This window comes from Priestia sp. 53B2 (assembly GCF_056099005.1).
Map to the genome: position 1 here is coordinate 744,037 of NZ_JBLZXA010000008.1, position 57,671 is coordinate 801,707.

65 protein-coding genes (1 of these 65 running past the window's edge) are annotated in these 57,671 nt (G+C 38.3%); 11 read left to right on the forward strand and 54 right to left on the reverse strand.

What is annotated here, in order from left to right:
* The first annotated feature begins 59 nt into the window (after window positions 1-59).
* On the forward strand, window positions 60-392 hold the full coding sequence (locus ACN6NE_RS07215) for a hypothetical protein (RefSeq protein ID WP_013059203.1): 333 nt from the start codon (window positions 60-62) through the stop codon (window positions 390-392).
* A gap of 151 nt (window positions 393-543) precedes the next feature.
* Complete coding sequence (gene ispG / locus ACN6NE_RS07220; protein ID WP_201763664.1) at window positions 544-1,647, forward strand: flavodoxin-dependent (E)-4-hydroxy-3-methylbut-2-enyl-diphosphate synthase; 1,104 nt, start codon at window positions 544-546, stop codon at window positions 1,645-1,647.
* A gap of 37 nt (window positions 1,648-1,684) precedes the next feature.
* Here the strand turns inward: ispG and ACN6NE_RS07225 are convergent, their stop codons facing one another.
* Window positions 1,685-2,050 carry a G protein-coupled receptor family protein gene (locus tag ACN6NE_RS07225; RefSeq protein ID WP_013059205.1) on the reverse strand — a complete coding sequence of 122 codons (366 nt, stop codon included), beginning with the start codon at window positions 2,048-2,050 and terminating at the stop codon, window positions 1,685-1,687.
* Window positions 2,051-2,309: 259 nt separating this feature from the next.
* Between ACN6NE_RS07225 and ACN6NE_RS07230 the strand changes: the two genes are divergently transcribed.
* A complete protein-coding gene (locus tag ACN6NE_RS07230; RefSeq protein WP_013085038.1) occupies window positions 2,310-2,885 on the forward strand; it encodes a 5' nucleotidase, NT5C type in 576 nt (191 codons plus the stop codon).
* Between the two features lie 30 nt (window positions 2,886-2,915).
* Here ACN6NE_RS07230 and ACN6NE_RS07235 read toward each other — a convergent pair whose 3' ends face one another.
* Genes ACN6NE_RS07235 through ACN6NE_RS07245 form a run of 3 tightly spaced genes read right to left on the reverse strand, consistent with a single transcriptional unit; the run spans window position 2,916 to window position 4,944 of the window.
* Window positions 2,916-3,329: a Fur family transcriptional regulator gene (locus ACN6NE_RS07235; RefSeq protein ID WP_013059207.1), complete on the reverse strand. Its 414-nt coding sequence runs from the start codon at window positions 3,327-3,329 to the stop codon at window positions 2,916-2,918.
* Window positions 3,326-4,168 carry a metal ABC transporter permease gene (locus tag ACN6NE_RS07240; RefSeq protein ID WP_013059208.1) on the reverse strand — a complete coding sequence of 281 codons (843 nt, stop codon included), beginning with the start codon at window positions 4,166-4,168 and terminating at the stop codon, window positions 3,326-3,328. The genes ACN6NE_RS07235 and ACN6NE_RS07240 overlap by 4 nt, the downstream gene beginning before the upstream one ends.
* Entirely contained in the window at window positions 4,165-4,944 is a 780-nt protein-coding gene (locus tag ACN6NE_RS07245; protein WP_013059209.1) for a metal ABC transporter ATP-binding protein, read from the reverse strand. The genes ACN6NE_RS07240 and ACN6NE_RS07245 overlap by 4 nt, the downstream gene beginning before the upstream one ends.
* Window positions 4,945-5,217: 273 nt before the next feature.
* Between ACN6NE_RS07245 and ACN6NE_RS07250 the strand changes: the two genes are divergently transcribed.
* On the forward strand, window positions 5,218-5,469 hold the full coding sequence (locus ACN6NE_RS07250; RefSeq protein WP_129704801.1) for a DUF2624 domain-containing protein: 252 nt from the start codon (window positions 5,218-5,220) through the stop codon (window positions 5,467-5,469).
* 49 nt (window positions 5,470-5,518) lie between these two features.
* Here ACN6NE_RS07250 and ACN6NE_RS07255 read toward each other — a convergent pair whose 3' ends face one another.
* Both ACN6NE_RS07255 and ACN6NE_RS07260 read right to left on the reverse strand, forming a co-directional pair.
* Entirely contained in the window at window positions 5,519-6,406 is an 888-nt protein-coding gene (locus ACN6NE_RS07255; protein ID WP_474324987.1) for a deoxyribonuclease IV, read from the reverse strand.
* Between the two features lie 28 nt (window positions 6,407-6,434).
* Window positions 6,435-7,754: a DEAD/DEAH box helicase gene (locus tag ACN6NE_RS07260; RefSeq protein WP_013059212.1), complete on the reverse strand. Its 1,320-nt coding sequence runs from the start codon at window positions 7,752-7,754 to the stop codon at window positions 6,435-6,437.
* Window positions 7,755-7,930: 176 nt separating this feature from the next.
* Here ACN6NE_RS07260 and ACN6NE_RS07265 point away from each other — a divergent pair, with 176 nt between their 5' ends.
* Window positions 7,931-8,644, forward strand: a complete 714-nt coding sequence (locus ACN6NE_RS07265; protein WP_240702489.1) for a YqfQ family protein — start codon at window positions 7,931-7,933, stop codon at window positions 8,642-8,644.
* Window positions 8,645-8,772: 128 nt separating this feature from the next.
* Window positions 8,773-9,723, forward strand: coding sequence for a 4-hydroxy-3-methylbut-2-enyl diphosphate reductase (locus ACN6NE_RS07270; RefSeq protein ID WP_014458200.1), 951 nt, complete (start codon window positions 8,773-8,775; stop codon window positions 9,721-9,723).
* Window positions 9,724-9,770: 47 nt separating this feature from the next.
* Here ACN6NE_RS07270 and ACN6NE_RS07275 read toward each other — a convergent pair whose 3' ends face one another.
* The 35 genes from ACN6NE_RS07275 to gpr all read right to left on the reverse strand — a co-directional run bounded on the left by ACN6NE_RS07275 (window position 9,771) and on the right by gpr (window position 44,179).
* Window positions 9,771-10,892: a Nif3-like dinuclear metal center hexameric protein gene (locus ACN6NE_RS07275; RefSeq protein WP_474324989.1), complete on the reverse strand. Its 1,122-nt coding sequence runs from the start codon at window positions 10,890-10,892 to the stop codon at window positions 9,771-9,773.
* Window positions 10,889-11,593 (reverse strand): tRNA (adenine(22)-N(1))-methyltransferase, encoded by a 705-nt coding sequence (locus tag ACN6NE_RS07280; protein ID WP_129704809.1) that lies wholly within the window; start codon window positions 11,591-11,593, stop codon window positions 10,889-10,891. The genes ACN6NE_RS07275 and ACN6NE_RS07280 overlap by 4 nt, the downstream gene beginning before the upstream one ends.
* 169 nt (window positions 11,594-11,762) lie before the next feature.
* On the reverse strand, window positions 11,763-12,122 hold the full coding sequence (gene cccA, locus ACN6NE_RS07285; RefSeq protein WP_013085044.1) for a cytochrome c550: 360 nt from the start codon (window positions 12,120-12,122) through the stop codon (window positions 11,763-11,765).
* A gap of 131 nt (window positions 12,123-12,253) precedes the next feature.
* On the reverse strand, window positions 12,254-13,393 hold the full coding sequence (locus ACN6NE_RS07290) for an acyl-CoA dehydrogenase family protein (protein WP_129704811.1): 1,140 nt from the start codon (window positions 13,391-13,393) through the stop codon (window positions 12,254-12,256).
* Between the two features lie 382 nt (window positions 13,394-13,775).
* Window positions 13,776-14,909: an RNA polymerase sigma factor RpoD gene (rpoD, locus tag ACN6NE_RS07295; RefSeq protein ID WP_013059219.1), complete on the reverse strand. Its 1,134-nt coding sequence runs from the start codon at window positions 14,907-14,909 to the stop codon at window positions 13,776-13,778.
* A 65-nt stretch (window positions 14,910-14,974) separates the two neighbouring features.
* The gene (gene dnaG / locus ACN6NE_RS07300) at window positions 14,975-16,783 is read right to left on the reverse strand and encodes a DNA primase (RefSeq protein WP_474324992.1); all 1,809 of its coding nucleotides are present in this window, start codon (window positions 16,781-16,783) and stop codon (window positions 14,975-14,977) included.
* Between the two features lie 41 nt (window positions 16,784-16,824).
* Entirely contained in the window at window positions 16,825-17,295 is a 471-nt protein-coding gene (locus tag ACN6NE_RS07305) for a YaiI/YqxD family protein (RefSeq protein ID WP_026106699.1), read from the reverse strand.
* A 311-nt stretch (window positions 17,296-17,606) separates the two neighbouring features.
* Window positions 17,607-18,410, reverse strand: coding sequence for a pyruvate, water dikinase regulatory protein (locus ACN6NE_RS07310; protein ID WP_013059222.1), 804 nt, complete (start codon window positions 18,408-18,410; stop codon window positions 17,607-17,609).
* A gap of 33 nt (window positions 18,411-18,443) precedes the next feature.
* Entirely contained in the window at window positions 18,444-19,082 is a 639-nt protein-coding gene (ccpN, locus tag ACN6NE_RS07315) for a transcriptional regulator CcpN (RefSeq protein ID WP_025750542.1), read from the reverse strand.
* A 258-nt stretch (window positions 19,083-19,340) separates the two neighbouring features.
* Window positions 19,341-20,105 carry a DNA repair protein RecO gene (gene recO, locus ACN6NE_RS07320; RefSeq protein WP_129704815.1) on the reverse strand — a complete coding sequence of 255 codons (765 nt, stop codon included), beginning with the start codon at window positions 20,103-20,105 and terminating at the stop codon, window positions 19,341-19,343.
* A gap of 27 nt (window positions 20,106-20,132) precedes the next feature.
* Complete coding sequence (locus ACN6NE_RS07325; protein WP_014458193.1) at window positions 20,133-20,276, reverse strand: YqzL family protein; 144 nt, start codon at window positions 20,274-20,276, stop codon at window positions 20,133-20,135.
* Between the two features lie 155 nt (window positions 20,277-20,431).
* A complete protein-coding gene (era, locus tag ACN6NE_RS07330; protein WP_013059225.1) occupies window positions 20,432-21,337 on the reverse strand; it encodes a GTPase Era in 906 nt (301 codons plus the stop codon).
* Window positions 21,330-21,728: a cytidine deaminase gene (locus ACN6NE_RS07335; RefSeq protein ID WP_013059226.1), complete on the reverse strand. Its 399-nt coding sequence runs from the start codon at window positions 21,726-21,728 to the stop codon at window positions 21,330-21,332. Before ACN6NE_RS07335 ends, era begins: the two co-directional genes overlap by 8 nt.
* 91 nt (window positions 21,729-21,819) lie before the next feature.
* Window positions 21,820-22,191: a diacylglycerol kinase family protein gene (locus ACN6NE_RS07340; protein WP_129704817.1), complete on the reverse strand. Its 372-nt coding sequence runs from the start codon at window positions 22,189-22,191 to the stop codon at window positions 21,820-21,822.
* The gene (gene ybeY / locus ACN6NE_RS07345) at window positions 22,175-22,645 is read right to left on the reverse strand and encodes an rRNA maturation RNase YbeY (RefSeq protein ID WP_014458190.1); all 471 of its coding nucleotides are present in this window, start codon (window positions 22,643-22,645) and stop codon (window positions 22,175-22,177) included. Before ybeY ends, ACN6NE_RS07340 begins: the two co-directional genes overlap by 17 nt.
* Complete coding sequence (locus ACN6NE_RS07350; RefSeq protein WP_474325217.1) at window positions 22,642-24,750, reverse strand: HD family phosphohydrolase; 2,109 nt, start codon at window positions 24,748-24,750, stop codon at window positions 22,642-22,644. The genes ybeY and ACN6NE_RS07350 overlap by 4 nt, the downstream gene beginning before the upstream one ends.
* 63 nt (window positions 24,751-24,813) lie before the next feature.
* Window positions 24,814-25,788, reverse strand: a complete 975-nt coding sequence (locus ACN6NE_RS07355; protein ID WP_474324995.1) for a PhoH family protein — start codon at window positions 25,786-25,788, stop codon at window positions 24,814-24,816.
* A 3-nt stretch (window positions 25,789-25,791) separates the two neighbouring features.
* Complete coding sequence (yqfD, locus tag ACN6NE_RS07360; protein ID WP_129704821.1) at window positions 25,792-26,979, reverse strand: sporulation protein YqfD; 1,188 nt, start codon at window positions 26,977-26,979, stop codon at window positions 25,792-25,794.
* Window positions 26,980-26,995: 16 nt separating this feature from the next.
* Window positions 26,996-27,280: a sporulation protein YqfC gene (gene yqfC / locus ACN6NE_RS07365; protein WP_013059232.1), complete on the reverse strand. Its 285-nt coding sequence runs from the start codon at window positions 27,278-27,280 to the stop codon at window positions 26,996-26,998.
* Window positions 27,281-27,339: 59 nt separating this feature from the next.
* Window positions 27,340-27,801, reverse strand: a complete 462-nt coding sequence (locus tag ACN6NE_RS07370; RefSeq protein ID WP_474324998.1) for a hypothetical protein — start codon at window positions 27,799-27,801, stop codon at window positions 27,340-27,342.
* 31 nt (window positions 27,802-27,832) lie between these two features.
* Window positions 27,833-28,816 carry a flotillin-like protein FloA gene (gene floA, locus ACN6NE_RS07375; RefSeq protein ID WP_013059234.1) on the reverse strand — a complete coding sequence of 328 codons (984 nt, stop codon included), beginning with the start codon at window positions 28,814-28,816 and terminating at the stop codon, window positions 27,833-27,835.
* On the reverse strand, window positions 28,816-30,147 hold the full coding sequence (locus ACN6NE_RS07380) for an NfeD family protein (RefSeq protein ID WP_474325000.1): 1,332 nt from the start codon (window positions 30,145-30,147) through the stop codon (window positions 28,816-28,818). Before ACN6NE_RS07380 ends, floA begins: the two co-directional genes overlap by 1 nt.
* A gap of 178 nt (window positions 30,148-30,325) precedes the next feature.
* Window positions 30,326-30,769, reverse strand: a complete 444-nt coding sequence (locus ACN6NE_RS07385; protein ID WP_013059236.1) for a GatB/YqeY domain-containing protein — start codon at window positions 30,767-30,769, stop codon at window positions 30,326-30,328.
* A gap of 15 nt (window positions 30,770-30,784) precedes the next feature.
* Window positions 30,785-30,958 (reverse strand): 30S ribosomal protein S21, encoded by a 174-nt coding sequence (rpsU, locus tag ACN6NE_RS07390; RefSeq protein ID WP_013059237.1) that lies wholly within the window; start codon window positions 30,956-30,958, stop codon window positions 30,785-30,787.
* A gap of 226 nt (window positions 30,959-31,184) precedes the next feature.
* Window positions 31,185-32,543 carry a tRNA (N(6)-L-threonylcarbamoyladenosine(37)-C(2))-methylthiotransferase MtaB gene (gene mtaB, locus ACN6NE_RS07395; RefSeq protein WP_025750549.1) on the reverse strand — a complete coding sequence of 453 codons (1,359 nt, stop codon included), beginning with the start codon at window positions 32,541-32,543 and terminating at the stop codon, window positions 31,185-31,187.
* 5 nt (window positions 32,544-32,548) lie between these two features.
* Window positions 32,549-33,301: a 16S rRNA (uracil(1498)-N(3))-methyltransferase gene (locus ACN6NE_RS07400; RefSeq protein ID WP_129704827.1), complete on the reverse strand. Its 753-nt coding sequence runs from the start codon at window positions 33,299-33,301 to the stop codon at window positions 32,549-32,551.
* A gap of 19 nt (window positions 33,302-33,320) precedes the next feature.
* Window positions 33,321-34,262: a 50S ribosomal protein L11 methyltransferase gene (gene prmA / locus ACN6NE_RS07405; RefSeq protein WP_013085059.1), complete on the reverse strand. Its 942-nt coding sequence runs from the start codon at window positions 34,260-34,262 to the stop codon at window positions 33,321-33,323.
* A gap of 117 nt (window positions 34,263-34,379) precedes the next feature.
* Window positions 34,380-35,510, reverse strand: coding sequence for a molecular chaperone DnaJ (gene dnaJ / locus ACN6NE_RS07410; protein ID WP_474325003.1), 1,131 nt, complete (start codon window positions 35,508-35,510; stop codon window positions 34,380-34,382).
* A 235-nt stretch (window positions 35,511-35,745) separates the two neighbouring features.
* Complete coding sequence (gene dnaK, locus ACN6NE_RS07415; RefSeq protein ID WP_129704831.1) at window positions 35,746-37,563, reverse strand: molecular chaperone DnaK; 1,818 nt, start codon at window positions 37,561-37,563, stop codon at window positions 35,746-35,748.
* 30 nt (window positions 37,564-37,593) lie between these two features.
* The gene (gene grpE, locus ACN6NE_RS07420) at window positions 37,594-38,154 is read right to left on the reverse strand and encodes a nucleotide exchange factor GrpE (protein ID WP_028411655.1); all 561 of its coding nucleotides are present in this window, start codon (window positions 38,152-38,154) and stop codon (window positions 37,594-37,596) included.
* Window positions 38,155-38,259: 105 nt separating this feature from the next.
* Entirely contained in the window at window positions 38,260-39,288 is a 1,029-nt protein-coding gene (gene hrcA / locus ACN6NE_RS07425) for a heat-inducible transcriptional repressor HrcA (RefSeq protein ID WP_013059244.1), read from the reverse strand.
* A 91-nt stretch (window positions 39,289-39,379) separates the two neighbouring features.
* Complete coding sequence (gene hemW, locus ACN6NE_RS07430) at window positions 39,380-40,519, reverse strand: radical SAM family heme chaperone HemW (RefSeq protein ID WP_129704833.1); 1,140 nt, start codon at window positions 40,517-40,519, stop codon at window positions 39,380-39,382.
* 175 nt (window positions 40,520-40,694) lie between these two features.
* Window positions 40,695-42,518: a translation elongation factor 4 gene (gene lepA / locus ACN6NE_RS07435; RefSeq protein ID WP_013059246.1), complete on the reverse strand. Its 1,824-nt coding sequence runs from the start codon at window positions 42,516-42,518 to the stop codon at window positions 40,695-40,697.
* A gap of 128 nt (window positions 42,519-42,646) precedes the next feature.
* Window positions 42,647-42,982, reverse strand: coding sequence for a DUF3679 domain-containing protein (locus tag ACN6NE_RS07440; RefSeq protein WP_014458177.1), 336 nt, complete (start codon window positions 42,980-42,982; stop codon window positions 42,647-42,649).
* Between the two features lie 84 nt (window positions 42,983-43,066).
* Entirely contained in the window at window positions 43,067-44,179 is a 1,113-nt protein-coding gene (gene gpr / locus ACN6NE_RS07445; RefSeq protein ID WP_129704835.1) for a GPR endopeptidase, read from the reverse strand.
* Window positions 44,180-44,435: 256 nt separating this feature from the next.
* Here gpr and rpsT point away from each other — a divergent pair, with 256 nt between their 5' ends.
* Window positions 44,436-44,702, forward strand: coding sequence for a 30S ribosomal protein S20 (gene rpsT / locus ACN6NE_RS07450; RefSeq protein ID WP_013059249.1), 267 nt, complete (start codon window positions 44,436-44,438; stop codon window positions 44,700-44,702).
* Window positions 44,703-44,736: 34 nt separating this feature from the next.
* On the opposite strand, the gene holA is transcribed toward rpsT, so the two are convergent.
* Window positions 44,737-45,753, reverse strand: a complete 1,017-nt coding sequence (holA, locus tag ACN6NE_RS07455) for a DNA polymerase III subunit delta (RefSeq protein ID WP_028410615.1) — start codon at window positions 45,751-45,753, stop codon at window positions 44,737-44,739.
* 326 nt (window positions 45,754-46,079) lie between these two features.
* Between holA and ACN6NE_RS07460 the strand changes: the two genes are divergently transcribed.
* A complete protein-coding gene (locus ACN6NE_RS07460; RefSeq protein WP_013059251.1) occupies window positions 46,080-46,214 on the forward strand; it encodes a YqzM family protein in 135 nt (44 codons plus the stop codon).
* 57 nt (window positions 46,215-46,271) lie between these two features.
* On the opposite strand, the gene ACN6NE_RS07465 is transcribed toward ACN6NE_RS07460, so the two are convergent.
* The 3 genes from ACN6NE_RS07465 to ACN6NE_RS07475 form a co-directional block, all read right to left on the reverse strand.
* Window positions 46,272-48,563: a DNA internalization-related competence protein ComEC/Rec2 gene (locus tag ACN6NE_RS07465; protein WP_474325008.1), complete on the reverse strand. Its 2,292-nt coding sequence runs from the start codon at window positions 48,561-48,563 to the stop codon at window positions 46,272-46,274.
* Window positions 48,564-48,631: 68 nt separating this feature from the next.
* Complete coding sequence (locus tag ACN6NE_RS07470; RefSeq protein WP_025750557.1) at window positions 48,632-49,198, reverse strand: ComE operon protein 2; 567 nt, start codon at window positions 49,196-49,198, stop codon at window positions 48,632-48,634.
* A 96-nt stretch (window positions 49,199-49,294) separates the two neighbouring features.
* The gene (locus ACN6NE_RS07475) at window positions 49,295-49,930 is read right to left on the reverse strand and encodes a helix-hairpin-helix domain-containing protein (RefSeq protein WP_474325010.1); all 636 of its coding nucleotides are present in this window, start codon (window positions 49,928-49,930) and stop codon (window positions 49,295-49,297) included.
* 96 nt (window positions 49,931-50,026) lie between these two features.
* Here ACN6NE_RS07475 and comER point away from each other — a divergent pair, with 96 nt between their 5' ends.
* Window positions 50,027-50,857 carry a late competence protein ComER gene (gene comER / locus ACN6NE_RS07480; protein ID WP_025750559.1) on the forward strand — a complete coding sequence of 277 codons (831 nt, stop codon included), beginning with the start codon at window positions 50,027-50,029 and terminating at the stop codon, window positions 50,855-50,857.
* Between the two features lie 40 nt (window positions 50,858-50,897).
* Here comER and ACN6NE_RS07485 read toward each other — a convergent pair whose 3' ends face one another.
* The 8 genes from ACN6NE_RS07485 to ACN6NE_RS07520 are packed head-to-tail and all read right to left on the reverse strand — an operon-like array spanning window position 50,898 to window position 55,990.
* Entirely contained in the window at window positions 50,898-51,656 is a 759-nt protein-coding gene (locus tag ACN6NE_RS07485; RefSeq protein ID WP_474325011.1) for a class I SAM-dependent DNA methyltransferase, read from the reverse strand.
* Window positions 51,653-52,006 (reverse strand): ribosome silencing factor, encoded by a 354-nt coding sequence (gene rsfS / locus ACN6NE_RS07490; RefSeq protein ID WP_474325012.1) that lies wholly within the window; start codon window positions 52,004-52,006, stop codon window positions 51,653-51,655. The genes ACN6NE_RS07485 and rsfS overlap by 4 nt, the downstream gene beginning before the upstream one ends.
* Entirely contained in the window at window positions 51,999-52,571 is a 573-nt protein-coding gene (yqeK, locus tag ACN6NE_RS07495) for a bis(5'-nucleosyl)-tetraphosphatase (symmetrical) YqeK (protein WP_129704845.1), read from the reverse strand. Before yqeK ends, rsfS begins: the two co-directional genes overlap by 8 nt.
* Window positions 52,558-53,130: a nicotinate-nucleotide adenylyltransferase gene (locus tag ACN6NE_RS07500; protein ID WP_013059259.1), complete on the reverse strand. Its 573-nt coding sequence runs from the start codon at window positions 53,128-53,130 to the stop codon at window positions 52,558-52,560. Before ACN6NE_RS07500 ends, yqeK begins: the two co-directional genes overlap by 14 nt.
* Window positions 53,131-53,190: 60 nt before the next feature.
* Entirely contained in the window at window positions 53,191-53,490 is a 300-nt protein-coding gene (yhbY, locus tag ACN6NE_RS07505; RefSeq protein ID WP_013059260.1) for a ribosome assembly RNA-binding protein YhbY, read from the reverse strand.
* Window positions 53,491-53,508: 18 nt separating this feature from the next.
* Window positions 53,509-54,348 (reverse strand): shikimate dehydrogenase, encoded by an 840-nt coding sequence (aroE, locus tag ACN6NE_RS07510; RefSeq protein ID WP_129704847.1) that lies wholly within the window; start codon window positions 54,346-54,348, stop codon window positions 53,509-53,511.
* Window positions 54,349-54,367: 19 nt separating this feature from the next.
* Window positions 54,368-55,474, reverse strand: coding sequence for a ribosome biogenesis GTPase YqeH (yqeH, locus tag ACN6NE_RS07515; RefSeq protein WP_013059262.1), 1,107 nt, complete (start codon window positions 55,472-55,474; stop codon window positions 54,368-54,370).
* A 3-nt stretch (window positions 55,475-55,477) separates the two neighbouring features.
* Window positions 55,478-55,990 (reverse strand): YqeG family HAD IIIA-type phosphatase, encoded by a 513-nt coding sequence (locus ACN6NE_RS07520; protein WP_013059263.1) that lies wholly within the window; start codon window positions 55,988-55,990, stop codon window positions 55,478-55,480.
* A gap of 549 nt (window positions 55,991-56,539) precedes the next feature.
* Here ACN6NE_RS07520 and ACN6NE_RS07525 point away from each other — a divergent pair.
* Entirely contained in the window at window positions 56,540-56,680 is a 141-nt protein-coding gene (locus ACN6NE_RS07525; RefSeq protein ID WP_028410607.1) for a sporulation histidine kinase inhibitor Sda, read from the forward strand.
* Window positions 56,681-56,753: 73 nt separating this feature from the next.
* Here ACN6NE_RS07525 and ACN6NE_RS07530 read toward each other — a convergent pair whose 3' ends face one another.
* Entirely contained in the window at window positions 56,754-57,536 is a 783-nt protein-coding gene (locus ACN6NE_RS07530; protein ID WP_474325015.1) for a phosphatidylserine decarboxylase, read from the reverse strand.
* 114 nt (window positions 57,537-57,650) lie between these two features.
* On the opposite strand from ACN6NE_RS07530, the gene pssA reads away from it, so the two are divergent.
* Window positions 57,651-57,671, forward strand: the 5' portion of a protein-coding gene (pssA, locus tag ACN6NE_RS07535; RefSeq protein WP_013059266.1) for a CDP-diacylglycerol--serine O-phosphatidyltransferase. It continues 519 nt past the right edge of the window; the window shows 21 of its 540 coding nt (coding positions 1-21); the start codon lies at window positions 57,651-57,653; its stop codon lies off the right edge, out of view.

Here is a 57,671-nt window from a genome sequence, read left to right on the forward strand (position 1 = left end):
TATTTAAGTAAGACAAGCATAGGCTTTACACATAAGCAAAAGAATGAAGGAGGAGCATAATGAAAAAGCTATGTGCATTAGCCGCTTTCGCTTTTATCGGATATATTTGTCACTACGACATTAAATACGGGACCATTCCCACTGCTACTGAAGCAGTTCAAGTCAGCAAAGCGCAGCCTGCAGAAACAAAAGCCGCCAGCTCTTCTTCCACCTATACAAAAATAAAAATTAAGCCAGGCGATACAGTTTTGTCCGTCATTGAGGAGCTTACAAAAAAATCGATACCGGTTTCTATGAACCAAATGATTACAGACTTCAAAAAGTTAAATAACGGTACAGCGCCTGAGGATATTCAAATTGGAAAAACGTATAAGTTCCCTATTTACAAGTAATGACAGCATTCTTCTTGTCAAGATGGGATAGTCATTGTTAAAATAGCTAAGGTAGTACTTTCTACTAGTTATTTTGTTCATAAAGAGTTATTCTATTAAGGAATTCAAATTCTTGATTTCATTTTGAAGGAGAGATTATCACGTGAGTGAAATTATACATCGTACAAAAACACGCCCGGTTAAAGTTGGAGATTTAACAATCGGAGGCAGCAACGAGTTAGTTATTCAAAGTATGACAACCACTAAGACACATGATGTTGAAGCAACGGTTGCAGAAATTAAACGTTTAGAAGAAGCAGGATGCCAAGTTGTTCGTGTTGCTTGTCCAGACGAGCGCGCAGCAGATGCAATCCCTGAAATTAAAAAACGCATTAACATTCCATTAGTTGTGGATATTCATTTTGACTACCGCTTAGCATTAAAAGCAATTGAAGGCGGAGCGGATAAAATCCGTATCAACCCTGGTAATATCGGTCGCCGTGAAAAAGTGGAAGCTGTTGTAAATGCTGCAAAAGCTAAAAATATTCCAATTCGTATTGGAGTTAACGCCGGTTCACTTGAAAAACGTATTTTAGATAAATACGGCTATCCGACAGCAGATGGCATGGTAGAAAGTGCACTTCATCACATTAAAATTTTAGAAGACCTTGATTTCCATGACATCATCGTTTCAATGAAAGCATCGGATGTTAACTTGGCAATTGAAGCTTATGAAAAAGCTGCTCAAGCATTTGACTACCCTCTTCACTTAGGAATTACAGAATCGGGTACATTATTTGCAGGAACTGTAAAAAGTGCAGCAGGTCTTGGCGCTATTTTATCTAAAGGAATCGGAAATACATTGCGTATTTCTTTAAGTGCGGATCCTGTAGAAGAAGTAAAAGTTGCGCGCGAATTGCTAAAATCATTCGGTTTAGCTTCCAATGCTGCAACTCTTATTTCTTGCCCAACTTGCGGACGTATTGAAATTGATTTAATTAGCATTGCTAATGAAGTTGAAGAGTATATTTCAACTGTAAAAGCACCGATTAAAGTAGCGGTACTTGGCTGCGCTGTAAACGGTCCTGGTGAAGCTCGTGAAGCTGATATCGGGATTGCAGGAGCACGCGGTGAAGGTCTGCTATTCCGCAAAGGCGAAATCGTACGCAAAGTTCCTGAAGAAACAATGGTTGAGGAACTAAAAAAAGAAATTGATAAAATTGCTGCTGAATATCACGCAAAGCAAGAAGCTGAAAAAGCTGCAGCTAAATCATAACCAAAAAAAAGCGAGGCGCATATGCGCCTCGCTTTTTTTATGAAAAGAACGGTAATATAAACGTACCGACAATAATCGATACAACTCCGATCCCTATTGCCCATGCTCCTAGCGTAAGTGCTCCTTTTCTGCGTGCGATAAACCCTAGAATAATCCCAGCGGCACCAAGAATAATTGGTAAAAAGAATAGTGAAAGAATCGAAAGCACGAGTGCGAAACGACCGTATCCCGTTCCTTCTCCTCGTCCAGCGACTTCATGATTGCGATTGCGATCAATATCTATAACTTCACGCTCTGCATGAGGCTCTCCTACTCGGTAAGGAACGCCCACTTCAGCTGCAGTTTCTTCCATGAAATCAGCTTCATATACGTCTTTTCTACGCCTTTGTTCTTCATTCTCCATGCTTAATCCCTCGCTTTCGTAAATAAGGAGCATTTATAGTATCTGAATGCGAGGAAAAATTATAAGTGTCAATCTTATACAGCTGCTCACTCTCTTACAAGAAATAGGTACAGACGCAATCACCAGGCCATGCAGTGATCATTACGTTTTGCCAAAGGCGTATAAAAAGTATTACTGTTTCTCTTTGGGCTTTATGTTACACTAGACAAGAATAATCAAGCACCTAAGTAGAATAAACGTATTAAAGGAGTGCACGTAGTTGACGAAAAAGTTTGGAATTGACATTGATGGAACTGTTACTTCTCCTGAAACTTTTGTTCCTCATTTAAATAAAGCCTTTAACTTAAATTTAACACTTGAAGACATTACAGAATATGATTTCAGCCCTTTTGTAAATGTATCACCTGCAGAACTCGGGAAATGGTTTAAAGCAAATGAACGCTCTATTTACGAAACCTCTCCACTTGCAGACGATGCAAAAGCGGTTTTGCAAAAATGGCATCAAAAGCACGAATTATTCTTTATTAGTGCAAGGCACGATAAGCTATTGGACGTCACGGAAGAATGGTTTCAAAAAAATGAACTATCGTTTCATCACATTGAGTTAGTAGGCTCTCATTTTAAAGTTGAGACAGCAAAACGATATGATGTTGATATCTTTTTTGAAGACAAACATGATAATGCTTGTGAAATCAGTGAAGAATGCAATATTCCCGTTATCTTATTTGATACTCCTTATAATCGCTTACCTGTTCCAAAAGGAGTGGTTCGCGTATACAATTGGCTAGAAGCAGATCAGTGGGTAGCCAGCTGGTTAAAAGAACAGCAAAAATAAAAAAGAGAGGTGCATAACGCCCTCTCTTTTTTATTGATTACATTCTATACATTGACCGTAAATTTCAAATTTATGGCCTGTAATATTGTACCCTCGCAAATCCTCGTCTACATACTCCATCGGACAAGCTTCAATTTCTTTTGTTTTTCCACAATCTAAACAAATGAAGTGGTGATGATGATGGGCGGTTGCACATTTAAATCGAAAGTGCTTTTCGCTCGAAAGCTCCGTCATTTCAAGTACGCCTAACTCCACAAACAATGATAAATTACGGTAGATTGTATCAAAACTCAGACCAGGATAATCAGGCTTCATGTACTCTAATACATCTTTTGCCGTTAAGTACTTATTTGATTTTGAAAACAAGGCAAGCATTTCTTCACGTTTTCCTGTATGTTTATATCCTTGATCTTTTAATAAATGAATGGCTTCAGTTAAATTCATTTTTGTTTCCCCTTCCGTCCTTTATTAATCATAATAGATATGATTAAAATAACAACAGCAATGACAACAATTGTACCGCCTGGTGCTAAATCCAAGTAGTACGCTGAAAATAATCCGCCTAAAACAGATATTTCACCAAAAATCACCGAAAGCAGAATCGTTTGTTTAAAGCCTCTAGCTAAGCGAATGCTTGCTGCTACAGGAAGAGTCATAAGAGATGACACTAATAAAATACCGACGATACGCATCGATACAGCAATGACAAGAGCAACCATCACAATAAATAAAAAATGCATCCACTTCGATTTAATCCCAGAAGCAGAAGCGTGCTCCTCGTCAAAAGATAAAATAAACAATTCTTTATATAAGAAAAAGACAATAGCTATGACAAATACGGCTATGACAACAACTGTCCAAAGGTCCGAACGACTCACCGCACTTACGCTTCCAAACAAATAATTCATTAAATCATTATTAAAACCGTCCGCTAGCGAGATACAAATTGCACTAATACCAATTCCGCCTGATAAAATAATCGGAATAGCCAGCTCTTGGTAATGCTTGTAGACGCTTCGAAGTTTTTCAATAAAAAGAGCGCCTGTAACGGAAGATACCATCCCTAAATAGACGGGGTTCACTCCTTGCATAAACCCTATTTTCTGACTAAGAAGCAAGCTCGCAGAAATCCCCGCTAGCGTCACGTGACTTAACGCGTCTGCAATTAAAGAAAGACGTCTTACTACGATGAACGTGCCCAATAAAGGAGCTAAGACGCCAATAATCATACCGGTTAAAAATGCATTTCGTAAAAACTCAAATTGAAATAAACTGCTTATCATACGTGCTGCCCTCCATGATGATGATCATGGGTTAACACATGAACATTATGACCATAAAACATAGATACGTCATGTTCACAAAGCTGTTCGAATTCTTTGGCATTCCCATGAAAGTGTAGAAATTTATTTAAACAAGCAACGTGGGTTACTTTTTCTGAGACAGTGCCAATATCGTGAGTAACAAGCACAAGCGTAATTCCTTTTTCTTTATTTAACTTTTCAAGAAGCTCATAAAAAGTGTACACATTTTGTGCATCCACTCCGACTGTTGGCTCATCTAAAATTAACAGCTCGGGTTCACTTACAAGCGCGCGCGCAATAAAAATTCGCTGCTGCTGACCACCGGATAGTTCTCCTATGTTTCGATTTAAAAATTCGCTCATCCCCACTGCTTCTACCGCTTCTTTTACTTTTTGTTTATGAGAAGCATTCATGAAGCGAAACAAACCTAATTTTGAAGTAAGACCCGTGGAAACCACTTCAAAAACGGTAGCAGGAAAGCCGCTGTTGAAACTATTCGCTTTTTGCGATACATATCCAATTTTACTTCGTTCTTTAAACCTTCTCTGATCTTTTCCAAATAAACGAATTGCACCTTGAGATGGTTTTTGCAAACCAAGCAAACATTTGATTAGCGTTGATTTCCCAGAACCATTTGGACCAACGAGACCCAAAAAAGCTCCTTTTGGAATTGAAAAACTTATATCTTCTAATACATTCACTCCATCATATTGAAATGATAAATGATCAATTTCAATGATATCAGGTGTATTCATATGCGCCTCACCATTCTTTTTTTATATTTCTCCATACAAAAGAGGGCACGGTTTCTATCGTATACTCCGTTACCCATTTACTTTCTCAGAATCATTACGATTTAGTCATTAATGTAGTATACAGGATTGTCTTTTATTTGTAAACTAAGCCGTTTCACTCCTTCGCTTTCTTGTCTCCGTAAGTTCACCCGACTCAAAATGTTGTTTTATTACACAATATAGTCACATCTTTCTTTTTTATTCATAAACTGTATATGACGAGGAGGTAATCATATGAAAATTGTACAGCAGATTGTCAATAAGAAAGTAAACAACATTACCCCGAAAGAGCTTTTAAAGTATAGCAAACAATATAACATCCCCATTACAGATCAGCAGGCACAAACCCTTGTATCCGTCATTAGACAGCATCCCGTAAATATTTATAACCTTGAAGAGCGCCGAAATTTAATCAAACAAATTGCTCAAGTAACAGATCGTGAAACTGCCAGACGAGTGAACGAATTATTTCAGCAGTTGATGTAAAAGAAGAGGTCATGTCTATAGACATGACCTCTTTCAACCACATATGAAATTACATAAGCTTTTGTTTTAGCTCTGAATCAAAGCTTTGTGCACGAATCATATCAATTTCCAACTGATATGGCGCTTTTTTATTTTTCTTATCTTCTCCTACATAAGGAGTTTCTAGAATTTTAGGAACTTCTTTAAATGCTGGGTGATGAACAATATAATTCAGTGCACCAAATCCGATTTCACCAAATCCAATGTTTTCATGGCGGTCTTTTCGAGCACCGCGTACATTTTTACTATCATTGATGTGAAGCACTTTAATCCGCTGTATTCCTACGGTTTTGTCAAATTCATTTAATACACCGTCAAAGTCTTGAACGATATCATAACCAGCATCATGTACGTGACATGTGTCAAAACAAACAGAGAGCTTTTCATTGTGCGTCACGCCATCAATAATTTGTGCAATTTCTTCAAAACTTCTTCCACACTCTGTTCCTTTTCCAGCCATTGTCTCAAGCGCAATTTGAACTTCTTGATCAGCTGTCAACACTTCGTTTAGACCTTTGATAATTTGCTGAATACCGGCATCTGCTCCAGCGCCCACGTGAGCCCCTGGATGAAGAACAATTTGCTTTGCACCAAGAGCATGAGTGCGCTGAATTTCAGACGTTAAGAAATCTACTCCAAGCTCAAATGTTTCGGGCTTTGTTGTATTTCCTAAATTAATGATATAGGGAGCATGTACAACAATATCTTTCATTCCATGCTCTTTCATATGCAAAAGACCAGCTTCAATATTAAGCTCTTCAATCTTTTTGCGACGAGTATTTTGTGGAGCGCCTGTATAGATCATAAACGTATTTGCTCCGTAAGAAGCTGCCTCTTCACTTGCTCCTAAAAGCATCTTTTTGCCGCTCATTGATACGTGAGAACCAATTTTCAACATTACTTTTTACACCTCTAACCTATTGCGATTAACGATTGTTGCGTCTTTCACTACGCTTTTTCTTTTGCACATACTTTGTAATTTCACGAGCACGTTTTTTCTTGTAGCCAGGCTTTACTTTCTTCGGCTTTTGAATAAAGCGATGTGCCTCTTCTCCCACTTCATCCGCTTTCTTCACACGCTTTTTGCGGCGGTTACGGTCATCGATGGAAACCCATTCTTGCTTTTGAAGATCTTTGTTTACAAACTCGATTCCCATTTTCTCCAGCTTATTTACTGCATCTTCATCTTCCACATCGAAGATTGTAGCAGCAATTCCAGAATGACCGGCACGAGCTGTACGTCCTACGCGGTGAATGTAGAAATCTAGATCTGAAGGAAGCTCAAAGTTAATGACGTGTGAAATTCCTTCAATATCAATACCGCGAGCTGCTAAATCTGTCGCTACTACGTATTGAAATTCTAAATTATTAATTTGCTTCATCATTTTCTTACGGTCACGAGGAGATAAGTCTCCGTGAATTCTTCCTACCTTTAAGCCTTTAGACAGCAGATCATCTGCTACTTCGTCCGCCATTTTCTTTGTATTTGTAAAGACGATAGCTAAATAAGGATTATACGAAATAAGCATATCATGCAGTAGCTTAAACTTGTTACGGTGACGCAGTGGAACTAATACATGCTCTAATTTAGCTGCTGCTGCTTGCTTCGGCGAAACATGCGTAAATTTTGGATTTTCCATGTATTTTTTTAAGAATGGCTTTAATTTTTCAGGAATAGTTGCTGAAAAAACAAGCATCTGTAATTTTTCAGGCATATTGCTTGCCAAACGGTCCACATCTTCTAAAAATCCCATATCAAGCATTAAATCAGCTTCGTCTACTACTAACGCCTTTGTTGTATACACAACTAACGCTTTTTCATTTACTAAATCAAACAAACGAGCCGGTGTTCCTACAACAACTTGAGGCTGCTTCTTTAATTTGTCGATTGTACGCTGCTTATCTGTACCGCCGATAAAACATTTTGCTGAAATTTCTTCTCCTTCAGCACTGTGTTTTGTTAGCTTTAATACTTCTTGATAAATTTGAGAAGCAAGCTCACGAGTTGGAGCAGTAATCACAACTTGTACTTCTTCTTTTTTAGGGTCTACCTTTTCAAGTAAAGGCAATAAATAAGCGTGTGTTTTGCCCGTCCCTGTTTGCGACTGACCAATTACACTTTCCCCTTTTAAAACGGAAGGAATTAAGCGCTCCTGAATCTCTGTAGGCTGATAAAAACCTAATTGTTTAATTGCTTCTATTAAAAATGGTTGAAACTCAAAACGTTCAAAGTTTGTTTTTTCCATAATAGTCTCCTTTTTTACATTCACGTTCATCTTTTAAGGCACAATATATGATTATAATCGATTTTTCCTTCTGTGACTACTTCTCATTCATATTACTAAAACTTATTACCTGTTTCAAAAACATTTTATCGCGAGTTGCATACGATAGTAAAAGAAAATCTACTTTACTAAAGGAGGTGCGTCCTTTGCTACAGCGAAGACCACCATTTCCACCCGGTATGCAAAGAAGAATGATGCCAGGAATGCCACCACAAAACGGCTTTGGGCAACAACTTGGTAACTTTGGCCAATTTAATCCATTACAGCAGTTTCGTAACTTTGCCCAGCAAACAAATGCTCAACAATCATTTTACCCGAATCAGCAAGGCCTGAACCGTGGAGGAGGTAACTTCTTAACTCGCCTATTCCGAAGAGGCGGAAATAGAAACATACCATTTCAACAAGCAGCTTCAGCTGCTCCTCGAGGTTCTTTGTTTTCTGGACTTTCAGGAGCCCAAGGTGCTGCAGGAGCGACTAACTCTTCTTCCCTGCTTGGAGGTTTGCAAGGATTAACGAACCCTGCTAACTTGAGCTCCATGATAGGGAATGTTCAGCGAGTACTAAAAGCAGCGGAAACGATGGGACCTATGATTCAACAATACGGACCTCTTGTCAAAAATGCTCCTTCTCTATGGAAAATCTATCAGGCCTTGCGCTCAAGTGATGACACAGATGAAGTACTCGAAGCAGAAGGAACAGAGGTTTCTGAAACTGATGAAAGTAAAGACAGTAAGGTTTTATCAGCAGGCGTAGAAAGCACGGATTCATCCGATGATGAGCTGGATTTCTTTGAAGAAGAAATTGAACATTCATCCAGAGATCGGGTGTCTAAACCAAAACTTTATATTTGATAAATCTGCTGATTCCTTAAGGAAATACAGTGAATAAAAAAAGAATATCTTTGTATTCTTCCTTCCTCTTTTATATAATAGAAGCGAGTTGAATTGCTCGTCAGGATTATGATGAGGAGGAAATTGAAATGAAAGTTATTAAAATTGCACCGCGCGGCTATTGTTATGGTGTAGTAGACGCAATGGTCATTGCACGAAACGCCGCTTTAGATAAATCATTGCCTCGACCAATCTATATCTTAGGAATGATTGTTCATAATAAACACGTTACAGATGCGTTTGAAGAGGACGGCATTATCACACTGGACGGTGCTAATCGCCTGGAAATCTTAGACCAAATAAATGAAGGAACCGTTATTTTTACTGCGCACGGAGTATCTCCAGAAGTAAAAGAACGAGCAAAAGAAAAAGGCTTAACAACAATCGATGCTACATGTCCGGATGTTACAAAAACCCATGACCTTATTCGCCAAAAAGAAAAAGAAGGCTATGACGTTATTTATATCGGAAAACGAAATCATCCTGAGCCAGAAGGTGCACTTGGTATCGCACCAGATATCGTTCATTTAATTGAAAAAGCAGAAGACGTAGCCGATTTAAATATTCAACGTGAGAAAATCATTGTAACAAATCAGACAACAATGAGTCAGTGGGACGTTGCAGAAGTAATGGAAAAGGTAAAAGAAAAATATCCGCACGCTGAAGTTCACAAGGAAATTTGTTTAGCTACACAAGTTCGCCAAGAAGCTGTAGCCGAGCAAGCAGGTGAAGCAGATGTTACAATTGTAGTAGGAGATCCTAAAAGTAACAATTCAAACCGTTTAGCTCAAGTATCAATGGAGATTGCCGGCACTGAGGCATATCGTATCGGTGACATCTCAGAGCTTCAGATCGAATGGTTGATGAACGCGAAAACCGTAGCTGTTACGGCAGGCGCATCTACCCCTACTCCAATCACAAAAGAGGTCATCAATTTTCTAGATCAGTTCGATCCAGAAGATGAAACAACATGGACACGTGAAAAAAGCGTGCCTCTTTCAAAAATTTTACCAAAAGTTCGAACAAAAAAATCGTCTTAATAGACGCAAAAGAAGGTGTTGACATTCGTCAACACCTTCTTTCTTTATTACATAAACGTAAATGGGTTTGTGTCTACTTTTGAATCAAATACTTCACACTCAAAGTTTTTCGCATCAAAAAGACTGTTTAATACACGCGTTACACCTTGTCTCATGACTTTTTCAACATGATGACCAGGATCTACAACGTTTAATCCCATTGCTATTGCATCATGCGCAACGTGGAAATACAAATCACCTGTTACATAGGCATCTGCTCCGCTAAATTTTGCGTTTGTAATATATTTGTTTCCATCTCCGCCAAGAACAGCTACTTTTTTCACTGTGGAATCCATAGACCCTACTACTCTAACACCATCCACATCCAATGCTTGTTTAACATGAGCGGCAAACTGTTTTAACGTCATCCCTTCTTTTAACTTACCAATTCGTCCAAGTCCAAGCGTCTCGCCCGTTTGTTCCACTGGATAAATGTCATAGGCTACTTCTTCGTAAGGATGAGCACTGAGCATGGCACGAATAATTTTATTTTGTTGACCCGCTTCAAAAATAGTTTCAACTTTTGTTTCATTTACACGTTCTAACTCTCCTTTTGAGCCAATGTATGGATTGGCTTCTGAAGAAGGTTTAAATGTGCCTTCCCCTTCAGTTGAAAACGTACAGTCGCTGTAAAGACCCACATGTCCAGCTCCCGCATCACAAATAGCTGTGCGCACTGCTTCAGCATGATTTGAAGGAACAAATACAGCAAGCTTTTTCAGCTGAATAGACGTTGTTGGAACCAGCACTTTTGTCTCTTGTAGTCCCAATGCTTCGGCTAATAAGTCATTTACTCCGCCTTTAGCTATATCTAAATTTGTATGAGCAGCATATACAGCAATATCATGTTTGATGCATTTCTCTAAAATACGCCCTTCAGGACGATCTGTAACCACTTGTTTTAGAGGTCTAAAAATAGGAGGATGATGAGCAATAATCAAATCCACTTGTTTTTCAATCGCTTCGTCTACGACCGTTTCAAGAACATCTAACGTTACCATTACTTTTTTTACAGGCTTGTTTAACGTTCCAATCTGTAAACCAATTTTATCTCCTTCAACCGCTAAATACTTGGGAGAAAATGATTCAAATGCTTCAATTACTTGAAATCCGTTAGGGATTTTACTCATTTTAAAGCCTCCTCAATTAATGAGATGTCTTGGGTAAGTTTTTGAAGTTTTGCTTTGCTTTCCTCGGACTGAGCCTGCTCCATTTGGCTGACAATTTGTTTAAGATGATTTAGTTCATGCGTCCACTTTGTCATAAAAGCAGAAGAGCGCTTTTCTTTTAAAATAGGGCCCATTAACACACCCGCTTCTACTTCACCGTTATAAGGAGCTAAGGCGTTTCCAGGTTCAGCGACGATGACTTCATACATACGACCGTCTTCTTCGATGATTTTTTCATCAATGATTTCCCAGTTGTGTTGAATCAGCCAGCTGCGAATATGATGTGAACCAATATTCGGCTGGAGTACAAGCCTTTTTACTCCTTCTAATTTCGCCTTTCCTTCTTCTAAAATCATCGTAATAAGCGTTCCGCCCATTCCGCAGATTGTAATACAGTCTACTTCATTCGGTGATATTACTTCTAGGCCGTTTCCTTTTCGAACGTCAATAACGTCCGTTAAGCTAGTTTTTTTCACCTGCTGAATAGCAGATTGAAGAGGCCCTTCTGTAATTTCTCCTGCTACGGCGCCACTAATATATCCATTTAAATAAGCAAAACACGGCAAGTATGCATGATCTGAGCCAATGTCTGCTATCTTTGCTCCCAAAGGAATCGACTTTACTACTTCTTCAAGTCTTATTGATAAGTTTAATTCATTCATTTTGTCACCTATTCTCTATGTGATTACTGTTCATTATTTTAACATAGATAGCTACATGATTCCTATTTCTCTTCATCTTTTCCTTCTAGCTGAATGCGTATAAAAAAGTCATAAAAAAAAAGCCTGCTTTATAAATGAGCGGCTTTCCAGAAAATCATGTTTCTGAATTCTATTTAATTTCTGATACCCATTTAGCCATTTCCTTCGCTTTTTCCGGAGGAACCAGCCCGGCCGGCATGTTTCCTTTACCGTTTACAACAATATCTGCAATTTCGTCTTGAGAAACTTTTTTCCCGATTCCTTTTAACGAAGGACCTACTCCACCTTGATACTGATCACCGTGACAACCAATACAAGTTTTTTGATAAATTTCTTCTGGTTTAGCTGAAGCCTGCTGTTCCGCGCCACCGCCTTCTTTTTCAGCCGCGATTTCTTTTGCATTGTTCAATCCGTTGAACGAAAGCGTTAACATTAAAGCAATCCCAATTACCGCAATTAATAAAAATGGTATTAGCGGATTTCGCTTCACTCACTATACCCCCTTTATGTATTCCCATCCCTAGAAATAACAAAATAGTATAAGCACTTTTATTTTACTTGAAAATGCTCATAAGTGAAAGGGTTTTATTTACATAATTAACTAATTTCTTATTGCGTATCTTAACAGCCAATTTGCCTTGCAATAACCGAGCGCTGAATTTCTGAAGTTCCTTCTCCAATTTCTAAAAGCTTGGCATCTCGTAAATATCGCTCCACGTGATACTCCTTCATGTAGCCATATCCTCCATGAATCTGAACAGCTTGACTGGCTACTTCCATACAAATTTCAGAAGCATACAGTTTACACATAGCAGCTTCTTTCGTAAATGGCTTTCCTTGGTCTTTTAACCACGCTGCTTTATACACCATATTTCTTGCTAACTCAATTTTCATCGCCATATCAGCTAATTTAAACTGAATCGCTTGAAACGATGAAATAGCTTTACCAAATTGCTTTCTTTCCTGCGCATATGACAGTGCTTTTTCATAAGCTGCTTGAGCGATTCCAACGGCCATTGCTCCAATTCCAATTCTTCCCCCGTCAAGTGTCATTAGAAATTGTTTAAAGCCTTCTCCTCTTACACCGAGTAAATTCTCTTCAGGCACTTCAACGTCCTCTAAAACGAGTTCAGTTGTATTTGAAGCATGTAGACCCATTTTCTCGTAATTGTCTATTACAGTAAAACCTCGAGCTTCTGTAGGCACGATAATAGCTGAAATTTCTTTTTTACCTTCTGTACGATTTGTAACAGCCGTTAAAGCTAAAAACTTTGCATAGCTGGCATTCGTAATATAGCATTTACTTCCATTAATCATAAATGTTCCATCCTTCAACACTGCTTCGGTCTCCGTTCCCCCCGCGTCACTTCCTGCGTTCGGTTCGGTTAAACCAAACGCTCCAAAAGATTCCCCAGTGCATAAAGCAGGTAGGTACTGTTCTTTTTGCACCTTTGTTCCGAATAAATAAATAGGTGCCCCCCCGAGCGAAACATGAGCTGAGTATGTAATTCCTGTAGAGCCACAAGCTTTACTTAATTCCTCTACGACAATAGCAAAACTAACCGTATCTGCTCCTCCGCCTCCATACTCTTCAGGAAAAGGAAGACCCATTACACCAAGCTCACTTAACTTTTTAAAAACATCAAGCGGAAATTGCTTACTTCGATCGCGCTCTAGTGCATTCGGTGCTACTTCCGCCTCTGAAAACTCTCTGAGCGTCCGTTGAATCATCTTTTGTTCATTGGTTAATTCAAAATTCATTTTTATTCCCCCTAAAAAAATGTATACGCTTACATTATTTAATTATAATTCATTTTTGTAAATTTTCTCAACTTTTAAAACGTTTTAATTTTTTCGTGTTATAATAGAAGAGTACTAATCAAAGCATGAATAAAATGATAGCGATTCCATTTTTCGGATGTTTAAAAGGAATTTGAACAGCTTACGCTCTGTAACAAAAGAATATAAAGGAGCATTTGCAAAACGAAGGACAATTCAGTAAAATATATGAAAGAAGAAAAGTTGGTAAAAAAATCAATATACTTCTTTAAAATGCGTTTTTATGAAATTTATTCCATAAAAAATAGATAGCCCCTTTCCTCTAGGAAAGAAGCTATCTCATAAGCGTTATTTACGCTTTTATCTATTCTAAGAAATCTTTTAAACGTTTGCTTCGGCTAGGGTGACGAAGCTTACGAAGCGCTTTAGCTTCAATTTGACGAATACGCTCACGCGTTACGCCAAATACTTTTCCTACTTCTTCAAGCGTACGCGTACGTCCATCGTCCAGACCAAAGCGGAGTCTAAGAACATTTTCTTCGCGATCTGTTAACGTATCAAGGACGTCTTCTAACTGCTCTTTTAATAATTCATATGCAGCATGTTCAGAAGGTGATGTTGCATCCTGGTCTTCAATGAAGTCACCTAAATGAGAATCATCTTCCTCACCAATTGGTGTTTCAAGAGAAACCGGCTCTTGAGCAATTTTTAAGATTTCACGAACTTTTTCTGGTGTTAAGTCCATATCTTCTGCAATTTCTTCAGGAGATGGTTCGCGACCTAAATCTTGTAGAAGCTGACGTTGAACACGAATTAGCTTGTTAATCGTTTCAACCATATGAACGGGAATACGAATCGTTCTTGCTTGGTCAGCAATTGCACGAGTAATAGCTTGACGAATCCACCATGTCGCATACGTACTAAATTTATAACCTTTGCGATAATCAAATTTTTCTACCGCTTTAATAAGACCCATGTTTCCTTCTTGAATTAAATCAAGAAACAGCATACCGCGCCCGACATAGCGTTTAGCGATACTTACAACAAGACGTAAGTTTGCTTCAGCAAGACGACGTTTCGCTTCTTCATCGCCTTCTTCAATACGTTTTGCTAAATTGATTTCTTCCTCTGCTGACAATAAGTCAACGCGTCCGATTTCTTTTAAGTACATACGAACTGGATCATTAATTTTCACACCAGGAGGTACACTTAAATCATTTAAATCAAACTCTTCTTCTTTTGACAGTTCTTGAATATCGGGATCGGCATCGTCATCATTTGCTTCAGATTCACTCATTACTTCAACACCTTGTTCTCCAAGGTATTCATAATATTCATCCATTTGATCGGATTCAATTTCGAAGTTCGCCATACGCTCTGCAATTTCTTCGTATGTGAGCACACCACGTTTTTTTCCGATTTCGGTCAATTGATCTTTTACTTGTTCAATTGTTAAATCTGAATCAAGTTGTTTTGATTGAGCTGATTTTTCAGCCATCAGATCCCCTCCTTCCAAAATTTTAAGGAAAACCTTCTAAAAGTGGGACTAATACGCAATATCGTTTATTTTAACGTTTTTTTTAACTGTAAAATTTCCATTGCTATTGTCGCAGCTTTTAAATAATCTTTTTGACGCTCTGCTTCTTGCTTTTCTGCTTCTTTTTTTTCTATCGCTACCCTTTGTGGGTAAATCAATATCGTTTGGATATAATCATTCAAAGCTTGCTCCGACAATTCATCATTGATTGACATCATCGCCAATTCTGAAGCTAGACTAGACAACGAAGACTCGGGCAACCGTTCGATAAATCCGCTCGGATTAGGCTCGTGTCCTTCCTCGTAATAAGCATACAAATATAGAACAAGCGCACGATGTTCCTCAACATTGAACTGACCTTGAAGTCGGTCTTGAATTCTAAATGCTACATCCTTATCTTTCAACATATGAGCGATCAAAAAACGTTCTGCATTTTGATAAGCCGGTAATAAGCTTCTCTTTACGACTGGTTGTCTATTTATATTATTTCGATTTGGAGAATCATTATCCTTTTTCTTTTTTTCAGTTCGATATACTTGATACTGCTGTTCTTTAAGCGCATCTAATGAAATGGAAAACTCTTGTGCCAATTGGCGTAAATAATGATCTCGCTCTACAGCTTTCGTAAGGAGGCTTATTTCTTTCAAAACGTCTTCAATGTATTGCATACGTTCAGATTCATTTTGTAGATTTCGTTTTCGGCGGAGATACCTCATTTGAAATGCCATAAAGGTCAAGCTGCTATTAATAACATCATTTTGAAACTTCTCTGCCCCGTATTCTTTAATATAATCATCCGGGTCATAACCATCCGGCATCACAGCAATCTTAACGGTACAACCCACATTTGTTAAGATAGCAGTTGCTTTGTGCGCTGCTTCAATTCCAGCAGAATCTGCATCATAGCAAATGATAACGGACTCTACATTTCGGCGAATAATCTTGGCTTGTTCTTCTGTTAAGGCAGTTCCCATCGTTGCAATTGCGTGCGGGCACCCCGCTTTAACAGCCGAAATAACATCTGCAAATCCTTCAAATAAAATAACCTGCTGATTTTTGCGTATATGTTTTTTAGCGCGGTGAAAGTTGTAGAGTGTGCGACTTTTGTTAAAAATAGAAGTTTCGGGACTGTTTAAATATTTAGGCTGCCCTTTTATCTCTTTTAGTAGGCGCCCTGAAAATGCAATTGTTTTGCCTTGCAAGTCAGCAATAGGAAACATAATTCGATCACGAAAACGATCAAAGTACGTTTCATCTTGGTTGCGTTTAATGATTAAACCTGCATGTTCCATCTCTTGCGGATTAAACCCACGTTTTGTTAAGAACTTACTTACAAATTCCCACGAATCTAAAGCAAAACCTATCTCAAATTCATCGATAATTTCTCGTGAAAACCCTCGATTTATTAAATAATCATAAGCATCTTGGCCTTCTTTTGTATTTACCAATAAATGATGGTAAAATTTCTTTAAAAGCTCGTGTGCTTCAATCATTTTATTGCTAGGCTTTTGATTATCTTCTTCATGAGGATGTATCTCATGTTCGAAAGGAATATCTCCTTTTTCAGCAAGCTGCTGAGCTGCTTCCGTGAAGGACAGTCCTTCTAATTCCATTATGAATGAAAATGAATTCCCTCCTGCACCGCATCCAAAGCAATGATAAATTTGTTTATCAGGCGATACTGAAAAAGACGGTGTGCTTTCCCCATGAAACGGACAGAGTCCAAAATAATTGCGCCCTTGTTTTTTTAGTTGTACATAATCGCTTATGACGTCGACAATATCTACTGAATGCCGAATACGGTCGATTACTTCATCAGGAATTCGATTTGCCATAGTAACAGCTCCGTATTTCATATAATATTCTTCACTAAGTGCTAAATTCCTGCAAGTTTCGACAACATTTTTTCAAAAGCTTGAATGAAATGCTGGCGATCTTCTTCACTAAATGCCTTTGGGCCTTTAGTATGACGGCCTGACCGTCGCTCTTTTGCAGAAACATAACGAAAGAAAAGCACCGTATTCATTTCGTCGTCATTATAGTACTTTCCACGAGGAGACAGTGCGTAAACCCCTCGACTTACTAACATGCTTGCTAAGCCAGTATCTTGAGTTACGACAATATCCTGCTTGACTGCGTGATTTAAAATATATAAATCTGCGGCTTCCTTTTCTGCATCCACATAGACCCATTTTCCTGGTGTAGGATTTGTTTGCATGTGAGCATAGGAAGCAACAAACACAAGATCGATGTCATATGTATGTGTAAGTTCAACGATTTCTGCTTTAACAGGGCATGCATCAGCATCGACAAAAACTTTACTTTTTCTTTTGCTATAACTTTGTATTCTACATCCCTCCAGAGATTCCTTCTAACAATTTGTTATTTCCTGTAGATGGCATTTGTCGAATACTTTTTTCGATTTTGACTTGACTTTTATATAAATAGTTTATTCGTTCTTAACAAAGTCTAAACCTAAAACTATTCTTTTTTATCACAATTTTTTATTATAATATAAACAACCTATATTTTCTATACCAAAGTCACTTGTTTTTAAAAGTTCTGTCATATTCATCTTTGGTATATTTTCTTAGGCTTACAGCATACAAACATAAGAAAGCAATCTCCTTTATGTCACGCACAGAGGAGATCCATCGTTTATTTCTTTTTGATGGTATTGAGAATGATACCAGCTGTTTCTTCTACGGCTCTGTTGGATACGTCCACCACTTCACAGCCAATCTTATCTACAATCCCTTGGAAAAATTCAAGTTCTTCTTTAATACGGCCAATATTAGCATAAATTGCTTTATCATTTAGCCCAAGAGACTTTAAACGCTCTTTACGAATATCGTTTAATTTTTCAGGACTAATAGTAAGCCCTATACACTTCTCAGGTGATACGTGAAACAGCTCTTCTGGTGGATCTACCTCAGGTACAATCGGAACATTGGCTACTTTCAAACGCTTGTGTGCTAAAAATTGAGAAAGAGGTGTTTTAGATGTTCTTGATACACCGATTAATACGATATCCGCTCTAAGAATGCCTCTCGGATCACGCCCATCATCATATTTCACTGCAAATTCAATTGCTTCTACTTTCTTAAAATAATCTTCGTCTAATTTTCTAGCCATTCCAGGCTCATAGCGAGGAGAAAGTTGATAAGAAGATTGAATTTTATCAATTAAAGGTCCAATAATATCAAATACCTCTACCCCGTTCTTGGACGCTTCTTGAATTAAAAATTCTCTCATTTCGGGCTTTACTAGCGTAAAGCCAATAATAGCGTTGTTCATCTTCGCTACTGAAACCACTTCTGAAAGTGTTGCGATGTCCTCTACGTAAGGTACTCTTTTAATTACAAAGTCCGTCATATTGAACTGACTTGATGCAGCCTTTACAACTAGTTCAGCTGTCTCACCTACAGAATCCGAAATGACATAAAGACATGGGTTGTTCATATTTTGTGCATCCCCTTTTTAATCCTTTTTCACTTATAATACTTCATCATTTGCTAATGCTACTAGTAATTTTGTAATATTTGTTTTGGTAATGCGTCCCACCACTTCAAAATTGCCGTCTCCCTCTTTAATAACGGGCATAGCATCAATCTGTTTTTCAATTAAGATCTTAGCAATATCAATTAACAAATCTTCGCGATAGCAATATGTAATGTTGGGCATTCTCGTCATGATAATATGAACAGGAATAGATGTGAGCTCTTGCTTTCCGATACTCGCGCGCAATAAATCTTTACGCGACAGTACTCCCACTAGCTGGGATTTCTCATCCACTACAAAAAGGGTCCCCACGTCTTCTAGAAACATTGTACAAATAGCATCATATACCGACACATTTTCGTTCACGACCACCGGGATAGACTGATATTCTTGCACCTGTATTTTTTTTATTTTATCTGTAAGAAGCTGTGCTCCTGTTTTACCTGTATAAAAGTAACCTACGCGCGGTCGCGCTTCTAAATAACCAGCCATTGTTAAAATAGCCAAGTCCGGTCTTAGTGTTGCCCGCGTAAGGCTAAGCTGATCTGCAATATGCTCGCCTGTAATAGGGCCTTCGTCTTTGACAATTTGCAAAATTTGTTCTTGTCGTTTGTTCAGTTCGATTGTACTCACCACCTAATCATTAAATGTGACATACTATTTATAAAACATTATATACTTTTTAAGCAAAAGTAAAAGCTATAACTTATTAATTTTAGCATTTTATCTTTTTAGAATGCCGTTTATTTTACCACGGCTTCTCAAAAAAAGCAGGCATTACGCTTACAATAAGCGAAGCTACCCCTTCGCTCCACAGTAAAAAGGGTGTCCCCTACACACTACGAGGCACCCTAGCGACAGCAATTCCTTGCATATCACTGATTATCTTTTCTATTTCTCATCAGAGAGCGATTGTTTTAAAGACTCCATCTGGTTCAAAAACCGCTTTGTTTTTAAAAACAATCCTGAATATTCTTCGTAATATTGATCAATTACAAACTTTAATTGTTTTTTTGTTTCGGGCTTAACAGAAATAGAACCTAATCGCTTTAAATCAATGTAATAAAATAGCCTTAATAGTTTAACCGTCATCGGACTAATTTTCAAATGATAAGGATCTTTTTCTAAGCACCGATGACAAATAAACCCGCCTTCTCGAATGGAAAAATGAAATGTTCCTTCACCTCGATGGCAGACTGCACATTCATTTAATGTAGGATGAAGACCTAGAACGTTTAACAGTTTCATTTCATAAATAAATGTTAAGATCTCTGCATCATACTCTTCGTTCATATAATGAATGGTTTGGTGCAGCAGTTCAAATAGAAATGGATTTGGTTTATTGTTCTCAGTAGCTTTATCCGTTAATTCAAGAATATAAGAAGCATACGCTGTTGTGAAGATATCTTCGCGTATGCTTCTCATAGATGAGATAACTTCTCCTTGATGGAGAGTACCCATTCCTGAACCTGCTTGTATAAAAAAGTATCCATACGTAAATAATTGTGTGACGGAAGCTAAGCGACTACTGGGCTTTTTTGCCCCTCTTGCCATGAGACCCACTTTTCCGAGTTCACGTGAATAAATGGTGACAATTTTATTTGATTCACCGTAATCATTCGTTCGAATGACAATTCCTTCACACTTTTTAAACAATCATCATCACCGCCATCTTACAGAAGGCTAAGACAAGGGAGAATTGAGACTTTCGCTGTTGTCCTCATATGTTTCGGGTCTTTCTTTCACTTCATTTTCAAGTTCCTTAAAAATGAGATAAGTATCAATGCTACCTGTTTGTGAAAAAATGTTCCAAGTAAAATTCAACATAGAACTCCCACCTTTCTAACCATAAAGATCAGATACATATTTCAATTCCTTATGTTTAGAATAGCCTTCCGACGTAAAATCATGTAACACAATTTTTTACAAATTACCTTCTTTTATGAAGGGATATAAATCGACGCAAACAAGAACACAAATGATTAATATTCGTCCTCTCTAAATCCAAAGTCACGGAGATGCGACGCTCGGTTTCGCCAATCTTTTTGCACTTTTACCCATAGTTCTAAAAATACTTTTGAACCTAAAAGGGCTTCAATGTCTGCTCTTGCTTTTCTTCCTACCTCTTTTAACATCTTTCCTTGCTTTCCAATTACGATGCCTTTTTGTGAATCTCTTTCGACGATAATTGTAGCGCCCACGTAAACAGCACCATTATCTCGTCTTTGCATAGAATCCATCACAACGGCAATAGAATGGGGTATTTCTTCCCTCGTTGCATGCAGTACTTTTTCACGAATTAATTCCGTAATAATAAAGCGCTCTGGGTGATCTGTTACTTGATCTGCCGGATAATATTGCGGACCTTCCGGCAATCGCTGCTTAATTTGATCAAGCAAACGCTCCACGTTATTTCCTTGTAAAGCTGAAATTGGTACAATTTCAGCAAAAGGATATAAGTCTTTATAATTCGTGATAATTGAAAACAATTCGTCTGGATGAATTTCATCAATTTTATTAATCACAAGGAAAACAGGCGTTTTTGTATCCTTTAAACGCTCGATAATAAATTCATCGCCTCGACCTAAGCCTTCTGTTGCGTTAATCATAAATAAAATTAAATCTACTTCTTTAAGCGTATTTTGCGCTACCTTCATCATAAAGTCGCCTAATTTATGCTTAGGTTTATGAATTCCTGGTGTATCAATAAACACAATCTGCGCCTGATCTTCCGTGTACACACCCTGAATTTTATTTCTAGTTGTTTGCGGTTTGTCACTCATAATCGCAATCTTTTGACCAATTACTCGGTTCAAAAAAGTTGATTTCCCTACGTTTGGTCTTCCAATAATTGAAACAAAACCTGACTTAAATTCATTATTACTCATGTAAATCCTCCGATGAAAATGCTCCTGGAAGTAATTCTTCCACAGTTAATTCTTGTATGTCATTTTTTAAATTGGTTAATATAACTTTCATTTCTTTTGGACAAAGCTCAGAGATTACTTGTCTGCATGCTCCACACGGAGAAACAGGACGATCAGTATCAGCTACTACAGCAAGTGCTGCATACTCTTTATCTCCTTCTGAATAGGCTTTAAATAAAGCCGTACGCTCAGCACAATTGCACATGCTATAAGCTGCATTTTCAATATTGCAGCCACGATAAACCTTTCCATCTTTCGTCAATAAAGCTGCACCAACTTTAAATTTTGAATACGGTACATAAGCCATTTCACGAGCTTTTTTCGCCTCATCAATCAGTCCGGTCTTATCCATTTATCCGCTCTCCTTTTGCGCTTCTACATGTCTTTTAACTTGTCCTTTTTTATTATACCACGGGGGTGTAAAGAACCAAAAAGAATCCTTTTTAAAACAAATACTTTAAGAAAATAATTCCTCCTATAAGGACAGCAAAACACGCATAGACCAACACCGCGGCTGCGGCTGCATCTTTTGCGTGTTTTGCTAGTATGTGATATTCAGGAGAAACTAAATCGACAACTTTTTCAACCGCTGTATTCATTAACTCCAAGCTGAACATGCCTGCAATCAGAAGCAGCACAACCGTCCATTCACCAGCTGTAATTGACAGCACGGTGCCTAAGAGAAGGACGATGAAAGAAGCTGCTACGTGAATTTGCATATTTCTCTGTGTTTTACAAACATAGATAAACCCTTCTACTGCATAACCAAAGCTACTGACAACTTTAGCTATCCCTTTTTTATCGCGAGAGTCCATATTGTTCTAAAATATCTTTTTGACGTGTAAACATCTCTTTTTCATCTTCTGATGTTTCATGGTCATATCCAAGCAAATGCAAGAAACCGTGAACCGTTAAGAATCCTAGCTCCCTCATAAACGAGTGATTGTATTCTTCTGCTTGCTCATGAGCTTTTGGAATCGAAATGACAATGTCCCCTAGGACTCTTGGCATCTCATCTCCGATAATTTGCATTTCATCTTCGCCCATTTCTTCTAGCGCAAATGATATTACATCCGTTGGCTGATTTTTATGGCGGTATTGATGATTGATTTCTTGAATTCGATCATTATCCACAAATGTAACGGATACTTCTGCATCCTCTTGCAGATTTTCATATATAGCAGCGGCTTCAAGCAGCTGCTCAAGCTCTTTTTGCTGTTCTTCACTTACTTCGTTTGTTTCATCAATAAAATCAATAACTAAACTCATACCTTCACCTTCTCTTTTTTTATCTCTGGATATTCGATTCGGGAATGAAAAATCCCATTTAAAGTTTCACATAGTGCTTGGCGAATTAACTCTAGCTCTTTGAGCGTTACGTTACACTCGCTAAGCTGCTCATCCTGCAGGCGATCTTTAATAATATTTCGCACCAAGTTCTCAATTTTTTCCGGAGTCGGATTGGACATTGACCTTACGGCTGCTTCTACACTATCAGCTATGCAAATAACCGCTGCTTCTTTCGACTGAGGCTTTGGTCCAGGATAGCGATATTCTTTTTCATCAATTTTTTCTTCTGTTTGTTCAAGTGCCTTATGATAGAAAAACTTAAGCAGGGTCGTTCCGTGATGCTGCTCTGCAATATCTACGATCTCTTTTGGAAACTTGTGATTTCGCAAAATGGTCGCTCCATCTGTAGCATGTGCGATTATAATATTTTTACTAGTCTTCGGACTTAGTTTATCATGCGGATTAGTAATATTCATTTGATTTTCAATAAAATACTGCGGTCGCTTCGTTTTACCAATATCGTGGTAATAAGCCCCGACTCTCGCTAATAAACCGTTAGCTCCTATCGTTTCGCACGCCGCTTCAGATAAGTTTGCCACCATTACACTGTGATGATATGTTCCAGGTGTTTCGGTTAAGATTTTGCGTAATAGCGGATGATTAGGACTCGATAATTCAATCAGCTTCATCGTAGATAAAATGCCAAATCCACTTTCAAAAAACGGAAGCAAACCTATAGTTAAAACGGAAGCAATAACACCAGATGCGATTGACATCATGCTGTAATAGCCAAGCTCTACAGTGCCGATTTGGCCATTTTTAATAAAAATAATAGCAAAGCTGATAATTACGTTTACCATAGCCACAAATAGACCTGCCTGCAAAATCCGTGAACGTCTGTGCTGCCTGCTTAAAAATAAAATAGCAGCAATATTGCTAATTAAAAAGTAGATCCCAATGTTCATATTAAACGAGGTTGTCAATTCACCATTAAAAATAATGCTTCCACAAATAGCAAATACAATGCTTGATAAAATAGCAATGCGTTCATCCATTAAAATTCGAATCAGCAAACCTCCCACCGCAACAGGAGCTAAGAAACCAATTTCCGATAAATCAATTTGCTGAAACAAGCTTAAGATTTTCATGAGGCCAATCGTAATGGTTGCTACCAATACATACAACAGCAAGGGCTGATATGTCTTGGTGTGAAATTCACGCAAATAGTAAATAAGGCCTACCATCATCATTACAATCAGCAAAGCTAATCCCGCAAAAGGCTGAATAGATCCTTTATTATTCAACAATCCCGCGAGCTGGAGCTGACGATATATGTCAGGATTAATAAGCTGATTTTCTTCTACAATAATCTGGCCTTGTTTGATTCGGACAGGCTCCACTTTTTCCACAGCTGCTTGACGGTTTTCAGCAGTTTTTTGTGGATCATAAATCACATTTGGAATGATAGCGAATTTAGCAATTGCATTCATTGAATCCTTTAGGGAATTGCTGACGTTGGTGTAAACAAGCTGACTTTCTACTTGGTCTTTTTTCTCTTCTACATCGCTAATCTTCACTTGATCTTTCATCACATGATGAACGGCCGTGACTACAGCATCTTTCGCAATCGATAAATCACTGTTAGAAGACTGAAGCAGCTGCTTAATGGTATCCTTTGGCAAGTTTTTTTGAATGTCTTCAGGAAGCTTGTCCTCTAGCATTTTTTGTTTGGTTTTTAATACGGCATCGATACTGTCATCTTCATGATCTTCTTTTTCATATTCTGTATTAACTTCCATCATCGCATCAAAAATAGATGCAACAAGATCGACTTGGTTCTGTGCGTATTCTGTTTTTTGTGTATACACATCTTCAACGGCTTGTTCTGCCTCTGCCCGTTTTTTCTCTGTGCTCTCTTTATCTTCAATGGTAACGGGTGAGTAAATGGTTTGCGGGGAAATAGATAGTAATCTGAGATCTAATTCCTGCGGCTTTACATTGCTATACATAGACGCAAACATCATTACACCTAACAAGGCATATAACCCAATTTGAATTAACCGTAATCGCTCGATCTGTGCCATTGTTTGCTTGATTATCCGAAACGTTGACACAAACGTACCCCCTTTTACAAAAAATAGACCCTATTAAGAAAGGGTCTTTTGGTCAGCTTGTTCGTACGCTTGAATGATGCGTCCCACAAGTGGATGGCGCACAACATCTGACTGTTCTAGATGAACAAACGAAATACCTTTAACATTGGTCAGGATTTTCGAGACAGCCGCTAGACCAGACTGAGCTCCTTTTGGTAAATCAATTTGTGAAACATCTCCTGTAATCACCATTTTAGACCCAAATCCTAGTCGTGTTAAAAACATCTTCATTTGCGCCATCGTGGTGTTTTGCGCTTCGTCTAAGATAACAAACGCATCATCTAGTGTACGACCTCGCATATAAGCAAGGGGTGCTATTTCAATAACTCCGCGTTCGATTAGGCGTTGCGTATGTTCTGTTCCTAATACATCATGTAATGCATCGTACAGAGGCCGCAAGTACGGATCTACTTTTTCTTTCAAATCTCCTGGCAAGAAGCCAAGACTTTCACCTGCTTCAACAGCAGGACGTGTTAAAATAATACGCTGTACGTGACCATTTTTAAGAGCATTAACGGCCATGACAACGGCTAAATACGTTTTACCGGTACCAGCAGGCCCAATTCCAAATACCAAATCATTTTTCTTAATAGCAGAAATGTATTGACTTTGTCCTAATGTCTTAACACGAATAGTCTTACCTTTTACATTTTTACCAATCTCTTCTTCATATACATCTTCAAAAAACTCGAGAGAATTTTTCTTAGCTAATTGAATCGCATACACAACATCTCGTTCAGATATGGAAATATTTTTTCGGATAATGTTCAGTAACTTTTTAAGCATTTCTTCCACTAGCTGAACATTTTCTGTACTTCCGGAGACTACAACAGTCTCACCTCTTGAAATGATAGAGACCTGCATTTCTTCTTCAATTCGCTTTAAATTCGCATCTTGTACGCCAAATAATGAAATGGCTTCGTTTGAATCATCAAGTTGTACGTTAATTGTTACTAGCTGTTCTGACATTCATCAATCTCCTTGAATAATTGGTTGAGTGTTCGCAATATTTTCTATAACTTGGTAATGTATTGATAATCTAACTTTACCATTGTCCTGTTCTTGGTGCAAAACTTTTTCACCTTTTATTTTAGCATCCTCACCTAAAGTTGATAGTAATTTTTTTCGACCGATTTCCAAAGCTTTTTCCACCGCCTCTTGTTTAGAATAGACGCGCTGCGAGTTCTGTTCTTCTCGTACAGCAACTTTCTCATACGACAGAGGTAATTTCCATTTAAAAAAATAGAGTGGATGCTCCACTTTTTCTGTCACCTTTGAGCCGTATTTTTCTTTGTTAAAAGCCCAAAGAGGCATTTTAAAAGCTTGAAAATCTAAATAGTGCTTCGTATATCCATTACCCGTTAATACCTGAAAATCAGTTTTTAAAGGCACTTCCACCTCAGATCTATACCATGTTTCGCCGTAGACTTTCCCTTTAGCAGCTACTACTTTTTTATTTTTTTCGTTTCCAATAATACCGGAAACTAAGACCTCGCCTTCATTGACAAAATCATTAACCTTGACTAAAGGTTGTCCTTTTTCGACAAACAAATTCGTAATAATGGCTTTCTTTTTAGCAATTAAATGTTGGTAAGGTGTTTTTTGCTGAGGCTTGGGCTCATTTTTTTCAACCACTTGGAAGTGATAAGAAGTGCCGCGCACTTCTACTCCCACCCAGGTAATATTGTTCATATTATCCGTTAAATAGCGCTGAATTTTTTCAGGACTCTCTAACAGAAATTGAAACTCTCCTCTTTTTACACCTATTTTGGCAAGCTGCTTAGTCATTTGATGTTCTGTTTGTGGTTCTGCACCGCTAATTTCCACTTTCCACACCATGTTGGAAAGCAAACCAAGAATAATAAAAAAAGAAAGAAAACCTAAAGCAAACCCACTATTTTTGATCACTCGTTTTGTTAAAAAAGGAAAACCTCTGCCTCCTATAAAATAAAGTTTACAATCTGCGTTGCGAATTAGTATACGAATTTTCTTTACATCTTTCAATAATATCGTTGCTGTCGCTAGCTGACCGTCAACTTTATGGACATTCGAAATCATAATCTGTTGTCTCACACAATTATTTAAAAAACGTTCAATTCCTTTTCCAACAATTCGAATACGTACGGTACCAATAACAAAGTTTGTCCATCCATTCTTCATTTTTTTCCTCCTTGTGTTATTGTTCTAAATAAAGAACTTGATTGATTTTACCTTCTAAAACCAGTTCTTCTGGCAGTATTACTTTAATGACCAGTCCTTCACCTCGAATTAACATTTGTCCCTGTTTTAGTAACACGCGTATTTCAGTATCAGAAAAGGCTAATAAACCTTTATGATTTTCAATATAAATGTGTATTTGTCCAACTAACGTAATACGGGGAAGATCCATTAATACATCAGCGGGTAGTTCCATTGTTTTTGTCATCCATCTTTTCATTTGGTGTCTCCACTTTTTGCTCATAAAAAGAACCCCCTTTCATCTCATGTTTATGAGAAAGGGGGTTAATGTATCACATCTATTTATCGTTTATATTTACGTTGTTTCGATTTTGGCGGCCCTAGAATTTCGGACCATATCACTCCTTGAACAGCTTCTTTACGAGAAATGGGCTTAGAAACGTTTTTCTCACCCGTAATTTTTGGTTTGTCAACTGTGATTTTCTTTTGAATAGACGGTTCATGATACGAACGATTTTTTAGCTCTTCCAATTTTTCTTGCAAAGGATTTGTTTCTGCTGAAGAAACAGTTTCCGGCTCCATACGAGCTGTTTTTGGCTCTTCTTTGACAGGTCGATATCTAGGTCTTTCCCGCCTTGAAGGATTGTTTACAGGAGGCATAGGAGCTCTTTTAGAACGCTGCTGTTCTTCCTCTTTTGACTGAGCCATAAAACGCTGCACAACGTTAAAAATAATCCCTCCAATGATGACAAAAATGAAAGCATTATTAATAATTAGTTTAATAAGCGTTTCAACGATATTCATTAGGAGAAAACCTCCTTATTAAGCTGATTCATTATTTCTCATCGTCTTCTTTAGACATTTTTCCAATTGAATCACGCATATCCGTATCAGCAGTCAAGTTTTGAATATTCATATAATCCATGACGCCAATATTGCCAGAGCGCAGTGCTTCTGCCATCGCTAACGGTACTTCTGCTTCTGCTTCTACTACTTTTGCACGCATTTCTTCTACTTTTGCACGCATTTCTTGTTCTTGAGCAACGGCCATAGCACGACGTTCTTCGGCTTTTGCTTGTGCAATATTTTTATCTGCTTCCGCTTGGTCTGTTTGAAGAACTGCCCCAATATTTTTACCAATATCGATGTCAGCAATATCAATGGATAAGATTTCAAACGCTGTTCCTGAATCCAGCCCTTTTCCTAACACCGTTTGAGAAATCATATCGGGATTTTCCAATACTTTTTTGTGATCTTTTTGCGAACCGATTGTAGAAACAATCCCCTCGCCAACACGGGCAATAATCGTTTCTTCTCCAGCTCCCCCTACTAGTCGATCAATGTTTGCACGAACGGTAATTCGAGCTTTTGCTTTGACTTCGATTCCATCCATAGCCACCCCTGCAATAAAAGGTGTTTCAATAACTTTTGGATTAACGCTCATTTGTACAGCTTCTAGCACATCACGGCCCGCTAAGTCGATAGCTGCTCCGCGCTCAAATGTTAACTCAATATTTGCTCGGTGCGCTGCAATCAACGCATTTACCACGCGGTCAACGTTACCGCCTGCTAAATAGTGACTTTCTAATTGATTAATGGTAATACCTAAACCTGCTTTACTTGCTTTAATTAACGGGTTCACAACGCGAGATGGTATCACTCGACGAAGTCTCATTCCGACCAGTGTGAAAATACTAATACGAACGCCTGCTGCTAATGCTGAAATCCATAGCATAATCGGTACAAAAGTGAAAAAAACAGCTAAAGCAATAATTGCTAGACCAATAACTACAAAAAACAATACGCTACCTACTTCCATTAATTAAGGTCCTCCTTTTTCAAAGGCTCTGTAAGCTTCCGCACCACAACCCTTGATCCCTCTACTTTTATAATATTTACTAACACATCTTTGTCTAAATATCCACCTTCAGTGACTACATCCACATACTCTTCATCAATGAGCACGGTACCTGAAGGACGCAGCGGTGTTGTTGTTTTACCTTGTTTTCCTATTAATTCATAACGATTTTGATTCGACACATAGCCAGATTCGGTATTAAGTGAATCATTAAGCACCATTTTTTTGAAAGGTGTAAGCTTTTTTTTAAAAAATTTCATCATCACAAACGCACCTCCCAGTGCCACCACTATTGCAATTACAAGAGAAATTCCCATTTCCACATTATTATCTGTTGACATAAAAAAACTTAAAATGATAGCTCCAAGTCCTAGTAGTCCTAAAACTCCGCCTGGTACTACAATCTCTAACAGAAGCAATATAATTCCTGCTATAAATAAAACGAGCGCTTCCATTCCAGCTAATCCTGCTACCATATGACCATAGAAAAATAAAAGAAGTGAAGCTATTCCAATAGAGCCCGCAATACCAAATGAAGGCGTAAACAATTCAATTACAATTCCTAAAGCACCAATGGATAATAAAATGGGAACAACAAGCGGATGAGTAAGAAAACGAGCAATTTGTTCACTTACACTCATTTTTGCATACGTCAGTTTAGCATCTTCATAGCCAAGTTCGCTTAGGAGATCGTCTAAATTTTTTACAGTCCCTTCTGAATAACCAACTTGCTCGGCTTGCTTCGGAGTGAGCGTCAGCAATTCATTTCCTTTTAAGTTGAGCTCAGGTATTACCATCTTTGTATTTGCCATCGCTTCTGCATATTTAGGGTTTCGGTTATTTTGTTCTGCTGCGCTCTTCATAGCCGATAACCAGTAGGACTGAGCTTTTTTTCCTGCGGCGTTTCCCTGCTGGTCAATCACAGCTGCCGATCCCATTGTAGAACCGGGTGTCATATAAATTTGATCCGCGTTAAGTGCAATATACGCTCCGGCTGATAATGCTTTTTTATCGACAAAAGCAGCGGTAGGAATAGGTGTTGAGGTTAAGCTTTTAGCTATTTCAGAAGCTGCATCTACAGCTCCTCCAGGAGTATCTATGTCCAATATAATCAAATCTGCACCGTCATTTTCCGCATCTTCAATGGATCTGTTTAGAAAAGAAAGCAGTCCATTTTCTACCGTTTTATTTACAGGAATAACGTGTACGCGCTTCACGTCAGCGGTGCTACTAGTGGGGAATAACCCAGTGGCTAAGATAAGAAAGCACACGAAAGAAAATAAGGTTTTCACCGAATATACTTCCCTCCTTCCATAGATAGTATGAGCATGTATCTGTATATACGAACAACTTTAACAATAGTTTCAAATTTTTTAAAATTTATCTATTTTATTCTTTACACCAGAAAAACAAAACATACGTTCGATTATTATCCATATAAAAAACACCTTACACAAGGTAAGGTGTTTTTTATGATAAGTGTTGAAGGACAAGCTTATTAACAAGAGAGCCATCCGCTTTGCCTTTTACTTTCGGCATAAGCGCTCCCATAACTTTCCCCATATCAGCTTTAGAGGAAGACTGCGTTTCTTCAATCGTCGTTTTAATAATTTCAGATAACTCTTCTTCAGTTAGCTGTTTAGGAGCGTAAACTTCTAAAACCGCTAATTCAGAATGAATTTTATCAACAAGATCTTGACGACCTGCTTTCTCAAATTCATGGAGGGAGTCTTTACGTTGTTTGAATTCGCGAGAAATAACCGTCAACTCGTCTGCTTCAGTTAGGTCAGTTCCTAACTTAATGGCTTCGTTTTGAAGAGATGCTTTGACCATACGAATGACCCCAAGCTTCTCTTTCTCTTTGTTTTTCATCGCTTGTTTCATATCACTATTTAAACGCTCGAGAAGACTCATAAATCCACCCTCTTATTAGAACTTGCGTTTTCTAGCAGCTTCAGATTTCTTCTTACGCTTTACGCTAGGCTTTTCATAGAATTCGCGCTTTCTTGCTTCTTGTAACGTACCAGTTTTTGAAACTGAACGTTTGAAGCGACGAAGAGCATCTTCAAGCGATTCGTTTTTACGAACAACTGTTCTTGACATTCTAATTCCCTCCCTCCGAACAAAACCACTAACATCATAATGAAATGACATGTTAGACATGTCTTTTGCAATTATAATATAATGATTCCTTAAGGTCAACCGCTTTACATAAAGTAATGCAGTTATTCCCCCTTTATTTTATGAACTTTCTTGATAAAACATTACTCGTTCAGCTTTTTTACACGTATGAAAAAAGCTGCGTATACACGCAGCTTTCCACTAAGTGTTATGAGCTCATTTTCACCTGATCTTGAAGATGGACCTCATCTAGCACGCGAACAAACTCACCTTCATTATAAGGATATCCAGCTTTTGAAATTTTCACTTTCACAAGCTTTCCAACCATTTCTTCAGACGCTTTAAACACAACCTTTAAGTAGTTATCAGTATATCCTACATATAAACCACTTTCAGGATCTTCTTTATATTTTTCTTCCGGAATTACTTCTAGTACTTCTCCTTCAAACGTTGAAGCATATTCTTTTGCCAATTGATTTGAAAGTTCGATTAAACGATGCACACGTTGATTTTTTACTTCTTCATCAATTTGGTCGGTCATACGAGCTGCTGGCGTACCTGTACGTTTAGAATACGGGAATACGTGAAGCTCTGAAAAACCGTGCTCTTTAATAAAGTTATACGTCTCCATAAACTCTTCTTCTGTTTCACCTGGGAAGCCAACAATAACATCTGATGTAATCGCTAATCCAGGAAGAGCTTCTTTCAGACGGTTTAAGCGCTCACCAAAGAACTCCATTGTATACTTACGACGCATGCGCTTCAATACCGTATTTGAACCTGATTGAAGAGGAATGTGCAAATGACGTACAACCATTTCTGATTGATCTAGTACCTCAATCACTTCGTCTGTAATTTGACTTGCTTCAATTGACGAAATACGAATGCGTTTTAATCCTTTTACTTGAGACTCTAAATCACGAAGAAGCTGGGCAAGATTGTAATCTTTCATGTCTTCTCCGTATCCGCCAGTGTGAATACCTGTTAACACGATTTCTTTATAGCCCGCATCCACTAGCTGCTGTGCTTGTGCTACTACTTCTTTAGGATCACGAGATCGCATTAAACCGCGCGCCCATGGAATAATACAGAATGTACAGAAGTTGTTACAGCCTTCTTGAATTTTTAACGAAGCACGCGTACGGTCTGTAAAAGCCGGTACATCTAGCTCTTCATATACGCGTGTTTTCATAATGTTTCCTACGCCGTTAATCGGCTGACGCTCTTTTTTAAATTGTTCAATATAATCAAGCATCTTAACGCGATCTTGTGTACCAACTACGATATCAACACCAGGAATGGCCATAATTTCAGCTGGCGAAGTTTGAGCATAACACCCAGTTACACAAATAACCGCATCTGGATTTTTTCGCACAGCTCTGCGAATAACTTGACGGCTTTTTTTATCTCCTGTATTTGTTACCGTACATGTATTAATTACATATACATCGGCAGTTTGTTCATATTCAACACGCTCATAGCCTTGGCCTTTGAACAATTGCCAAATTGCTTCTGTTTCATAGTGATTTACTTTACACCCTAGCGTGTGAAAAGCAACTGTTGACATAATCGTCACCTCATTAACTCAGTTTGATAAGATATAGCAGACAGCGCATATAAAGGAGCTGTTTCTGCTCGTAAAATTCGCGGACCAAATCCGCTTATTGTAAATTCATTTTCTTCTAATACTTCTACTTCCTGCTCGGTCAAACCACCCTCTGGACCTACAACCACAAGCACGGAATTGCCCGGTTTTAAAGCCGAAAGAACAGCCTGCAGATGAGATGTTTCTCCTTGCTTTGCTCTTTCTTCATAGGCTACAACTTTATGAGTATAGTCACCGCTAATTTCTACTAGTTTTTTAAAAGAAATTGGGGCTTCTACTGCTGGTACAATCGTACGATGAGATTGTTCTGCAGCCTCTTTAGCAATCTTGTTCCAGCGATCTAATTTTTTTTGACTCTTTTTATCATCCCATTTAACAACTGAACGAGCCGCAATAAAAGGGATAAACTTATACGCCCCAAGTTCTGTCCCTTTTTGGATAATAAGCTCGAGCTTATCCCCTTTAGGCAGACCGTTCACAATTGTAACATGGACTGGAAGCTCTTTTTCTTCGCTTATCCATTCTATAATAGATGCTTTCACTTCGTTAGCGGAAATATTTTCAATCTCACACAAAGCAGCTTGCCCCTGTTCATTACAAGCAATAAACTGTGATCCTTCATTCATTCTCATGACGCGTGAGATATGATGGGCATCATCTTGTGTCACTATGACACTTTGCTCTTGAAATTGATCATTTGGCAGAAAATAACGTTGCATCTTGACACCTTCTCACTTGTTAAGCTTGTTTTTGCGCAATAATTGCTACCCAGTCTTCCATAAGCGTTACTTCTTGAATAACAAAGCCCGCTCCCGTTAACGCTTTTTTGACATCTTCTTTTTTCGCACTAATAATACCTGATGTAATGAACATGCCTCCTGGCTTTAATACCTTTGCAGCATCGTCTACAAAACGAACGATTACTTCAGCTAGAATATTCGCCACAACAATGTCAACCGGTCCTTCTATACCTTGCAATAAGTTGTTTTGACCTACTGTTACGACGTTCCCAACTTGATTTAGTTCAATATTTTCGCGGGCAGAACGTACGGCTACTTCATCAAGGTCTAGAGCTTGTACATTACTTGCTCCTAATAGAGCTGCGCCAATACTTAGCACTCCTGAACCTGTACCTACGTCGATAACAGTATCTCCTGCTTTCACTGTTCTTTCCAATGCTTGAAGAGACATAACCGTTGTTGGATGGGTACCTGTCCCAAAAGCCATTCCGGGATCAAGCTCGATAATCAATTCATCTGTGCTTACTTTTTCATAGTTTTCCCAAGTTGGTACAATCGTAAAACGCTCTGAAATTTTCACGGGATGGTAATATTTTTTCCAAGCAGTGGCCCACTCTTCCTCATTCACTTCACTGATCGTAACTTTGTTAGCTCCTAAATCAAAGTCGTAAACAAGCAGTCCATTAATTTCTTTTTTGATACCATCCACAGTTTCTGCTAAAAAGCTGTTAACTGGAAGGTATGCTTTAATCACTACACCTTCTTCTGGGTAGTCTTCTACGTTTAAATCGTAAATTTCGCCAAAAGTTGTATCTCTGTCCTTCACTAAATCAGCAGGATCTTCAATGACTACCCCGCTAGCTCCTGATTCATGTAAAATATGAGAGATGGGTTCAATTGCTTCTTGCGCTGTATGAATACAAATTTCAGACCATTTCATTGCTACCAACTTCATCCTTTCTGCCTTCAGTAATATAGGATTTTAAATATGAACATGACAGATGACAGGTTGGCAAAGTACCTTTACCAACCTGTCTCTGTTTACTATGAAAGACAATTATTCTCCTTTAATTGCTCGTTTTACTTTTGCAAAAAAGGAATCATGCTGCTCATCAACGGCTTCTTGACCGCTCAGTTCAGCGAACTCACGCAATAATTGTTTTTGTTTTTCTGATATTTTTGTTGGAGTTACAACTCGAACGTGAATATGCTGATCTCCTTGACCATATCCTCGTACGTTTGCCACACCTTTTCCTTTTAAACGGAATTTCGTTCCCGTTTGTGTACCAGCAGGAATCTTCAGCTTCACCTTGCCGTGTAGAGTTGGTACTTCTACTTCATCACCTAGCGCTGCCTGAGCAAACGTTAAAGGCATTTCGCAGTAGATATCGTCTCCATCACGTTCAAAGAATTCATGAGTGCGCACGTGGAACACTACGTATAAATCTCCCGGAGGACCACCATTTACCCCTGGTTCTCCTTGAGCACTTACGCGCAGCTGTTGACCATCATCTACACCAGCTGGAATTTTAACGTTAATTTTACGTCGTTTTGTTACTTTACCTTCACCATGGCACGTTGCACATTTGTCTTTAATGATTTTTCCCGTACCATTACAATGATGACACGCACGTCGATTTACCACGCGGCCAAACGGCGTGTTTTGTTCAACGTTTAACTGACCTGAACCATTACAGTGCGAACATGTATCGACTTTTGTTCGAGGTTTTGCACCTGAACCGTGACATGTTTCACACGTTTCTTCACGTGGAATTTCAATTGTTGTTTCTTTTCCGAAAACAGCTTCTTCAAAAGAAAGTGTCATCGTGTATTGTAAATCGGCACCTTGTCTCGGAGCATTAGGGTCACGTCTGCGACCACCACCACCAAAGATCGAGCTGAAAATATCTTCAAAGCCGAAGCCGCCAAAGTCTGAGCCGCCTCCACCAAAGCCGCCAAAGCCTTGATTTGGATCAGTATGACCAAATTGATCGTATTGTGCTTTTTTTTGGTCATCACTCAATACTTCGTATGCTTCTTTTACTTCTTTAAATTTGTCAGCAGCATCTTCCGCTTTGTTAATATCTGGATGATATTGTTTAGAAAGCTTGCGGTATGCTTTTTTTATTTCATCTTTTGTAGCGCTCTTACTGATACCGAGTACTTCATAGTAATCTCGCTTACTCATCAATACTCACTCCCGAATCGTTTCACATAAACGTAATTGTATCATTATTAATAATTCCATAGCAACATAAAAGTTACTTTCTATTGCTCCCGTGCACGCAGAGAGCCAAGTGAAAAACTTTCCCTTTCGCTTTTCCACGTTAAAAAAGTCAAAGCCAAGAAATAAGCTTGACTTTGACTTTTTAAAAAGATGTGAATCGCACCATGGCGTCATTCACGTTAGTCGTCAAGATGCATTATTTTTTGTCGTCGTTTACTTCTTCAAACTCTGCATCTACAACATCATCATTTTGAGCGCCTTGTTCACCTGCTTGCTGAGCTTGTTGAGCTTGCTCATACAATTTTACAGTTAACGCTTGAACGATTTCTTGAAGTTCATCTTTTTTCGCTTTGATTTCTCCAAGGTCATTCTTTTCAATCGCTGCTTTTAAAGCATCTTTTGCTTCGTTAGCTTTTGTTACTTCAGCTTCTTCTACTTTTCCTTCAAGATCTTTTAATGTTTTTTCAGTTGTGAACACTAATTGATCTGCTTCATTGCGTAGTTCCACTTCTTCTTTACGTTGCTTATCAGCATCTGCGTTTTCTTCCGCTTCTTTTACCATGCGGTCGATTTCGTCATCTGATAAACCTGTTGAAGATTTAATTGTAATAGCCTGCTCTTTGTTTGTACCTAAATCTTTTGCACGAACGTTTACGATACCGTTTTTGTCAATATCGAATGACACTTCGATTTGAGGTACTCCGCGTGGTGCAGGTGGAATATCAGTTAACTGGAAACGACCTAGCGTTTTGTTGTCTGCAGACATTGGACGCTCACCTTGAAGAACATGAATATCTACAGCCGTTTGGCTATCTGCAGCCGTTGAGAATACTTGTGATTTACTTGTTGGAATCGTCGTATTACGCTCAATTAGCTTTGTAAATACGCCACCCATTGTTTCGATACCTAGTGATAAAGGCGTTACGTCTAGTAATACAACGTCTTTTACATCACCAGTTAATACGCCACCTTGAATTGCTGCACCAAGTGCAACTACTTCATCAGGGTTTACACCTTTGTGAGGATCTTGACCAGTTTCTTTTTTGATTGCATCTTGTACCGCTGGGATACGAGTTGAACCACCAACTAAGATTACTTTATCAAGTTCGCTTGCAGAAAGGCCTGCATCTTTTAAAGCTTGACGCACAGGAGCCATTGTACGCTCTACAAGGCCTGCTGATAACTCGTCAAATTTAGCACGTGATAAAGATACCTCTAAGTGAAGAGGACCAGCTTCTCCAGCAGTGATAAATGGTAAAGAAATTTGTGTAGATGTTACGCCCGATAAATCTTTTTTCGCTTTTTCAGCCGCATCTTTTAAACGTTGAAGCGCCATTTTATCTTTGCTTAAATCAACGCCGTTTTCTTTTTTGAATTCAGCGACTAAATAGTCGATGATTACTTGGTCAAAGTCGTCACCACCAAGGCGGTTGTCACCTGCAGTTGCGCGAACTTCAAATACGCCGTCGCCAAGTTCTAGAATAGATACGTCAAACGTACCACCACCAAGGTCATAAACTAAAACTGTTTGATCTTCATCTGTTTTTTCTAATCCGTATGCAAGTGCTGCTGCAGTAGGCTCGTTAATAATACGCTCTACTTCTAAACCAGCAATTTTACCAGCATCTTTTGTTGCTTGACGCTCAGCATCATTAAAGTAAGCAGGAACTGTGATAACAGCTTTTGTTACAGGCTCACCTAAGTACTCTTCAGCGTAACCTTTTAAATGTTGAAGAATGATAGCTGACATTTCTTGAGGCGTGTATTGCTTGCCTTCAGCTTCCACCTTATGGTCTGTACCCATATGACGTTTAACTGAAATAATTGTGTTAGGGTTTGTAATAGCTTGACGTTTCGCTACTTCCCCAACTTGACGCTCACCGTTTTTGAATGCCACAACTGATGGCGTTGTACGGTTTCCTTCTGGATTTGGAATTACTTTTGGTTCGCCGCCTTCTAATACAGCGACACAAGAGTTAGTTGTACCTAAATCGATACCAATGATCTTACTCATTGACAATGACCTCCTTCATAATATGTAGTGTTATTGATTCACTTTAACCATCGCAGGGCGGATGATTTTATCTTTTAATTTGTAACCTTTTTGAAGCTCTTCTACTACCGTGTTCGGTTCGTATTCATCGTCCTCTACTTGCATCACTGCCTGATGCTCGTATGGATCGAATGTTTTCCCAACTGACTCAATTGCTTCAACACCTTCTTTTTGAAGTGCCTCTACCAATTGACGGTATACCATTTCTACACCTTGCAGCACAGATTTAGTTTGTTCGTCCGCTGTGTTAACTTGTAATGCACGTTCAAAGTTATCAAGTGCTGGTAAAATATCCGCAACCAATGATTGAGCACGGTATTTTTGAGCAGCTTCTGCATCGAGACGTGAACGACGACGGAAATTATCGAAATCAGCTTGTAGACGTAAGTAGCGATTCTCTTCTTCTTCAAGCTGTTGCTTTAATTGATCATTTTCTTGTTGAAGAGGGTTTACTTCCTCAGACGCTTCAGCTTCAGTTGCTTCAGCAGCTTCTGTTTGAACTTCTTCAACCACTTCTTCGTTTTGTTCTTCTACTTGCTTTTCGTTTGACAATTCATTCACCTCCCTTAAATGTTTACACACATTTTCACATTTTAAACAACGATTTTTATTTTATCACAGGGAAAGGATGGAAGTAATATATTCCACCCGATTCCTTTATTCTTTATACAAATTTGTTAACACTTGAGACATATCTGATGATAGCAATGTAAGCAAACTAATTACACGTGCATATTCCATACGGGTCGGTCCCAGTATAGCAATTGTGCCGAGCTGTTCGTGACCAAAGGAATAACTAGCTGTAATTAAGCTGCATCCTACCATTTCATTCAATTTATTTTCATGACCAATTTTCACATGTATGCCAGCCTCATTTGGGCTTAACAGCTTATAAAACTGCTGTTCATGTTCAATAATGTTAAACAGCCCGCGAATTTTATTAAGATCATGAAATTCCGGCTGAGCAAACATATTCGTTTTGCCGCCAACTACTAATTTGCCATTCATGTTGAGCTTTAATGCATCATTGAGTATATCCATCGTCTGCTCATACCCTTGAATGTGGCTTTTTAAGAGCGTCGCTACTTCTTTGTACATTTTATCATGTAAATCAGTAATGCGAACGCCGATGAGCTTTTCGTTTAAAATGTTAACCATTTTTTCAATATCGGAAGGTTGAATACTGCTCGGCAGCGTAATTGTCCGACTTTCAACGTGTCCTGTATCGGTCACAATAATGGCAACAGCTGACTGAGCCGTTAAAGGTAAAATCTGCAGCTGTTTTAACTTATGGCTGACCGCTTTTGGTCCTAGCACAATAGACGTTAAACTCGTTAAATCAGATAAAATTTGCGCTGACTTTTGAACGAGCTGCTCCAGTTCTACAATGCGTTCAGCGAATACCGAACGTACCGTCGAAACGTCGCTTGCTTTCAAGTGCTGAGGGGACACTAGATGATCAACATAATAACGATAACCTTTTTCAGACGGAACGCGCCCTGAAGAAGTATGAGTTTTTTCAATAAATCCAAGTTCTTCTAGGTCTGACATCTCATTACGAATCGTAGCCGAACTAAAATTAAACTCTTCTTTCTTAGATAATGTTCGAGAGCCTACCGGCTGCGCAGATCGAATGAAATCATCAATAATGACTTGTAAAATTAATAACTGTCGATCAGTAAGCACGCTTCATCACCTCTGTTAGCACTCTAAAACTCTGAGTGCTAAATCTAATAATAAATTACCAAATCACTATAGCGATGTCAACGATTTGATATTAGATTATCCCAATAAAGGCTTGAAAAACTTCATTCCCCAAAAATCGACCATTGTGTGTTAAAAAGACTGAGCTATTGTCTTCACCCAAAAGTCCTTTCTCTTTGTATTCTTGAATAGGTTCTCCAAACACATCTTTTAATTCTCGATTGAATTTTTTCTTAAACTCCTCTTTTGAGACTCCTTTCGTTTTACGAAGGCCCAAAAACATTTCTTCTTCCATTTTTTCAGCCTCGGTCACGCTCACTTCATTGAGATATGCATTTCCGTTTTGCTCGACTGAATCAATGTACTTTTTTAATGGTCCAATATTTGCTCGTCTTATTCCGTCTATATAGCTATGTGCGCCTGCGCCAATTCCGTAATAATCGTCGTTGTTCCAATAGGTTAGATTATGAATACTCTCGTAGCCTGGCTTTGCGAAATTACTGATTTCGTATTGATGAAAACCTTGTTTGTCCATTTCTTTCATAAGCAGCTCATACATAGCTGCTTCTTCTTCTTGAGCAGGCAGCGGTAGCTTTCCTTTATTCATTAAATTATAAAATACCGTTTTAGGTTCAATAATCAACGAATAGGCAGACATATGCTCTACCTCTAATGAAAAAGCCGTTTGAAGCGTAGAAGAGAAATCAGCTACCGTTTGTTCCGGTAGGCTATAAATTAAGTCTAAGCTTATATTCGACATTCCAATCTTTCTCGCTTGCTCAACACAATCAAATACCTGTCTATTTGAATGCACACGTCCAATTTTCTCCAATAATCTTTCATTAAACGTTTGTACACCAATGCTTAAACGATTCACACCATAATCATGGAGAAGCTGAAGCTTTTCTTTTGTCAATTCATTCGGATTCGCTTCAAATGTAAACTCACCTTTTTCGTCATAAGGGAGGTACATACGAATGGATTCTAAAAAATACTCTAGCTGCTGTTCATCTAAGGCTGTGGGCGTTCCACCTCCAACGAATATCGTGTTTAAATTGGTCGTTGGATAATGTTCAACTGCTTGTTTCATTTCTTCTCGCATGCTTTCCAAATACGGCATAACGGGCTGATTTTTGAAAAACACTTTATTAAAGTCACAATAGTGACAAATATGATGACAAAACGGGATATGCAGATATGCTGCCTTCACCATGGACTTCCACCTCAATCACATTTATAAATGATAAAAATACCGCAGAGTCTCTCTGCGGTATTTTTATCTATGTTCGTTCACACTTATTTACAGCGCTCAAAACTCTTTACTATCGTATCAGATTAGCTTGATTTTCAAAACTAATTTGACATGTTAAATAATAGAATTTCAGCTATTAATCTTCGTCCATGCGAAGCACAGCCATGAATGCTTCCTGCGGTACTTCAACAGAACCGACCTGCTTCATACGTTTTTTACCTTCTTTTTGTTTTTCAAGAAGTTTACGTTTACGAGAGATATCTCCTCCGTAACATTTTGCTAAAACGTTTTTACGAATGGCTTTAATTGTTGAACGCGCCACAATTTTTTGACCAATTGCCGCTTGAATCGGCACTTCGAACTGTTGACGTGGAATAAGCTCTTTAAGCTTTTCTACAATGACTTTACCACGATCGTAAGCCGAATCTCTGTGCACGATAAAGGACAGTGCATCGACCGTTTCGCCGTTTAAGAGAATATCCATCTTCACAAGCTTCGAAGGCTGATATCCAATAAGCTCGTAATCAAACGAAGCGTAGCCTTTTGTATTTGATTTTAATTGATCAAAGAAATCATATACAATTTCAGCTAGTGGAATTTCGTATACAATACTCACGCGATTAGCATCCAAGTACTGCATATCAATAAAGTTGCCTCGCTTCTTCTGACAAAGCTCCATCACAGCACCAACATAATCGTTTGGTACCATCATCGTTGCCTTCACATACGGTTCTTCCACGCGTTCAATCTTTTGTGGGTCCGGCATATTAGACGGGTTATCTACAGACAGATGAGTCTCGTCTGTTAAATACACGTCATAAATAACGCTTGGAGCTGTTGTAATTAAATCAATTTTAAATTCGCGCTCAATACGCTCTTGGATAATTTCCATGTGAAGCAACCCTAAGAATCCACATCGGAAACCAAATCCTAAGGCCTGAGACGTCTCTGGTTCAAACTGAAGTGCAGAGTCATTTAGCTCTAGCTTTTCTAGTGCTTCACGAAGATCGTTATACTTCGCGGTATCAATCGGATACAGTCCGCAGTATACCATTGGATTCAGACGACGATAACCAGGAAGAGGTTCACTTGCTCCGTTTTTAGCAAGAGTAATCGTGTCCCCTACTCGCGTATCTCCAACGTTTTTAATAGCTGCTGTTAAAAATCCTACGTCGCCAACAGAAAGTTCATCTTTAGCAACGGCTTTTGGCGTTAACACACCTAGCTCCGTTACCTCAAACTCTTTTCCTGTTGCCATCATTTTAATTTTGTCGCCTACTTTTACTCGTCCCTGTACGATACGAATAGATGCAACTACACCTCGGTATGCATCATAAAATGAATCAAAGATTAGTGCTTGAAGCGGTGCATCTGGATCCCCTTCAGGAGCAGGAACTTTTTCAACAATTTGTTCTAAAATTTCTTCGATTCCAATTCCTGCTTTAGCTGAAGCTAATACAGCTTCCGACGCATCTAATCCAATTACGTCTTCAACCTCTTGGCGCACTCGCTCTGGCTCTGCGCTCGGCAGGTCAATCTTATTAATGACAGGTAAAATTTCAAGGTTGTTATCAAGCGCTAAATATACGTTTGCTAGTGTTTGAGCTTCAATACCTTGAGCTGCATCTACTACTAGAATAGCACCTTCACACGCGGCTAAACTTCGCGACACTTCATATGTAAAATCGACGTGTCCCGGTGTATCAATTAGATGAAAAGTATACTCTTCTCCATCTTTTGCTTTGTATTGAAGCTGCACAGCATTTAATTTAATGGTAATTCCACGTTCACGTTCTAAATCCATCGAATCTAAAAGCTGAGCTTTCATTTCTCGCTGTGTTAACGCATTTGTTTTTTCTAAAATACGGTCTGCTAATGTTGACTTACCGTGGTCTATATGAGCAATAATCGAAAAGTTTCTGATTTTCGATTGTCGTTTCAATCTTGCTTCTCTATCCATATTTTTTTCACTCCTACTGAAAATCGGCAAAATACACTAAATTAAATTATAACAACACATTCGTCAACATTCAATAAGCATTCCATTGGGGATTTTTCCATACAAAAAAGCAGAAAGAGATTCTGCTTTTAATTAAGAAGATGATGGATAGCCTTAAAAGCTTTTCCTATTGTACTTTTCACGCCTTCCGCTAGACTTTGACCTAGCGAGGAGAAAAAGTTAAAAGCCTTTCGTTTTTCTAGAAACTGCTGTTTTTCATCAATGTTCACGACTTTTTTTGAACCTAAAACAGCAGCTTCCACCTGACCATCTGACGTTTTAGACACATTAATAACATGTTCAATCGAAGGATCATTATATCCCTTCATTTTAATCAACCCTTGCTGAGCCGTCTGCATCCCTAAAAATACGACGCACAGTAAAAAAATGGTTAGTACTACTGATTTTAAAGTAAATTTAATCATATTATTAGGCCCCTTACTTCTTTATCTTCTGTAGTACTAACCATTATGACTATATTCTGAAGAACTCATTCATCTAAAAGCGTATTAATGAGTATATGCCCCAAAGTTCTCTTGATCCACTTCATGATGCAAAGCAGCGTTAAGTCCTCCTGCAACTACATTAGCCATATCTTCAATAAACATATCCACTTCTTTTGGCGTAACCATCAAATTATGACCTAAAGGTGCAAGCACTTCATGAATAAGACGTCTTTTTTCTTCATCGGGAAGGTTGCCAATCATACCGAGATACGTTTGACGCTGCTCTTCATTGGGTAAATCATCCTCCGTGAGCTTCTTTTTTTCTCCAAACGTCATACCGGACGGAAGCAGCGACTTAGACGGCTTTCCCTGCTCTTTCATTTCTCGGCCGAAATGTTTTAAGATAAAGTCAATTGTATCGCTTGTAATGGAAACAGCATCCACTACCGTTGGAATACCTATTGCAATAACTGGAATGCCAAGTGTTTCATAACTGATTTCTTTGCGCTTATTTCCAACCCCAGACCCCGGATGAATACCTGAATCTGAAATTTGAATGGTAGCATTTACCCGTTCAATCGAACGAGCGGCCAGCGCGTCGATTGCAATGATAAAATCTGGATTCACTTTCTTTACAACGCCAAAGATAATATCACTTGTCTCAATACCCGTCATTCCCATTACTCCCGGAACAATGGCGCTAACGGGTCTAAAGCCATCTTGCACGCTTTCAGGCTGTAGCTCAAACAAATGTCTTGTAATCAACAAATTATCTACTGCCTTTGGTCCAAGCGCATCTGGTGTAACACTTAAGTTTCCAAGACCCACTACAAGACAGCTAGCATCATCTGGAATGTTGAGGCTTTTAATAAAAAAATTCAGCTCTTTAGCAAATACTTCTTCCATGGCCTCTTGCTTTTCAGTATCCTGCTCGCGAATGCCTACCGATTCAAGGGTTACATATCGGCCTTTTTTCTTACCGATTGCTTCTGCGCCCTCTTCCGTAATTTCTACCATTGAAATTTTGACACCTTGTTCTTCTTTTTCTTTTACAATTACGCCTTTGATTTCTGACTGGTTATTCGGTTTAGGCTGGTTTTCTAACGCTATGTCTTTTGCTTCGACGGCTAGATCCGTGCGCACGCTATATTGACTTAAATCAAGTTCTTTTTCCATTTCTTAACCTCCTAGACATTCTTTGTTGAAATTATTGTCACCGAGGACTGGCAGATTCATGCATTTAAGAAATGAAAAGTGGAAGGAAGGGCGCAATATCAGCTACAAGCTTTTAAAGAGAGGTCTGTCATATAAAATTCCTTGTCAAGGCTATTGCATTCTGTCCTTGTGTTTGATAAAATATCTTTTGTTCTTATTGTGAAGAATGTCGAGTTCTATATAATCTCGATTGTTATCATTTCGGGAGGTGAAACGGATGCCAAACATTAAATCAGCTATCAAACGTGTAAAAACTACTGAAGCTCGCCGTGCTCATAACATTCAAGCTAAATCAGCTATGCGTACTGCAATCAAAAACTTTGAAGCTTTAGTTGAAAACAACGATGTAGATAACGCAAAAGCAGCATTTGCTGTTGCTTCTAAAAAATTAGACAAAGCTGCACAATCTGGTATTATCCACAAAAATGCTGCAGCTCGTCAAAAATCTCGCTTAGCAGTAAAACTTAACGGTTTATCTGCATAATTGAGACAAAAACGATCCCATTAGGATCGTTTTTTTATTGCGCTCTTTTTAATAAAAACAGCTGTAAAATAAGCGCTTTATCCATTTTCCCCGTCTTCATTTCATAATCTGCCTCTGCTAAATCCTTTAAAATTTCTTTAAGCTGCTGTTCCTCAAAACTTCTGCTCTGCTGCAAAGCAATTTTCACACGAAACGGATGAACCTTAATCGTTTGAGCAATTTGCTGCTGACCGTACCCTTGACTAGACAGCTGCTTCGTATGATAAATCAAACGAAACTGCGTCGCTAACAAAGATAAAATTTTAATAGGCTCTTCGTTATTACGCAGTAAATCCTGATACATATTTAAAGCAGTAGAAACCTTTCGCTGAATAACAGCGTCAATAAGCGTAAATACATTTTGTTCAAGCGTTTTTGCCACAAGCTTAAGCACAACTTCTTTTGTAATGACTCCGCCTTGTCCAACGTATAACACCATTTTTTCAATTTCATTTGTCACAAGCGTTACATTAAGACCCACAAGCTGAATAAGCAGCGTCACAGCATCTTCATCCATATTCACTCCATCTTTTGAAAGTAAATTATGAATCCACTGCTTCATTTCTTTTTCACCAAATTCGTTCGCTTCGATGTAAGCTGCTTGTTTTTTTAATAATTTTGTTATTTTTTTTCTTTCATCCAGCTTTTCATAAGGGGCTAGTAGAATTAACGTTGAAAAAGATGGGGGCTGCTCCACATATTGCTGCAGTTTTGCTAGATCATGCTCTACTTTATCTTTCGATTTTTCAGCCGTTAAAAATGCTGCATTTTTCGCAACCACTACACGCTTGTCTCCTAAAAAAGGAAGCGTTTCAGCATCTTCTAGAACTTGATCAATCGATGTTTCTTCTAAATCGTATAGTGACAAGTTAAATTCTTTATCTTCTTCATTTAACGTATAGTCGACGATTTTATCTCTAATCTTTTTACTCATAAATGCATTGACCCCGTGTATTAAGTAAACGGGGGCTATATTATTTTTGGTAATACTTTTTAAGCTATCAACTGCCAACGTATATACGCTCCTCTTTTTTATTCATCTATATTGATTATGTATAGTTACTGATAAACAAAATACAATTTCTATCGTAAAGGTGTTATGAGTTTTTGGCAACAATACAAAAGGAATTGCCTTAAAACGACAATTCCTCAGTTTATAATAAACATTAACAATATAAGCCCTAGGTTACTTATTTGTTAATGATTAAACCCTTATCTCTATTTTCTCCTCATGCTCATAAAGTATAGTTGTTAACTGTTGTCAGTTTGTGAAAACGCTTTTAAATTGTCTAGATTTTTAAAAAAAGTTAGATTATACTGTAAACAGGAGGGGTGTTAATGAACCAATTTGAAGAAAGTGTCCAAAGTAAACGCAACGACGCTGTCGATTCTGCCGTAGGATTTGGTGTTTCATTTGGCTTTTTCACTGCCTTATTTGTTATTGCAACTGTGATTCACTACTTGGGTTCGTAAAATTGCTTAAAGGCTGCTTCTTAGCAGTCTTTTTTAGTTCGTTTTTCTTACTATAGACTATGGAAGTTGCTGCGAAAACGTTCCTGACTTTTTTGTAAATTCATACGTTACCCCACCATTTTCATCCGTTCGATAAATATACACCCCGTAGCTTTTCAGAAGCTCTAATATTTCTTGATGAGGATGACCATAACGATTTTTTTGTCCCGCTGAAACAAGCGCTACTTTAGGATTTAAATGTTGAACAAACTCTTCTGAAGTTGAGGTTTTACTGCCATGATGCCCAACTTTTAATACATCTGCTTTAATGTTTGGAAAGTCTTTCAATATTCTTTGTTCTCCTTCCTTTTCTAAATCTCCGGTGAATAGCCAGCTTAAATTTCCTAACTTAGCGTCTATTACAATTGAGCCGTTGTTGCTCGTTTCTTCGAAACCTGTCGGAGAAATAATCTGAAATAACACACCTCCTTCTTGCCAGCTATCTCCTTGTTGAACAATTTGAACAGGCACGCTTTGTTTTTGAGCAGCGATCACCAAGCCAGTCTCTACGTCATTTAATTTAGCTTTTTTCCCAAGCACCAGCTCTCCGATAGCCACTTGTGAAAATAAATGCTGTGCCGCCCCTGCGTGATCATAATCGCCGTGTGTGATAATCATTTTATCTACCCTTGTTATTCCTTTTGAATGCAAAAAGGGAACAAGTACGTCTTCTCCCACGTCAAAAGAAGAACGACGTTTTTGCCATGGTTCTTTTGGAAATGAAACGGTTCCTCCGGTATCGATCATATACACACCTTTTCGATAAGGAAGCTCAATGATAAAGCAGTCTCCTTGTCCTACATCGACCATTGTGACCGTTCCTTTTGGATTCAAATAAGGATACATACATTGTGCGGCTAACAATGCCACGAGAAGAAACATATAGCGAACGAAAAATCCTCCTTCTTCGACCGCCACAAATAAAGCATAAATGCATAAGTACATTCCCAAAAACAGAACAATGTGGGGTTTTCCCGTTATAAAATCAGCGGGAATCCACTCAAAAAAGCCAAGCAATTTTTCACAAAAAAGTAAAAGAACATGAAGAATTTGCTCCAGCAGTTCACTCACTCCCGGCAAGAGGATACGAACAAAAAGAATGAGCAAACAAAGAGGTAATATAACAAGAGAAAACAGCGGTACAAAAACCATATTTAATGGCAAACTGAGGAGAGATACTCCATAAAAATAGTACAACAATAAAGGAAGTGAACTGACTTGTGCAATCGCTGAAACAACCATGAGCTGGCTGACAGAAGAATGAAAACGAGGTAAAATCGTCTGACTCGATAAAATTAATGCAAAACTAACGGCAAAAGAAAGCTGAAATCCTACATCAAATAAATAGTACGGCTTAAAAAGCAGCATGGCCATAAAAGCAAGGCTGATGCTGTCAACCAAAAGAATTTTTCTTTGTATTTTTATCGATATAAGCATCAGCATACTCATAAAAACAGCTCGGACAACTGAAGCGCTGCCACCGGCCAAAACCATGTATACAGGAAGAAGCAAAAGTAAAAGCGTAATGGCTCGCTCGCGCGTTATTCCAATCCGAATGAGCAAATAAAAACACATCGCTGTCAGCAGTCCAACATGAAGACCTGATATGGCAAGCAAGTGTATTAAACCAAATTGCTGATAGCGCTTGATACTCTCTTCTTCGATGCCAGTGCGCTCGCCGTAAATTAGTGCCTGCATAAACCCAGCGCCTGGATCCGACATATTTTGTTGAATATAATTAATTCCTTTTTGACGAATAAAGGTAAGGTACGTAAGTGGAGTTAAAGTGGGGAGCTGGCATTTTACCAAATCAAGTCTCTTGACGTTAAGCTGCCAATGAATAGACTGATGGTACAAATATTGCTGATAATCAAATGCATGAAGGTTGCGAGCAGGTGAAGGAGAAGTTAATTGCCCCCCTAGTTGACAAACTTGATGAATCGTTAGCTTTTCGAGCCGCTGTTTCTCTTCCAACGTTTTTAGTTTATAAAAAGCCATGACCTCTTCATTTTGAACCGTAAACTTAAAAGTAAGCTTGTCGCCGTCACTATGCGGCACAGATGAAATTTCGCCTGTAAAAGAAGAAGATTCATCTAAAAGAACCGTTTTGTTATTCTTATTTGTCTCAGCTAATAGGTAGACGCACAAAACACTCAACAGTGCAGAAGCAATAACCACTTTCCTCGGGCATTGTAGCCATTGAAAAATGAAAAGCACGATTAGCAAAAACAGGCTTACAACGGAATGATTATCATATACATATAAAGCTATCATCATGCTAAAAGCACAGTAAATATAATATCCTTTCACTTTTAGCTCCTTTCTTCTTAAAAGAAAGAGGCTTCTTACTGTTACCAAGTAAAAAACCTCTTTTACCTTTAATTTGCCGTAAACAAAGCGAGAGCTTCACGCTGTAAATTCATCACTTCTGCTTCATCCGCTCCGCTTTTTTCTAAACGAGCGAGAACATCCGTCACAAATTGAAGCTTTTCTTTACTTTTTAAGTCAATGATTGCTTCATCAAGTTCAACTTTTGCTGTTTTCACTCCCGCCTGTTGAAATAACTCAACAGCATACGGATGATTTTTGTAATCATTAGCGTAATATACTGTTTTAATTCCCGCTTGAATAAGGGCTTTACAGCAGTTTAAACAAGGAAAATGCGTGACGTATACTTCCGCATCTTCTGTTTTCACACCAAACTTAGCACACTGCAAGAGTGCATTCACTTCTGCATGGACAGTTCTTACACAGTGTCCATCAATCACATAACAGCCTTCGTCAGCACAATGCACGCCTCCGCTGATCGAGCCGTTGTATCCTCCAGCTATAATACGTTTATCACGCACCACTGTAGCCCCAACAGCCAGACGTTCACAAGTGCTTCTTAAAGCTAGCAAATGGCTTTGTGCCATAAAATATTGATCCCATGAAATCCGGTTCATCTCATTCCCTACCTTTTTATTTAAAACTGAATAATTATAATTATACTTGTCTCTTTCATAGTGTAGCGTTTCTTTTCCTTTTTCGTCAATAAGTCTCTACTGTACCGTAATTTGAGCTTTGATTTTTTCTAGCGACTTCTCGCCAATACCTGATACTTGCCCCAAATCCTCTACTGTTTGAAACAAGCCATTTTCCTCTCGATATGAAACGATGGCACTCGCTTTTGAAGGTCCAATGCCATTTAACGTTTGTAGTTCATCAGTGTTCGCTGTATTGATATTAACAAGGGGCTGATCATTTGAAGTTCCTGAGGAAGAGATTGAAGAAACTGGAGATGAAGGCGGGATTTCTTCTCCAGCAGCTGGAATGTAAACAGCCATTTCATCTTGTAGCTTGCTAGCTAAATTGAGCTGTCTTAAGTCCGCTTCTTTTGTAGCGCCTCCGGCTTGTGCTAGAGCATCTTTTACCCTTGCATCTTTTCGAAGCTGATATACACCAGGCTTCTGAACAGCTCCTTTAATATCCACCATAACAAACGGGGAATCTTGGCTCGAATTTACTTGATCAGACGACTCTCCTTCTTTTTTTGCAGCAGAAGATTCTGCCTTTATCATATCTGAGGTTTGAAGAGAACTTTCCGGTTTCTCTCCGCCTGTGCGATAGATATAAAAAGCCAATCCAACTGCTAAGCAAATACACCCAATTAGCCATTGTTTTTTTGAAAAAGTCAAATTGTACACTCCTTTGAATTTTGAAGTAACGTCATAAATTCCATTACGTCTTCATAGTGTTTAGAAGAAAAGGCTTTTGAAGGAGGGAATGAATCAGTGAACATAGGGTTTATCGGAACAGGAAACATGGGGAAAATATTAATTGATGCGTTTATTGAATCAAAAGCCGTACGTCCTTCTAAAATTACTATTATGAATCGCACAAAAAAAAGAGCCAAAGAGATTCAACAGCAGCATAAAAAAATTCATGTTGCTGATACAGCTGAAGAAGTTGTTCACGCATCCAAAGTCATTTTTATTTGTGTTAAGCCATTGGATATTCACCCCCTTTTAATAAAATTAGAACCACTGCTGACGAAAGATCACTGCATTGTATCCATTACCAGTCCAATTAGCGTAGAACAAATCGAACGCCTCATTCCGAGTCAAGCAGCTAGAATTATCCCTAGCATTACGAATCGGGCATTAGCAGGTGTTTCTCTTTTCACGTTTGGAGAAAGATGTACGCCTTTTTACCAAAATTATTTACATGAATTATTTTCATCCATGTCAAAGCCTGTGGCTATTGATCAAACGATTACGCGCGTATCATCCGATATCGTAAGCTGCGGTCCTGCATTCTTCAGCTTTTTGCTTCAACGCTTTATTGATGCAGCAGTTCAAGAAACAAATATTTCTGAAGAAGAAGCTACCGTCATGGCCAGTGATATGATTATTGGAATGGGAAAACTGTTGGAAAAAGAAATATTTACGCTTCCTACCTTGCAGGATAAAGTATGCGTAAAAGGCGGTGTAACCGGAGAAGGTATTAAAGTTTTAGAAGCTGAACTCGGAGAGATGTTTGTGCACGTATTTCAAAAAACACATGAAAAATTTGACGAAGACATTGAGCTTGTTCACAATCAGTTTGATAGTCTTATTCCATAATTTCTGTAGAAATCCTGCTTTGAAACAAAAAAAGAAGCCTCTACTCGGCTTCTTTTTTTTGCGCAGAGAAAAAGATGCGCTCACTGTTTGAAGTAGGCTCACTCATTTTGAAATCTGCACTTACTTCTATATTTATAAAACCAGCTTCGCTCAGCCATGATTGATAACGGTCAATCGACCAAGTGCGCTGAGAATGCACCTCATCAAAGCGATGATATGCATTCATTTCTTCATCATAAGCAAAAAACGTAATATCATGCTCTACGCGCATGTCTGTATCGTCATAGGTGCAGTTCCAAATATATGACACGTCTTCATCTACGTAAGAAAAAGATTGATTTCCAAATACGTCCTTCATCTTGTGCACTGAATGAACATCAAATATAAAGAGCCCACCGGGTTTTAAGTGCTTATATACACGTTGAATGGTTTCTTGAACTTCTTTATCACTTTGCAAATAGTTCAAAGAATCACAAAAGATTACTACACAGTCGAACTCTTTCAATAACTCAAGTTCCGCCATGTTTTGCTGAAAAAGAGATAGCGTTACCCCTGCTTCTGCCGCCTTTTCCTGGGCTACCATAAGCATATCATCAGACAAATCAACGCCTACTACGGAGAAACCTTCTTGTGCAAATCGAACGGAGAGTTCTCCCGTGCCGCAGGCAAGGTCTAATATACTGTCAGGCTTTGTTTTCGCTTTTGCCACCTGCTGATTAAAAAATTCAGCCCAATCGTCATACGGAACGTCTGCCATTAGCTGATCATATACGTAGGCAAATTCTCCGTACCTGCTCATAGCTGTAGCTCTTCTGAACTTACAAATGGTGCATCTCCCCATAAGCGTTCTAAGTTATAATATCCGCGCTCATCTTTATGGAAAATGTGAATCACAACATCTCCAAGATCAACAAGAACCCACTTAGCCTGCTCAAATCCTTCTAAACGCTTCACAGAAATGCCTTGTTCGTGTGCTTTTTCTTTAATTTCACGAGCGATTGCCTGCACTTGTTTATCTGAGTTACCGTGACAAATAACAAAATAATCTGCCACAAGTGAGATTCCTTCCATATTTAACGCTACGATATCGATTGCTTTTTTATCGTCTGCTGCTTCTACAACAAGAGATAGCAATTCACGTTCAGTCATGTGTTTGACCTCCTAAGATTAAATCATTATATGTCATCATCGTATCGGGATAGACGGCCTGATGTTTAGTCATTAAAAAAGAAATGGTGTTTTTCAGTGATTGAATGAGTGCTGCATTTAAGTCGGTTTTAGCTAACTCCCGCACTTCATCAACACCTGGAAATCTCCTTCCGGGTTCAATGTAATCAGCAACGTACACAATTTTTTCAAGTAACGTCATGCCACGTCTTCCAGATGTATGGTAAGCAATTGCATCCAATACTTCCTTATCCGTAATCCCTACTTCATTTCTCACTAAAAACGCGCCTACTGGAGCATGCCATAATTCGGTATTGTATTCCAATAAAGAAGGGTTCATGTTTTGATCAATAATAATTTGCTTCATCTCTTCCTTTGGACGAAACTTGGCGTAGTCATGAAAAACAGCAGCCAGTTCTGCTTTTTTTTCGTCTGCTTCAAAACGTTTAGCTAATTCAATTGCTGTTTCCATTACCCCGACAGTATGAATATAACGACGTTCTGTTAACTGTTTCTTTACGATTTCTAATGCCTCAGTTCGATTCATATAATTGATTCTCCTCGATATATTGTTTAACACCAGCAGGTATAAAATAACGAATGGTTTCTTTCTTTACTACTCGTTCGCGAATAAAGGAAGAGGAGACATCAAACTGCGGAACTTCTACTTCTTTTATCGGGTAAGGGGACGTAATGGTATACCCCGGGCGTTTTACACCTACAAATGTAACCAAATTGACTAATTCATCAATTTCATACCACTTCGGCAAATATTCTACCATATCAGCACCAACGATGAAATGAAACTGATATGTTGGATATTTCTCCGTTAGTATTCTCATCGTATCATATGTATATGAAGGCTCTTTGCGCTCAAATTCAATCGGCTGCAGGGTAAATTGATCATGTTCTTCAATAGCTAGCTTTAGCATTTGTAAACGATGATATGGCTCAATAGGCTCTTTGATTGTTTTATGAGGTGGAATATACGACGGCATGAACCATATCTCATCTAATTTCAAGGCATGCAAAACCTCATTTGCCATCATTAAATGCCCCAAATGAGGCGGATTGAATGTTCCACCTAAAATTCCAATACTCTTCAACAATCCCCGACTCCTTTAATTTACTTCATTTTTAAATAGAGCGGGTTTCCCCGCTCTATTTCATTTCACTTTTGGAAGCATTAACTGCTTATTTTCACGTGATTCTTTATATAATACAATTGTATTTCCAATCACTTGTACAAGCTCTGCTTTTGTTCCTTTTGTTAATCGAGCAGCAACCGTGTCACGATCTTCGTCACAGTTTTGCAGAATGCTTACTTTTAATAATTCTCTTGCTTCTAATGCATCAGCAATTTGACCAATCATATTTTCGTTGACTCCACCTTTTCCTACTTGGAAAATTGGATTTAAATGATGTGCTTTTGAACGTAAAAAACGTTTTTGTTTACCTGTTAACATAAAAACCTCCGTTGTATCTTATCTCTTAGTTAGTGTTGAAAGAACAATGTGTTCCATTGCCTCTTCGTCAGGACGGACGTTCGTCCACTTTTCAAATGCAAGTGCACCTTGCAGTACAAACATACCGACACCGTTATGAGTGCCTGCCCCTTTTGCTTCAGCCTCTTTTAAAAGCTTTGTTTTTAAAGGGTTGTAAATAATATCGCTGACTACGGCTTCTTTTTGTAATAAAGTAAGTGCTAATGGCAGCTCATCAACGTTAGGATACATCCCCACTGAAGTGGTATTAATAATAATATCGAATGTATCTAATTGTTTTTCCGCATCAGAAATAGACATCGCCGCCGTTTTCGTCGAAAAAGGCAGCTCGTTAGCTAATACAGCTGCTTTTTCGACGGTACGATTGCATATCGCAATTACCTCGGGAGCATGCTGAGCTGCAATTGTATAAAAAATAGCTTTTGCAGCTCCTCCAGCTCCAATAATTAAAATTCTTTTTTGGGATAAGCTGCCTTCTACTGCTTTGAGTAAAGAGGTCACATACCCCTCTCCGTCGGTATTGTATCCAATATAACGGCCATCTTGATTAACAACTGTATTTACAGCGCCAATTGCCTTTGCTAATGGATCGACTTCATCCAAATGCTTCATAATATCAACTTTATAAGGAATCGTGACATTAAATCCTTGAATGTTTTTATTTTTTAGCTCTCCAATGGCTGACTCAAAATGAACAGGTTCAATTGGAAAAGCTTCATAATGAGCATCCATATTCAGACGTTTAAAGGCATCATTTTGCATCAATGGCGATAGTGAATGCCCAAGCGGATAACCAACTAGCCCATATAATGTACTCAAGATTTTTTCCCCTTTTTGTTTAAATTAAAGAATCGCGCACAAATACGCCGACTCCTTTTGGTGCATGCGCCACAACTTTTGAACCTGACTCATTAACCGTCACCCAGCCAAGCCCTGAAAAAACAATATCCGTTTTTTCATTTTTTATTGTAAATTCATGTGCAACCAGTTCAGGAAACTCATCCATTTGCTCTGGGCGCGGCGGCTGAAGCAGTTCACCTGCTTGCTTTTCATACAGCTCATCTGCTTTTTCAAGCTTCGTACGATGGATATGCAAATCGTTCGATACATAACATGTTAATGACTTGCGTCCTCCCTGTACATAATCTAAGCGCGCCAGTCCTCCAAAGTATAACGTTTGCCCTTCATTTAGCTGATAAACCTTCGGCTTTATTTCTTTTTTAGGAGAAATCAGCTTTAAGTCTCGTTTATCTACATAGTGAGCCATTTGATGGTGATTAATAATACCAGGCGTATCATATAAAGACGCGCCGTTATCAAGCGGGATATCAATCATATCCAGCGTTGTGCCCGGATATTGAGATGTAGTAATAATATCTTTTTCTCCGGTTACTTCTTTAATAATGGCATTAATAAATGTTGATTTACCAACGTTTGTACATCCCACAACATATACATCTTTACCTTCGCGATAATGTTCAATGGCTTCGGCAATTTCTCGAATTCCTTGTCCTTTTTGCGCGCTCATGAGGAACACATCCACTGATTTTAGCCCAAGCTCTTTCGCTTCTCGCTTCATCCAATGAATTAGTTTATTTTTCTTTATAGACTTTGGCAGTAAATCTGCTTTATTTCCCACTAAAAGAACCTTGTTATTTCCAACAAATCGATGCAAACCAGGTAACCAGCTGCCGTTAAAGTCAAAGATATCTACAACTTTTACAACTAAACCGTCCGTTTGACCAATTCCATTTAAGATTTTTAAAAAATCATCGTCTGTTAAGGAAACATCTTGTACTTCATTATAATGCTTCAAGCGAAAGCATCGCTGGCAAATAATAGCTTCTTTTTCTAGTGCTGATTTTGGAGCATAGCCAAGTTCATCCGGTCGTTCTGTTTGAATCTCCACTCCGCATCCTACGCACTGTAATTTTTCTTCACTCACGTTTTAATCCTCCCAGTTAATCATACCTTTTCGTTTCATCCAACCTAGAATTCTTCGTTCCATTTTACGGTTAAATTTCGTTACAAATCCATCTGTTTGCGCAACTGGTACAACCAAAACCGTATATACGCCGAGACGATTTCCTCCTAATACATCCGTTAAAAGCTGGTCACCAATAACTACAACCTCATCTTTTTGCAGCTCCATATCACGAAGAGCTCTTCTAAATGCTTTACGCATCGGTTTGCGTGCTTTATATACAAATGGAAGTCCAACTGGATCTGAAAACAGCTTGACTCGTTTCTCCACATTATTCGATACAATCGTAATTTTAATTCCACTATCTTTCATTAACTGAAACCACTCAATTAATTCTGGAGTGGCATCAGGGCGATCCCATTCCACCAACGTGTTATCTAAGTCGGTAATAATTCCTTTTATTCCGCGCTCTTTCAAATCGTCTGGCTTAATTTGAAACACGTTTTTCACATGTTCATTTGGTAAAAAAAGTTTCAACACGTATCATGCACCTCGAATATATAGTTACATACTAAAATTAACGCCGTCTATCATTATAACGACTTCTTGTTATTTTCCAACCTAAAATTTTATCCTCTTCAAAAACAGGTCTTTTCTTAGTATAAAGGATATGCCTTGTGAATGCTTTAACTTTATACAGAAAGTTATTGACAAAAGGTAGTAAACCTCTATTTGTTCGTGGGCTTACGATATATTCACTCTCTGCAAACTTAAAATAAAAAATAGTGCAGAAAACGTTTATTACTTATCAAATAGGGTAAGTGGTAAACAAATTCTGTTAAAAGTTTTCGACAAAAAATGATAAGCCTAATTATGTGGATAAGTTTATACACATTATCCTCTGTTATAGTTCAGCAATTAATGGTAATTATAAACAACATACCCACATTTTATCCACTGAAAGCTGTGGATAACAGAACGATTGTTCCTTTATTTGATTCATGTTAGATTATAAATAAGGAATTTATTAGCATTTAAATATAACTTTTTAGGATATTTATTTTAGTAGGAGGTGGCGGCAATCTTATGAGAAAATTATCAGATGAGCTGCTTATTGAATCATACAGCAAAGCAACCGAACTGCAATTAAGCCCTGATTTTATAAAATTAATTGAAGAGGAAATTGAAAGAAGATCATTAAAGATTAACATACAAATTCCTTCTTAACGAATAAAAGAGCCTTCTTAATAAAAGAAAGCTGCATCTTCATTTATCTATCTACTCTTTTATTATATAGGCTCTATTTTTTCAAATGAGCAATTGGTTCTCCATACTTTACATAAGAACCTGAGTGAACGTTAGAATCAAAAGTGATTGAGTTCTTCTCAAATAATAAAATGACAGTCGAACCAAACGTGAAGTAAGCCATTTCTTCCCCTTTTTCGACTACTTCTTTTTTAGAAACCGCTTCAATGCTGTTGATAAACATGGCTCCTACTTTTACCATCAGCATGTGACCATTTTCAAATGTTAACTCCGTGAGCTTCCGGAAATTTTTCACCAGCGGTTCTTTCCCGTACTTGATTCCTAATGAATTTACTGGATAAGACTTTTGTCCAACGGTCCACGTATTCCCCACTTGGGCTTTAAGAGGACTGTGAATGCGATGATAGTCTTTCGGACTAAGATAGAGAATAATAAACTGTCCCTCTATATATTTTTCAAGAATGAGATCATTTGAAACCATTTCCTGTATAGAATAAGGTTTGTTTTTTACAATCATTTCTTTTTGAGGCGTAATGACTCCATATGCTTCTATCTTTGCATCTACAGGACTGACAACGCTGTCTTTCTGCTGATCGACCGGACGGGCAGAAGGATTCAAATGGCGAATAAATAGCTCGTGTAAGTTTTGATAATGATGCAGAGGCTTGTCCATTTCTTCTTTATTTACTTTAAAAACTTTTGTATAGGAGGGTATAACAAACCGACTCCATTTAGAGAAAGTGAATTTTCGAATGAGCTTCGATGATCCTTGGTGATTCGTAAGCTCAATAAACGTTCGATACAGGTGCTGCAACAATAATTTTACCTCCACATACTGAATAGTTCTTTACTAGAATAAGGTTTGCGTCTACAATGAAATTACCATTATTTTTACCTTTAGTTCATTCCATCCTTTAAAGGAGTGAGGAAATTGTTTTTATTAGACTATCTA

Bases quoted from the DNA above. Each gene is read 5' to 3' on its own strand.
- prmA (WP_013085059.1), bottom strand. From the start codon at position 34,262: ATGAAATGGTCTGAAATTTGTATTCATACAGCGCAAGAAGCAATTGAA.
- yhbY (WP_013059260.1), bottom strand. From the start codon at position 53,490: ATGTTAACAGGTAAACAAAAACGTTTTTTACGTTCAAAAGCACATCAT.
- ACN6NE_RS07290 (WP_129704811.1), bottom strand. From the start codon at position 13,393: ATGAATTTTGAATTAACCAATGAACAAAAGATGATTCAACGGACGCTC.
- ACN6NE_RS07370 (WP_474324998.1), bottom strand. From the start codon at position 27,801: ATGAATATCGTTGAAACGCTTATTAAACTAATTATTAATAATGCTTTC.
- dnaK (WP_129704831.1), bottom strand. From the start codon at position 37,563: ATGAGTAAGATCATTGGTATCGATTTAGGTACAACTAACTCTTGTGTC.
- ACN6NE_RS07260 (WP_013059212.1), bottom strand. From the start codon at position 7,754: ATGGAAAAAACAAACTTTGAACGTTTTGAGTTTCAACCATTTTTAATA.
- ACN6NE_RS07235 (WP_013059207.1), bottom strand. From the start codon at position 3,329: ATGAATTTAACTGAAGCCATTCATTTATTAAAAGATCAAGGATATAAA.
- ACN6NE_RS07400 (WP_129704827.1), bottom strand. From the start codon at position 33,301: ATGCAACGTTATTTTCTGCCAAATGATCAATTTCAAGAGCAAAGTGTC.
- ACN6NE_RS07385 (WP_013059236.1), bottom strand. From the start codon at position 30,769: ATGAGTCTTCTCGAGCGTTTAAATAGTGATATGAAACAAGCGATGAAA.
- ACN6NE_RS07255 (WP_474324987.1), bottom strand. From the start codon at position 6,406: ATGTTGAAAATTGGTTCTCACGTATCAATGAGCGGCAAAAAGATGCTT.
- era (WP_013059225.1), bottom strand. From the start codon at position 21,337: ATGAGTAATAATGAATTTAAGTCAGGTTTTGTTTCAATTATTGGAAGA.
- ACN6NE_RS07310 (WP_013059222.1), bottom strand. From the start codon at position 18,410: ATGAACAACCCATGTCTTTATGTCATTTCGGATTCTGTAGGTGAGACA.
- gpr (WP_129704835.1), bottom strand. From the start codon at position 44,179: ATGGAAAAAGAACTTGATTTAAGTCAATATAGCGTGCGCACGGATCTA.
- ACN6NE_RS07440 (WP_014458177.1), bottom strand. From the start codon at position 42,982: ATGATTAAATTTACTTTAAAATCAGTAGTACTAACCATTTTTTTACTG.
- ACN6NE_RS07525 (WP_028410607.1), top strand. From the start codon at position 56,540: ATGAGAAAATTATCAGATGAGCTGCTTATTGAATCATACAGCAAAGCA.
- ACN6NE_RS07350 (WP_474325217.1), bottom strand. From the start codon at position 24,750: ATGGCACAGATCGAGCGATTACGGTTAATTCAAATTGGGTTATATGCC.
- ACN6NE_RS07485 (WP_474325011.1), bottom strand. From the start codon at position 51,656: ATGAGCAGGTACGGAGAATTTGCCTACGTATATGATCAGCTAATGGCA.
- ACN6NE_RS07280 (WP_129704809.1), bottom strand. From the start codon at position 11,593: ATGAATGAATTAAACTTATCAATAAGACTTGAAGAAGTAGTAAAGTCG.
- ACN6NE_RS07225 (WP_013059205.1), bottom strand. From the start codon at position 2,050: ATGGAGAATGAAGAACAAAGGCGTAGAAAAGACGTATATGAAGCTGAT.
- ACN6NE_RS07335 (WP_013059226.1), bottom strand. From the start codon at position 21,728: ATGGATAAGACCGGACTGATTGATGAGGCGAAAAAAGCTCGTGAAATG.
- ACN6NE_RS07270 (WP_014458200.1), top strand. From the start codon at position 8,773: ATGAAAGTTATTAAAATTGCACCGCGCGGCTATTGTTATGGTGTAGTA.
- dnaJ (WP_474325003.1), bottom strand. From the start codon at position 35,510: ATGAGTAAGCGAGATTACTATGAAGTACTCGGTATCAGTAAGAGCGCT.
- yqfC (WP_013059232.1), bottom strand. From the start codon at position 27,280: ATGAGCAAAAAGTGGAGACACCAAATGAAAAGATGGATGACAAAAACA.
- lepA (WP_013059246.1), bottom strand. From the start codon at position 42,518: ATGGATAGAGAAGCAAGATTGAAACGACAATCGAAAATCAGAAACTTT.
- ACN6NE_RS07470 (WP_025750557.1), bottom strand. From the start codon at position 49,198: ATGAACCGGATTTCATGGGATCAATATTTTATGGCACAAAGCCATTTG.
- hemW (WP_129704833.1), bottom strand. From the start codon at position 40,519: ATGGTGAAGGCAGCATATCTGCATATCCCGTTTTGTCATCATATTTGT.
- yqeK (WP_129704845.1), bottom strand. From the start codon at position 52,571: ATGAATCGAACTGAGGCATTAGAAATCGTAAAGAAACAGTTAACAGAA.
- ACN6NE_RS07245 (WP_013059209.1), bottom strand. From the start codon at position 4,944: ATGAATACACCTGATATCATTGAAATTGATCATTTATCATTTCAATAT.
- ACN6NE_RS07215 (WP_013059203.1), top strand. From the start codon at position 60: ATGAAAAAGCTATGTGCATTAGCCGCTTTCGCTTTTATCGGATATATT.
- dnaG (WP_474324992.1), bottom strand. From the start codon at position 16,783: ATGGCAAATCGAATTCCTGATGAAGTAATCGACCGTATTCGGCATTCA.
- rsfS (WP_474325012.1), bottom strand. From the start codon at position 52,006: ATGACTGAACGTGAATTGCTATCTCTTGTTGTAGAAGCAGCAGACGAT.
- ACN6NE_RS07325 (WP_014458193.1), bottom strand. From the start codon at position 20,276: ATGTTGAATTTTACTTGGAACATTTTTTCACAAACAGGTAGCATTGAT.
- ACN6NE_RS07340 (WP_129704817.1), bottom strand. From the start codon at position 22,191: ATGGACTCTCGCGATAAAAAAGGGATAGCTAAAGTTGTCAGTAGCTTT.
- ACN6NE_RS07355 (WP_474324995.1), bottom strand. From the start codon at position 25,788: ATGTCAGAACAGCTAGTAACAATTAACGTACAACTTGATGATTCAAAC.
- ACN6NE_RS07250 (WP_129704801.1), top strand. From the start codon at position 5,218: ATGAAAATTGTACAGCAGATTGTCAATAAGAAAGTAAACAACATTACC.
- yqfD (WP_129704821.1), bottom strand. From the start codon at position 26,979: ATGAAGAATGGATGGACAAACTTTGTTATTGGTACCGTACGTATTCGA.
- ybeY (WP_014458190.1), bottom strand. From the start codon at position 22,645: ATGAGTTTAGTTATTGATTTTATTGATGAAACAAACGAAGTAAGTGAA.
- rpsT (WP_013059249.1), top strand. From the start codon at position 44,436: ATGCCAAACATTAAATCAGCTATCAAACGTGTAAAAACTACTGAAGCT.
- ACN6NE_RS07275 (WP_474324989.1), bottom strand. From the start codon at position 10,892: ATGAGTAAAATCCCTAACGGATTTCAAGTAATTGAAGCATTTGAATCA.
- floA (WP_013059234.1), bottom strand. From the start codon at position 28,816: ATGGAAGTAGGTAGCGTATTGTTTTTTGTAGTTATTGGTCTAGCAATT.
- ACN6NE_RS07240 (WP_013059208.1), bottom strand. From the start codon at position 4,168: ATGATAAGCAGTTTATTTCAATTTGAGTTTTTACGAAATGCATTTTTA.
- rpsU (WP_013059237.1), bottom strand. From the start codon at position 30,958: ATGTCAAGAACAGTTGTTCGTAAAAACGAATCGCTTGAAGATGCTCTT.
- ACN6NE_RS07460 (WP_013059251.1), top strand. From the start codon at position 46,080: ATGAACCAATTTGAAGAAAGTGTCCAAAGTAAACGCAACGACGCTGTC.
- rpoD (WP_013059219.1), bottom strand. From the start codon at position 14,909: ATGGCTGAAAAATCAGCTCAATCAAAACAACTTGATTCAGATTTAACA.
- mtaB (WP_025750549.1), bottom strand. From the start codon at position 32,543: ATGTCAACAGTTGCTTTTCACACGCTAGGGTGTAAAGTAAATCACTAT.